The sequence below is a fragment of the Pseudomonas sp. NPDC089918 genome (genome assembly GCF_050280605.1).
Taxonomy (GTDB): domain Bacteria; phylum Pseudomonadota; class Gammaproteobacteria; order Pseudomonadales; family Pseudomonadaceae; genus Aquipseudomonas.
Genome location: NZ_JBNNVP010000018.1, coordinates 57,672 through 115,342 on the forward strand (window position 1 = coordinate 57,672; position 57,671 = coordinate 115,342).

At 60.3% G+C, this 57,671-nt stretch carries 50 protein-coding genes and 1 pseudogene (2 of these 51 cut by a window edge); 31 read left to right on the top strand and 20 right to left on the bottom strand.

Annotation, left to right across the window (positions count from 1 at the left end):
- From ACQKPC_RS14920 to ACQKPC_RS14945, 6 genes are all read right to left on the bottom strand, one after another.
- Positions 1-88: the 5' portion of an aminotransferase class V-fold PLP-dependent enzyme gene (locus ACQKPC_RS14920; protein WP_427625304.1), read on the bottom strand. The gene continues 1,082 nt to the left of window position 1, outside the view; only the first 88 of its 1,170 coding nucleotides appear in the window; its start codon is at positions 86-88; its stop codon lies beyond the left edge, outside the window.
- A 67-nt stretch (positions 89-155) separates the two neighbouring features.
- Entirely contained in the window at positions 156-380 is a 225-nt protein-coding gene (locus ACQKPC_RS14925) for a twin-arginine translocase TatA/TatE family subunit (protein ID WP_427625306.1), read from the bottom strand.
- An 82-nt stretch (positions 381-462) separates the two neighbouring features.
- Positions 463-1,170 carry a cupin domain-containing protein gene (locus ACQKPC_RS14930; RefSeq protein ID WP_427625307.1) on the bottom strand — a complete coding sequence of 236 codons (708 nt, stop codon included), beginning with the start codon at positions 1,168-1,170 and terminating at the stop codon, positions 463-465.
- A 57-nt stretch (positions 1,171-1,227) separates the two neighbouring features.
- The gene (locus ACQKPC_RS14935) at positions 1,228-2,085 is read right to left on the bottom strand and encodes a GNAT family N-acetyltransferase (protein ID WP_427625308.1); all 858 of its coding nucleotides are present in this window, start codon (positions 2,083-2,085) and stop codon (positions 1,228-1,230) included.
- A 336-nt stretch (positions 2,086-2,421) separates the two neighbouring features.
- Positions 2,422-3,762 (bottom strand): OprD family porin, encoded by a 1,341-nt coding sequence (locus ACQKPC_RS14940; protein WP_427625309.1) that lies wholly within the window; start codon positions 3,760-3,762, stop codon positions 2,422-2,424.
- 409 nt (positions 3,763-4,171) lie between these two features.
- The gene (locus tag ACQKPC_RS14945; protein WP_427625311.1) at positions 4,172-5,098 is read right to left on the bottom strand and encodes a 2-hydroxyacid dehydrogenase; all 927 of its coding nucleotides are present in this window, start codon (positions 5,096-5,098) and stop codon (positions 4,172-4,174) included.
- Positions 5,099-5,385: 287 nt separating this feature from the next.
- Between ACQKPC_RS14945 and gabT the strand changes: the two genes are divergently transcribed.
- From gabT to otnI, 10 genes are all read left to right on the top strand, one after another.
- On the top strand, positions 5,386-6,678 hold the full coding sequence (gene gabT / locus ACQKPC_RS14950) for a 4-aminobutyrate--2-oxoglutarate transaminase (protein WP_427625312.1): 1,293 nt from the start codon (positions 5,386-5,388) through the stop codon (positions 6,676-6,678).
- Between the two features lie 93 nt (positions 6,679-6,771).
- Positions 6,772-7,428, top strand: a complete 657-nt coding sequence (locus ACQKPC_RS14955) for an HAD family hydrolase (RefSeq protein WP_427625313.1) — start codon at positions 6,772-6,774, stop codon at positions 7,426-7,428.
- A gap of 47 nt (positions 7,429-7,475) precedes the next feature.
- The gene (locus ACQKPC_RS14960) at positions 7,476-7,964 is read left to right on the top strand and encodes an Lrp/AsnC family transcriptional regulator (RefSeq protein WP_008146530.1); all 489 of its coding nucleotides are present in this window, start codon (positions 7,476-7,478) and stop codon (positions 7,962-7,964) included.
- Positions 7,965-8,113: 149 nt separating this feature from the next.
- Positions 8,114-10,237 carry a TonB-dependent siderophore receptor gene (locus tag ACQKPC_RS14965; RefSeq protein WP_427625315.1) on the top strand — a complete coding sequence of 708 codons (2,124 nt, stop codon included), beginning with the start codon at positions 8,114-8,116 and terminating at the stop codon, positions 10,235-10,237.
- Between the two features lie 535 nt (positions 10,238-10,772).
- Positions 10,773-11,477 (top strand): FadR/GntR family transcriptional regulator, encoded by a 705-nt coding sequence (locus tag ACQKPC_RS14970; protein ID WP_427625316.1) that lies wholly within the window; start codon positions 10,773-10,775, stop codon positions 11,475-11,477.
- A 42-nt stretch (positions 11,478-11,519) separates the two neighbouring features.
- Positions 11,520-12,425 carry an L-threonate dehydrogenase gene (ltnD, locus tag ACQKPC_RS14975; protein WP_007906163.1) on the top strand — a complete coding sequence of 302 codons (906 nt, stop codon included), beginning with the start codon at positions 11,520-11,522 and terminating at the stop codon, positions 12,423-12,425.
- A 10-nt stretch (positions 12,426-12,435) separates the two neighbouring features.
- Positions 12,436-13,728, top strand: a complete 1,293-nt coding sequence (otnK, locus tag ACQKPC_RS14980) for a 3-oxo-tetronate kinase (RefSeq protein ID WP_427625318.1) — start codon at positions 12,436-12,438, stop codon at positions 13,726-13,728.
- Positions 13,729-13,736: 8 nt separating this feature from the next.
- Positions 13,737-14,375 (top strand): aldolase, encoded by a 639-nt coding sequence (locus ACQKPC_RS14985; RefSeq protein WP_177319504.1) that lies wholly within the window; start codon positions 13,737-13,739, stop codon positions 14,373-14,375.
- A 184-nt stretch (positions 14,376-14,559) separates the two neighbouring features.
- Entirely contained in the window at positions 14,560-16,020 is a 1,461-nt protein-coding gene (locus ACQKPC_RS14990; RefSeq protein ID WP_427625319.1) for an SLC13 family permease, read from the top strand.
- A 21-nt stretch (positions 16,021-16,041) separates the two neighbouring features.
- Positions 16,042-16,824 carry a 2-oxo-tetronate isomerase gene (gene otnI, locus ACQKPC_RS14995; RefSeq protein WP_427625320.1) on the top strand — a complete coding sequence of 261 codons (783 nt, stop codon included), beginning with the start codon at positions 16,042-16,044 and terminating at the stop codon, positions 16,822-16,824.
- A gap of 4 nt (positions 16,825-16,828) precedes the next feature.
- Here otnI and ACQKPC_RS15000 read toward each other — a convergent pair whose 3' ends face one another.
- Positions 16,829-17,647 (bottom strand): DeoR/GlpR family DNA-binding transcription regulator, encoded by an 819-nt coding sequence (locus ACQKPC_RS15000; protein WP_063343788.1) that lies wholly within the window; start codon positions 17,645-17,647, stop codon positions 16,829-16,831.
- A 301-nt stretch (positions 17,648-17,948) separates the two neighbouring features.
- Between ACQKPC_RS15000 and ACQKPC_RS15005 the strand changes: the two genes are divergently transcribed.
- The 5 genes and pseudogenes from ACQKPC_RS15005 to ACQKPC_RS15025 all read left to right on the top strand — a co-directional run bounded on the left by ACQKPC_RS15005 (position 17,949) and on the right by ACQKPC_RS15025 (position 22,257).
- Entirely contained in the window at positions 17,949-18,806 is an 858-nt protein-coding gene (locus ACQKPC_RS15005; protein WP_427625321.1) for a sugar phosphate isomerase/epimerase family protein, read from the top strand.
- Positions 18,799-19,848: an isopenicillin N synthase family dioxygenase gene (locus ACQKPC_RS15010; protein ID WP_427625322.1), complete on the top strand. Its 1,050-nt coding sequence runs from the start codon at positions 18,799-18,801 to the stop codon at positions 19,846-19,848. Before ACQKPC_RS15005 ends, ACQKPC_RS15010 begins: the two co-directional genes overlap by 8 nt.
- Positions 19,849-19,874: 26 nt before the next feature.
- Positions 19,875-20,672, top strand: a complete 798-nt coding sequence (locus tag ACQKPC_RS15015; protein WP_427625323.1) for a transporter substrate-binding domain-containing protein — start codon at positions 19,875-19,877, stop codon at positions 20,670-20,672.
- Between the two features lie 154 nt (positions 20,673-20,826).
- Positions 20,827-21,315 (top strand): annotated as a pseudogene (locus tag ACQKPC_RS15020) (amino acid ABC transporter permease); the annotation flags it as partial.
- Positions 21,295-22,257 (top strand): amino acid ABC transporter ATP-binding protein, encoded by a 963-nt coding sequence (locus tag ACQKPC_RS15025; protein WP_427625363.1) that lies wholly within the window; start codon positions 21,295-21,297, stop codon positions 22,255-22,257. The pseudogene ACQKPC_RS15020 and the gene ACQKPC_RS15025, both read left to right, overlap by 21 nt.
- Before the next feature lie 52 nt (positions 22,258-22,309).
- Here ACQKPC_RS15025 and ACQKPC_RS15030 read toward each other — a convergent pair whose 3' ends face one another.
- The 3 genes from ACQKPC_RS15030 to ACQKPC_RS15040 form a co-directional block, all read right to left on the bottom strand.
- Positions 22,310-23,074: a substrate-binding periplasmic protein gene (locus ACQKPC_RS15030; protein ID WP_427625364.1), complete on the bottom strand. Its 765-nt coding sequence runs from the start codon at positions 23,072-23,074 to the stop codon at positions 22,310-22,312.
- A 129-nt stretch (positions 23,075-23,203) separates the two neighbouring features.
- Positions 23,204-24,109, bottom strand: a complete 906-nt coding sequence (locus ACQKPC_RS15035; RefSeq protein WP_427625324.1) for an alpha/beta hydrolase — start codon at positions 24,107-24,109, stop codon at positions 23,204-23,206.
- A gap of 109 nt (positions 24,110-24,218) precedes the next feature.
- Entirely contained in the window at positions 24,219-25,994 is a 1,776-nt protein-coding gene (locus ACQKPC_RS15040; protein WP_427625326.1) for a sigma 54-interacting transcriptional regulator, read from the bottom strand.
- Between the two features lie 285 nt (positions 25,995-26,279).
- On the opposite strand from ACQKPC_RS15040, the gene ACQKPC_RS15045 reads away from it, so the two are divergent.
- From ACQKPC_RS15045 to ACQKPC_RS15070, 6 genes are all read left to right on the top strand, one after another.
- Positions 26,280-27,755, top strand: coding sequence for a benzaldehyde dehydrogenase (locus ACQKPC_RS15045; RefSeq protein ID WP_427625327.1), 1,476 nt, complete (start codon positions 26,280-26,282; stop codon positions 27,753-27,755).
- Positions 27,756-27,814: 59 nt separating this feature from the next.
- Positions 27,815-28,582, top strand: coding sequence for a coniferyl-alcohol dehydrogenase (locus ACQKPC_RS15050; RefSeq protein ID WP_427625329.1), 768 nt, complete (start codon positions 27,815-27,817; stop codon positions 28,580-28,582).
- Positions 28,583-28,761: 179 nt separating this feature from the next.
- Complete coding sequence (locus tag ACQKPC_RS15055; RefSeq protein ID WP_427625330.1) at positions 28,762-30,411, top strand: DUF1302 domain-containing protein; 1,650 nt, start codon at positions 28,762-28,764, stop codon at positions 30,409-30,411.
- Between the two features lie 15 nt (positions 30,412-30,426).
- Positions 30,427-31,788, top strand: coding sequence for a DUF1329 domain-containing protein (locus ACQKPC_RS15060; protein ID WP_427625331.1), 1,362 nt, complete (start codon positions 30,427-30,429; stop codon positions 31,786-31,788).
- Positions 31,789-31,857: 69 nt separating this feature from the next.
- The gene (locus ACQKPC_RS15065; RefSeq protein ID WP_427625333.1) at positions 31,858-32,961 is read left to right on the top strand and encodes a WD40/YVTN/BNR-like repeat-containing protein; all 1,104 of its coding nucleotides are present in this window, start codon (positions 31,858-31,860) and stop codon (positions 32,959-32,961) included.
- A 52-nt stretch (positions 32,962-33,013) separates the two neighbouring features.
- On the top strand, positions 33,014-35,437 hold the full coding sequence (locus ACQKPC_RS15070; protein ID WP_427625334.1) for an efflux RND transporter permease subunit: 2,424 nt from the start codon (positions 33,014-33,016) through the stop codon (positions 35,435-35,437).
- 75 nt (positions 35,438-35,512) lie between these two features.
- Here the strand turns inward: ACQKPC_RS15070 and mhpT are convergent, their stop codons facing one another.
- Entirely contained in the window at positions 35,513-36,730 is a 1,218-nt protein-coding gene (mhpT, locus tag ACQKPC_RS15075) for a 3-(3-hydroxy-phenyl)propionate transporter MhpT (protein ID WP_427625335.1), read from the bottom strand.
- A gap of 335 nt (positions 36,731-37,065) precedes the next feature.
- On the opposite strand from mhpT, the gene ACQKPC_RS15080 reads away from it, so the two are divergent.
- Positions 37,066-38,376 (top strand): OprD family porin, encoded by a 1,311-nt coding sequence (locus ACQKPC_RS15080; protein WP_427625336.1) that lies wholly within the window; start codon positions 37,066-37,068, stop codon positions 38,374-38,376.
- Positions 38,377-38,435: 59 nt separating this feature from the next.
- Here the strand turns inward: ACQKPC_RS15080 and ACQKPC_RS15085 are convergent, their stop codons facing one another.
- Positions 38,436-38,924: a MarR family winged helix-turn-helix transcriptional regulator gene (locus tag ACQKPC_RS15085; protein ID WP_063340120.1), complete on the bottom strand. Its 489-nt coding sequence runs from the start codon at positions 38,922-38,924 to the stop codon at positions 38,436-38,438.
- 212 nt (positions 38,925-39,136) lie between these two features.
- Here ACQKPC_RS15085 and ACQKPC_RS15090 point away from each other — a divergent pair, with 212 nt between their 5' ends.
- The 5 genes from ACQKPC_RS15090 (at position 39,137) to ACQKPC_RS15110 (ending at position 45,629) form a co-directional block, all read left to right on the top strand.
- Positions 39,137-39,967, top strand: coding sequence for a p-hydroxycinnamoyl CoA hydratase/lyase (locus tag ACQKPC_RS15090; protein ID WP_007895816.1), 831 nt, complete (start codon positions 39,137-39,139; stop codon positions 39,965-39,967).
- Positions 39,968-40,095: 128 nt separating this feature from the next.
- Entirely contained in the window at positions 40,096-41,544 is a 1,449-nt protein-coding gene (locus ACQKPC_RS15095; RefSeq protein WP_427625337.1) for an aldehyde dehydrogenase, read from the top strand.
- 156 nt (positions 41,545-41,700) lie between these two features.
- Entirely contained in the window at positions 41,701-43,584 is a 1,884-nt protein-coding gene (locus ACQKPC_RS15100; RefSeq protein ID WP_427625339.1) for a feruloyl-CoA synthase, read from the top strand.
- Positions 43,581-44,822, top strand: coding sequence for a thiolase family protein (locus ACQKPC_RS15105; protein WP_427625341.1), 1,242 nt, complete (start codon positions 43,581-43,583; stop codon positions 44,820-44,822). Before ACQKPC_RS15100 ends, ACQKPC_RS15105 begins: the two co-directional genes overlap by 4 nt.
- Positions 44,823-44,915: 93 nt before the next feature.
- The gene (locus ACQKPC_RS15110; RefSeq protein WP_007895809.1) at positions 44,916-45,629 is read left to right on the top strand and encodes a GntR family transcriptional regulator; all 714 of its coding nucleotides are present in this window, start codon (positions 44,916-44,918) and stop codon (positions 45,627-45,629) included.
- 11 nt (positions 45,630-45,640) lie between these two features.
- Here the strand turns inward: ACQKPC_RS15110 and ACQKPC_RS15115 are convergent, their stop codons facing one another.
- The 7 genes from ACQKPC_RS15115 to ACQKPC_RS15145 all read right to left on the bottom strand — a co-directional run bounded on the left by ACQKPC_RS15115 (position 45,641) and on the right by ACQKPC_RS15145 (position 52,509).
- Complete coding sequence (locus ACQKPC_RS15115) at positions 45,641-46,591, bottom strand: PDR/VanB family oxidoreductase (RefSeq protein ID WP_427625342.1); 951 nt, start codon at positions 46,589-46,591, stop codon at positions 45,641-45,643.
- Entirely contained in the window at positions 46,588-47,634 is a 1,047-nt protein-coding gene (locus ACQKPC_RS15120; RefSeq protein WP_427625344.1) for a Rieske 2Fe-2S domain-containing protein, read from the bottom strand. Before ACQKPC_RS15120 ends, ACQKPC_RS15115 begins: the two co-directional genes overlap by 4 nt.
- A 197-nt stretch (positions 47,635-47,831) precedes the next feature.
- Positions 47,832-49,055: a DUF3422 domain-containing protein gene (locus ACQKPC_RS15125; protein ID WP_427625345.1), complete on the bottom strand. Its 1,224-nt coding sequence runs from the start codon at positions 49,053-49,055 to the stop codon at positions 47,832-47,834.
- A gap of 277 nt (positions 49,056-49,332) precedes the next feature.
- The gene (locus ACQKPC_RS15130; protein WP_427625346.1) at positions 49,333-50,547 is read right to left on the bottom strand and encodes a pyridoxal phosphate-dependent aminotransferase; all 1,215 of its coding nucleotides are present in this window, start codon (positions 50,545-50,547) and stop codon (positions 49,333-49,335) included.
- Positions 50,544-51,182 (bottom strand): RraA family protein, encoded by a 639-nt coding sequence (locus ACQKPC_RS15135; protein ID WP_427625348.1) that lies wholly within the window; start codon positions 51,180-51,182, stop codon positions 50,544-50,546. Before ACQKPC_RS15135 ends, ACQKPC_RS15130 begins: the two co-directional genes overlap by 4 nt.
- A complete protein-coding gene (locus tag ACQKPC_RS15140) occupies positions 51,182-51,844 on the bottom strand; it encodes an RraA family protein (protein ID WP_427625350.1) in 663 nt (220 codons plus the stop codon). The genes ACQKPC_RS15135 and ACQKPC_RS15140 overlap by 1 nt, the downstream gene beginning before the upstream one ends.
- Positions 51,844-52,509, bottom strand: coding sequence for an RraA family protein (locus ACQKPC_RS15145; protein ID WP_427625352.1), 666 nt, complete (start codon positions 52,507-52,509; stop codon positions 51,844-51,846). Before ACQKPC_RS15145 ends, ACQKPC_RS15140 begins: the two co-directional genes overlap by 1 nt.
- 105 nt (positions 52,510-52,614) lie before the next feature.
- Here ACQKPC_RS15145 and ACQKPC_RS15150 point away from each other — a divergent pair, with 105 nt between their 5' ends.
- The 4 genes from ACQKPC_RS15150 (at position 52,615) to ACQKPC_RS15165 (ending at position 56,420) form a co-directional block, all read left to right on the top strand.
- Entirely contained in the window at positions 52,615-53,508 is an 894-nt protein-coding gene (locus ACQKPC_RS15150; RefSeq protein WP_427625354.1) for a LysR family transcriptional regulator, read from the top strand.
- Between the two features lie 244 nt (positions 53,509-53,752).
- Positions 53,753-54,571, top strand: coding sequence for an alpha/beta fold hydrolase (locus tag ACQKPC_RS15155; RefSeq protein ID WP_427625355.1), 819 nt, complete (start codon positions 53,753-53,755; stop codon positions 54,569-54,571).
- 175 nt (positions 54,572-54,746) lie between these two features.
- Positions 54,747-55,634, top strand: a complete 888-nt coding sequence (locus tag ACQKPC_RS15160) for a universal stress protein (RefSeq protein ID WP_427625356.1) — start codon at positions 54,747-54,749, stop codon at positions 55,632-55,634.
- 81 nt (positions 55,635-55,715) lie between these two features.
- Positions 55,716-56,420, top strand: coding sequence for a phosphoribosyltransferase (locus ACQKPC_RS15165; protein WP_427625358.1), 705 nt, complete (start codon positions 55,716-55,718; stop codon positions 56,418-56,420).
- A 36-nt stretch (positions 56,421-56,456) separates the two neighbouring features.
- On the opposite strand, the gene ACQKPC_RS15170 is transcribed toward ACQKPC_RS15165, so the two are convergent.
- Positions 56,457-57,671 carry the 3' portion of a homospermidine synthase gene (locus ACQKPC_RS15170; protein ID WP_427625359.1) on the bottom strand. 210 nt of this gene lie beyond the right edge of the window, so 1,215 of the gene's 1,425 nt are visible here — the last part of the coding sequence; its start codon lies beyond the right edge, outside the window — the gene reads right to left on this strand; it ends in the stop codon at positions 56,457-56,459.

Consider the following 57,671-nt stretch of genomic DNA (forward strand, 5'->3'; position numbering starts at 1 on the left):
TGTTCAGGTTCAACAGGGGGCGCTGCTCTGGATAAGCTGCGCACACGCGCTCCCAGAATGCTTCCCCAGCGACGGACTTGTCGGACATCAGCTGCATTTCCATTCCCGTTTCTCACCTCTGTTTGAATTGTTGACTGGAGCTTGGGCACTAGGGTTTAGTATTTTTTTACCGGGTCATCGAGCGTGCGCGACTGAGCGTCAATGGGCGGGTCCCTGTGCTCCTCAGTGACTGGATTTTCATCGCCCAGGGATTTGCGGAACCCTCTGATCGTGTCCCCGATATCCGCCCCCAGGCCTTTCAGGCGCCTGGTTCCGAACAGCATCACCACGATCAACAGGATGATCAGGAGTTTTCCGGTACTGAAGCCGCCTAATCCCATTGTCTGTACTCCGCAAGGATTGATCGGTTTTATGTGGGGCCGGCGGAGGAGAATTCATCCGCCGGCGTTAATGCGGATCGAGTTATTTGACGACGTAAAACTTGCGCACATACACGCTGCTATTCCAGGCACAGGGGGCACCTCGAGGCACGAACACCGTATCGCCAGTGTTGACCGTCAGATGGGTCCCATCCGCAATCTGGAGGGTGACGCTGCCTTCGAGCAGGTGCATCAGTTCATGCAGCATGTGCGGTCTCGCCCTGCGGGTATAGGGTGTCGAGTCCCAGACGCCGATGCGCAGGTTGGTCGCTTCTTCGACAAACACATTGTGCGAGCGACATTGCGGTGCCGGGCTTAGCAGAATTTCTGCATCCGGTGCTGCCGAGGGAGAGAGCAGGGTTAAGGGGGGGAGAGGTGTTAGTCCGGGATTGCAGGCATCAACGGGCTGTGTATCGGCGCAGAATGCCCAGAAAGAGTCGGGTTGCGCCTCGATCTGTAGCGATGTGCCACGGGCGATCACCGCGCTGTCACCGGGATTCAGTTGGAGCGAGCGATCCTGGCTCTGCAGCGTGACTTGCCCTGCGTGCACCACGATCATTTCGCTGTAGGGATAGTCATCGACGCTGAATTGTCCGCTTGCCAGGACTACGCCTGCGGCGATGTCATCCGGCCCGACATGAGCGATCTGCCTGTCGAAAGGATCGTTAGCGCCCAACGAACCGGGAGTAAATTTTGTTAGAACAGGACTGCCGTCGGCGTGTGCCAACAGCACTGCAGTGGGCTCTAGCATGAAGGTGTTTCTCCAGGAAAATGCAGCGTGTAGCGTTGGATGTAACGGTGGGGTTTGTCAGCCGATGGCCTGAGTCACCAGGGCAAACTGGTGCACTGCGCCGATCGCCTGCGGTGGGGTACCGCGAGCCATTTGTGCGACGGTGTCGACGTGCTTCAGCCCGGCCTCTTCCAGCCAAGGGGCCAGACCGCTGTCGGACGGTATATCCATGCGTACGAAGGCGTCCGGCACTTGGGCCAACAACACCGCGATCAAGTGCTTGGCCTGCTCTGGATTTTCTGCGATGACCGGGCCGATACAGCGACCACGGCCGAATGGGCGCAGCAGGGCAAAAGCGCGCAGTTGACCATCACGCTCGATACCGACCGAGTGTTCGACAATATCGAACAGATCCTTGAGCACGGCGTCTCGGTCCAGGCCGCTGCCGGCGTTGGCCAGTTCAATCTGGACGCTCCGATCGGCTTCGGTCAGCGGGCGGCAGCGCTCACCGGCTGGCAAATCATTTGGTACTGGGGACAGCGCATGCCCCTGATGTTGTTGAATATGCCCAAAGTCAACGAACCCCTGGCTGGCATAAAGCGGGGCACCGGCCAGCGTCGCATTGAGTATGGCGGTGCGCGATCCGCAAGCCTCAAGTGCCAGTTCCATCAGCTTGCGACCTATACCCTGGCCCTGGTACTCATCGCTGACGATCACCAGGCCGATAGTGGCGTAATGTCCCTGCGCACAGGTGAACGCAGTACCGATCAGGCGGCCTTCGTCTTCCACGACAAAACCTTGCGCGATGCGCTGCAACATGGCCCATTCTTCCAGGCGGTGAGGCCACTTCAACTGTACGGACAAGGCGTGGGCCGACTCCACATCGGCCGAGGTCATGGGGCGATAGGTATAAGCAGGTCGTTGCGAAATGGACATGACAGGTCTCCAGTGACAGGGAGCGTAATCGGTCGGATTTCTCCGCGCAAAGTATTGGTATCTCACCTGCGGCGAAGCCTGACAAGAGGTCCCTATTGATTCGGTAGATTCTTAAAGCGACAGCTCTGTAGGCCACATTTACTGCTCAAATGAGAAGCAGGATCGGCAGCAAATACTGGATCGACTTTCAGGATGCAGGCCAAAGCAAATGCACTTCTGATGGGGAGATTGCTTGAAAAAAAGGCGCCCGGATGGGCGCCTCAAGGCTAAGGGAGCGAGGAGCAGACCTTCAATTAAACCGGCCGGTCCACAGGTAAAACCGGCCAGGGCCAAACGTTACAGAATGCTCAGCGGATACTCGATGATCAGGCGGACCTCGTCGATATCGCTCTCGAACGAGGTTGCGCGGTGTGTAGCCTGGCGCAGACGGAAGGACAGGTCCTTGGCGGCCCCTTCCTGGACCACGTATTTTGCTTCCAGGTCACGCTCCCACTCCTTCTGGTCGTCACCCACCTTGTTGGCATAGGCACCGTTCGGATCGGCCTTGGTGCCATCGATTTGATCACCTTTGACATAGCGGGCCATGAAGCTCAGCCCCGGTATGCCGAACGTAGCCATATTCAGGTCATAACGAGCCTGGATGGAGCGCTCGTTGGGGGCGTTGAAGTCGGAGTACTGAATCGAGTTGGCGAGCCAGATCGAGTCCACGCCTATGTAGTCGAAGTACTCGTCGCCATCGATCTTCTGATAAGCCAGGGTGACCTTATGGGCACCGAACGAATAGGCCGCCTTCGCCGACCAGCTCGTGGTGTCCAGCTTGCCGGCACGCGCATCGCCTTGATCCTCGGTCTTATAGACCGTCAAACCAAAATTCAGCGATTGCTGGTCAGCTAGCGGAATCGTATAAGAGGCACTGCCGAAGTGCTGACGCCAGACATTGACGGCCTCACTGGTGTACGCCATCAGGCTGAGGTTGTTGTTGACTTTATAGGTGCCGCCAATGAAGTCGACACTGTCAGCTTCGGTCCCCCCGTATGTGGTGAACAACCCGTCATCGGAGTTGGTCGAGGCTCGATTGTTGAACGCTGTGAAGTGGCCAGCCTCAAAGGAAAACGCGTCGAGCTCTTTGCTCGACAGTTGGAAGCCGGTAGCTGTTTCCGGCAGCAAGCGGTTGTCGCCGGTGGCGAATACCGGAGCGGTGGGGCGTTGTTCACCGTACTTCAGCACTGTAGAGGAAATGCGCATCTTCACTGCACCGCCGATCTCGCCGTAGCTATCCGGCACTTCAGCGTCGGCGGTGCGGTTGTTGCTGATCGGCAGCAGGCCGTTGCCGGCCCGGCCGCGGCCGGTGTCCAGCTTGACCCCACCGTAGGCGAAGGCATCGGTGCCGAAACCGATGGTGCCCTGGGTGAAACCGGAGGCGAAGTTGAGCATGGCCCCTTGTGCCCATTCCTCCCGATAGCCATTGCGCTCGCTGGCCGGCTTGGAGCCGTTGGTACCTTGGCTATTGCTGCCGCCATTACGGAAGTCGCGATTCATATAGAAATTACGATTGAGCAACCCGAGGCTGCTGTCTTCAATGAAACCATCGGCTTCTTGTTGCTGACCAGCTATTGCCAGTTGCGTGGTGGCGGCAATGACAGTCAAGGAGAGAGAGCTTAGTTTTGCGATGTTCATCGCTTACTCCATTAGTTCTTATTAGTGTTCGTTGCCTGCACGGCAAGCAACGCTCTTACGACGGCTCAGGTAAACCTCTGCGAAGTAAACTCGTGAGAGTCCTGTCGATCAGCGCCTTGCAGTGGACTTGACCAGCAGCCGGGCTCCGCAGCGGAGGCTGTATCGCAGTTACGGCAAGACCTGACAATGGGGTGCAGTCAATTCGGTAGATTGCATAAGTTGCGGCTTGACGGGCCGCAATTACTACTCAGGCGAGGGGGGAGATCAGCAGCAAATGTCGGCTTGTTTTTTTGGGGGGAGGATGCGCAGAAACAGCAAACGGGATGAACAACAGGTCTGTTTTGTATAACGCCAGATTTGCCTCGCAGAAGTAAAAAAATCTGGCGCCGGTTGGGTTGGTAGTCGTTGGTCAGTAACTTCGCTCGCGGTCAACCTGGCCAAGCATTGCCTCACCACGTTGATGACGGCGGATATTCTCCAGCAACACGCTAAACGCACTTTCCGGTTGGGTCATCGCAGCGATATGCGGTGTCAGCAATATCTGCGGATGGTGCCAGAAGGGATGGTCCGGCGCCGCCGGCTCCTGTTCCAGCACGTCTAGCACCGCCGCGCTGATCTGACCGCTGGCCAGGGCTTCAAGCAGATCCTCTTCTACCAGATGCCCACCCCTGCCCATGTTGATCAAGGCAGCGCCTTTGGGCAGGTACTGGAATAACTGACGGTTGAGAATCCCTTTAGTCTGCTCGGTCAATGGCAGGACACAAAGCACGATGTCGCACTGGCCGAGGAAGGCTGGAAGTTGCTCGGCACCGGCAAAGCAGTCCACCCCGGCAATGTGATGCTCGCTGCGTGCCCAGCCCGACAAGGCAAAGCCAAAAGGCTGCAAGGTGGCCAGAATCTGTTGAGCCTGCGTACCGAGGCCCATAACACCTACCCGACGTTTAGTTGCCGGCTGTAGCAAGTGAGCCTGCCAGCACCGAGCCATTTGTTGCTGACGATAACGGAGCATATCCCGATGCAGGCTGAGCACCGCAAAACTGGCGTACTCGCACATGCCCCGGGTGATGCTTGGGTCGAGTAACCGGACCACCGGCAGGCTCGTGGGCAAGCGGTCAAGGTCAAGCTGATCGACCCCGGCTGACAAGGCGAACAGTACCTGCAAGTTTGGCAACAAGGTGTCGAGATCGTCCGGCGCCTGCCAGGCCGCCAGGTAGCGAATATCCTTCGGATCGCCGATGTCCGGCCAGGCACGCCATTCGATATCCGGAGCGTGCTCAGCGAATAGACGCTTCCATTGTTCGCCGCGCACCGGGTCAGCTTTATAGAGCAGGGCCATGGGTAACTTCTCGCATTAGATAATGAGTATCCAGCATGCCCGAGTGGCAGAGCAGGATATGTCGAAAGAATCTGCTTAAACGCATAACGTTGCCTTGTATGGGGCGCATGTCGGCAGATTCCATGGGGCTGGCTACAGCTGAAGGATTCTGCTGTTTACGGGGGTGAAAACAGTCGATCCGAATTTCTCAGAGGCCAAGTTCGGCTTAGACAATTGCGTCGAAAGCTTAACCTGTGAACCACATCGCAGCCGCTTCCCGGCTGCCAGGCCCACTATGAGAGATGCCAATGAACAGTAAAGTCGAAGAAACCCCGAGTTTGCTCCGTCAACGTGATCAATTCGTGCCACGGGGTTTGGTTACGGCACACCCGCTGGTCATCGACCGGGCCCAGGGTTCCGAGGTATGGGACGTGGATGGGGCGCGTTACCTGGACTTCGTCGGTGGCATCGGCGTGTTGAACATCGGTCACAATCACCCGAAGGTGGTCGCGGCGGTACAAGCCCAATTGCAAAAGGTCAGCCATGCTTGCTTCCAGGTAGTGGCCTACAAACCTTATCTCGACCTGATCCAGCGTTTGTGCGAGTTGGTCGGTGGTCGTGAAGCCTACAAAGCGGCGCTGTTTACCTCCGGTGCGGAGGCTGTGGAGAACGCGGTGAAGATCGCTCGCGCACATACCAATCGCCCAGCGGTCATCTCCTTTCGTGGCGGTTTCCATGGACGCACGTTGCTCGGCACGACCTTGACCGGCATGAGCCAACCCTACAAGCAGAACTTCGGGCCCTTCGCTCCTGAGGTCTTTCATACCCCGTACCCTAACGCCTATCGCGGTTTTACCAGCGAGATGGCCCTGCAAGCCCTGAATGAATTGCTGGCGACCCAAGTCCCTGTGGACCGAGTGGCAGCGATCATCATTGAACCGGTGCAGGGCGATGGAGGCTTCCTCTCCGCGCCGCCGGAGTTTCTCCAGGCGCTGCGGGCTCTGACCGAACAACATGGCATCGTGCTCATTCTCGATGAAATTCAGACCGGCTTCGGCCGCACCGGCAAATGGTTCGGTTTCCAGCACGCAGGCATCCAGCCGGACCTGGTCACCGTCGCCAAGAGCCTGGCCGGTGGCTTGCCGATCTCGGGCGTGGTGGGTCGTGCGCACATCATGGACGCGCCATTACCCGGCGGTCTCGGCGGTACTTACGGTGGTAATGCCCTGGCTTGCGCCGCAGCGTTGGCAGTGATCGAAACCTACGAACAAGAGCAGTTGCTCGCGCGCGGTGAAGTATTGGGCGAGCGCTTGCGCCAGGGCCTGCTGCGCCTGCAGGCACGTCACCCTCGGATTGGTGATGTACGCGGCACCGGCTTCATGTTGGCGATCGAACTGATCAAAGACGATGAGGCCCGCAGCCCCGATGCCGAGCTCACCCAACAACTTATCGATCAGGCCAGGGTTGGCGGGCTGTTGGTGATCAAGTGCGGCGTGTACCGTAATGTGCTGCGCTTCCTTGCGCCTCTGGTCACCGAAGAGGAACAGATCGACGAAGCGCTGACGATTCTTGAGGCGGCATTGTTACGCGTGTTGAATTAATCTCAGGCTTCGGTTGGCGCAACGTAGCACTGCGCCAACCGGGGCATTTGGAACGCATGGATTGATGAAATGCATCATGGGAGGCAACACACCATGTACCTGACTGATTATCGTGCACTGCTGATCGATTGTGATGAAGTTCTGGTCGATCGGGATTCCGGTATCTGGACGGCCCTGCAACCATTGCTCGAAAATCATCTGGGCGTGCTGGGCAGGGAAGAGGTATTGGCTGCATTTGACGAGGCGGTACGCACGCTCTATCCACGTTTTCCCGAGCTGGGTTTCAGTGGCTTATTGTGCTTCGCCCATCGTCAATTGGCAGAACGCTTCGGGCTCAAGGCCAGTTGGGAGGAGGGCATGAGTTTCGCCCGATCGGTGGGCAACTGGTCGCTGTTCGAGGATGCGCCCGGCGCTATGTTGTATTTGCGCAAATTCTATCGGCTGCTGGTGTGCTGCGATCGTGATGCCGAGGATCGCGAACAGCTCTGTGAGCGTTTGGGAATTACGTCCGAAGACTTGCTTTCCCGAGTCAGCAAGCCACTGGAGGACAGCGTCTGGTTGCAGGACAATAACCTGCAAGCCAAAGATATCCTGCAGATCTCCAGGCCTCCTGCCGAGCCGCCAAAATCGGCTGGTTTGTGCCTGATTTGTCGTGGCCATAGGAACGATACCCAGCAATGTCCTGCGGATTTTTGCATCAATAGCATGGCCGATCTGGTCACTCAGCATCAGCAATCTTTGCGCCGCTGATTTTGCTATAACCTCTGTCTATCTGAACGGCAATCAAGAGGTACACGATGGAAGGTTTAATCAAACTAGACCGAATTGATATCAGTATCCTGGTTGAGCTTCAAAAAGACGGCCGAATGACTAACGTCAGTCTGGCCGATGCGGTGGGTCTATCGTCCAGCCCCTGTTTGCAACGGGTCAAGCGGCTAGAGTCGGCCGGGTATATTTCCGGGTATCGAGCCCATCTCAACCTCGCCAAGATCACCGACTCGGTCACGGTATTCACCGAGATCACGCTCAGCGACCACAAACGGGAAGACTTCGCCAAGTTCGAGTCCAATATCCGTTTGGTCGATGAGGTACTCGAGTGCCACTTGATCAGCGGCGGTTACGATTATCTGGTGCGTTTCATGACCTGCAGTATCCAGCATTATCAGGAAGTGATTGAAGGCCTGCTGGACAAGAACATTGGTATCTCCAAGTACTTCAGTTACATCGTCATCAAATCGCCGGTCCTCAAAGATGGGGTTCCGCTGCGTAGACTATTGCGTCACTGAGGCCCCGGCCATGAGCCGCAATTGATTTTGAACTTGCCCCTGTTTCACAGAGATAAAACGTATCAGCAGAGAATGGGAATTGATATTATTCGTCATCAATTCTCGCCGGGTTCCTGAAGTGCCCGGCATCTTCTTAAGGTCGTCTGTCGATGCGTCGAACTCTCGTTTCTCTGTGTGTGATCCAAGCCATTTCCCAGACCACCTGGGCTGACCAGGCACCGACTGATCCTGCGTCAATAGAGTTACAAGCGATCGACATCAACGGCACATTCGAAGAGCAGGCCCAGGGCCCGGTTCAAGGGTATCGGGCGACTCGTTCGGCCAGTGCGACGCGCACCGACACTCCGATTCATGAAACCCCACAATCGATCAGCGTGGTCACCCGGGATGTCGTGGAAGACCTCGGCGCCACCCGCCTGCAAGACGCTCTCGATTACGCTGGTGGCGTGGGCCGTGCGAATAACTTCGGCGGCCAGGGCCTGACCACTTTCACCGTGCGTGGCTTTACCACCGGTGAGTTCTACCGCAACGGTTTCCCGATCAACCGCGGTTATCCGAACATGCCCGACGCCAATACCATCGAGCGTCTGGAGGTCCTGCGCGGGCCAGCCACCACGCTCTACGGCCGTGGCGACCCGGGCGGCACCTTCAACGTGGTGTCCAAACAACCCCTGACCGAGCGCACCGTCACCCTGGGCAGTCAGCTCAATGATCAGGGCATGCGTCGCGCAACGATGGATGCCTCAGGGCCGCTGGACGATGAAGGGCGACTGGCCTATCGGCTGAACGTGATAGGCGAGGGTGGCGACACCTTCCGTGATCACGTCGAAAACGAGCGTTACGGTGTGGCACCGGTCCTCGGGTGGCAGGTCAACGACACTACCCGTATCACCTTCGAAGGCGATTTCATGCGCAACAACGCGCCGCTCGATCGGGGTGTGACTCGCTATCGCAATCAGATCGGCGTCGCGTCGCGGGATACTTTTTTCGGTGAGAAGGATATCGGCAAGCTGCACAACGACAACAACATGGCGCAACTGCGTTTCGAACATTTCCTGAACGACAACTGGACCTTGGGCGGCGGCACGCAATTTCTCGACGGCAGCCTGCAAGGCAATGCCATTGAAGGCAACGGGGTCGCTGCCGACGGCCGAACGTTGGGACGCAACTTCAATTACCGGAAACTGGAATGGCGTGACCGGGATGTGCAGTTGAACCTGACCGGGCATTTATCCACGGCCGGATTCGACCACACGTTGCTCACGGGCATCGAGTATGAGGATTACGATTACAAGTCGATCATCCGTCGTTCCAGTGGGGCGGTGAGTGCCTACCCTATCGATATTTTTGATCCGGTCTATGGCCAGCCGCGTCCAGCGCTGACCCGCACCACCACCAATGATCAGGAAAACCTCAAGACCTATGCCGCTTTCGTGCAAGATCAGGTAACGCTGACCGAGCGCTTGAAAGTCTTGGCTGGCGTACGTTTCGAACGCTTCGAACATGATTACGACAACAACCTCGTCAACGGTGTGAGCTGGACCAACAGCGACAACGCCGTCACTCCGCGCCTGGGGCTGATCTACGATCTGACCCCGACCGTGGCGATCTATGCCGACACGGCGCGGTCCTTCAAGCCCAACAGCGGTGCCAGTCGAACGGGCGGCGGCTTCAAACCTGAAGAAGGCAAATCCTACGAGGTGGGCGTCAAATGGCAGGCCCTTGATCGTCAGCTAAGCGTGGATGCCGCGGTGTATCAGATCGAAAAGCGCAACGTCCTGACGACGGACCCAGTGGACTCGACCTTCAGTGTTGCGGCGGGTGAAGTTCGTAGCCGTGGCTTTGATCTGAACGTGGCCGGCAACCTCACGCCAGAGTGGCGCATGATCGGTGGCTACGCCTACGTGGATGCCGAAGTCACCCAGGACAACGTGCTGAAGTCAGGCACCCGCCTGGTGAACATTCCGCGCAACAGTTTCAGCCTGTTGAACGTCTACGAGTTTCAGGACGGTGGCCTCAAAGGACTGGGCCTGGGACTGGGCGCCAAGTATGTCGACGAGCGCGCCGGCCAGACCGCGGCCAATGCCTTCTCCATGGATAGCTACGAGGTGTTTGACCTGCTCAGCTTTTACAAAGTCAACGAGCACCTGCGGCTTAACCTTGACCTGAAGAACGTGTTCGACAGCCACTACGATGAAGGCGCCTTTGGCAACGTTTACGCCTATCCGGGCGCGCCGAGAACCGTGCAGATGGGAATTTCATACACCTTGTAGAGAGCGCTTTTCCGGGCTGTTGCCTGGAGGGCGCACTTTTATAAGCGTCACATGAACAACCTGCACCAGTCGGAGGCGACGTAATCAACGTTCGCCTCCGACCGTTTTCAGTGTCGGAAATGGTCGCCCTGATCATCCGCTTTTCCAGCGACGTTGGCTCACCACTGTCTGCATTCGCAGCCCTCGGTCAATGACGATCGATTGGGAATGAACTGTGGCGAGGGGGCTTGCCCCCGTTTGAGCGCGTAGCGCTCACAAAATCTTTGGTACACCAGAGATTCCAGGGCTGCTTCGCAGCCCAACGGGGGCAGGCCCTCTCGCCACAGGGCATTACTCAAAACGCCCACCGACTCATTCCTCGATAACAAAGGCTCCTGTCAGTTGGATCCCACTGAGCAGTGGTTGCCCGTTCCTCCAGTCTGAATGTTAAAAAATGTTATTTTAAAAAAATACTTCACATAATCCGTTCATTGGAGGATTATCTGCTCAACCTGTATGACAACCTGATAACAAGACAAAAAACAGGATGGCTACGATGTTCGACAAGGTCCCGACTCACGTGCTGAGTGACAGCGTCGCTCAGCAGCTGCTGGACAAGATTGACAGCGGTATGTTCGCCACCGGCAGCAAACTGCCCAGCGAAGCCATGCTCTCGGAAGCCTTCGGTGTCAGTCGCACCGTGGTCCGCGAAGCCATCTCCCGTCTCAAGAACGAAGGCGTGCTGCAGCCTCAGCAAGGGCGCGGCATCTTCGTTACCGCCAACGCCAATATCCGCCCGCTGCGTATCGATTACGCCGAAGCCAATCTGCCCGGCAGTGTCTTTCATCTGTTGGCGCTGCGACGTGCCATCGAGGCGGAAATCGCCTGCGAGGCGGCGCTCAATCGCAGCGAGGCGGATCTGGTGCAGATTGACGAGGCGCTGGCACACATTGACGAAGAGGTTGATGAAGGGCAGGACGGTGTGCGCGCCGACGTGGCTTTTCACCGCGCCATCGCTCAAGCCACGGGCAATCCCTACTTTCTCAAGACCCTGGAATTCGTCAGTCAGTACCTGGAGGCCGCCACCCGCATCACCCGCACCAACGAGGCGGGCAGGGCGGATTTCTCCCGCCAAGTACATGAAGAACACCAAGCGATCGTGGCGGCCATTCGGCTGCGCGATCCGCTCGCCGCCGGGCATGCCGCCCGTGCCCATATCTATAACGCGGCCCGCCGCCTACGCCTTGCCGGCGTGGAATAGGCCGCTGTTTTTCCTTATAAGCCGGTAACTAAGGAGTACCCCATGAATAACAAAAATGTCGGTGTTGTCGGTCTGGGCGCGATGGGCCTGGGCATTGCCCGCTCACTGTTGCGCAGCGGCTTCAATGTGCATGCCTGCGATGTGCGTGCGGCGGTGACGGAACAGTTTGCCGGCGAGGGCGGTGTGGCGTGTGCTTCACCCGCGCACATGGCTGCTGAGTGCGACGTGATCATTACCGTGGTGGTGAACGCCGAGCAGACCGAAACCGTGTTGTTTGGCGAAGGTGGTGCTGTCGCGGCGTTGCGCCCTGGCAGCCTGGTGATCGGTTGCGCCACCGTGGCGCCGACCTATGCCGTGGACCTGGGCCAGCGCCTGACCGCGCAGGGCTTGCTGTATCTGGATGCGCCGATTTCCGGTGGCGCGGCCAAGGCGGCTGCCGGTGAAATGACCATGATGACGTCTGGCCCGGCCGATGCTTATGCCAAGGCCGAAGCAGTCCTTGCAGGCATGGCCGGCAAGGTCTATCGCCTGGGCGACACCCATGGTCTGGGCTCGAAGGTCAAGATCATCAACCAACTGCTCGCCGGGGTGCACATCGCTGCGTCTGCCGAAGCCATGGCGCTGGGTCTGCGAGAAGGTGTCGATGCCGATGCGCTGTACGAAGTGATCACCCACAGCGCCGGCAATTCCTGGATGTTCGAAAACCGTGTGCCGCACATTCTCAAGGCCGATTACACACCGTTGTCCGCGGTGGATATTTTCGTCAAGGACCTGGGCCTGGTGCTGGATACCGCACGGGCCAGCAAATTCCCGCTGCCGTTGTCGGCCACCGCCCACCAGATGTTCATGCAGGCTTCCAGCGCCGGTTTCGGTCGTGAAGACGACTCGGCGGTGATCAAGATTTTCCCCGGCATCGAGTTGCCGACTGCCAAGACTGAGCCGGTTTGAGGAACGCCCAATGAACACCACCACCGCACGCCCATTGCTGGGTTGCATCGCCGACGATTTCACCGGCGCCACGGACCTTGCCAACATGCTGGTACGCGGCGGTATGCGCACCGTGCAAAGCATCGGCATTCCGAGCAGCGAAGTGGCTGCCGGGCTTGATGCCGATGCGATTGTCATCGCACTGAAGTCGCGCACCATCCCCGTCGCCGAAGCGGTTGAACAGTCCCTCGCGGCGCTGGCCTGGCTGCGCGAGCAAGGCTGCGAACAGATTTTTTTCAAATATTGCTCGACGTTTGATTCCACAGCAGCCGGCAACATCGGCCAGGTCAGCGAAGCGCTGCTGGCGGCGTTGGGTAGCGATTTCACCTTGGCGTGCCCGGCGTTTCCGGAAAATGGCCGGACGATCTTTCGCGGCCACCTGTTTGTGCAGGATCAACTGCTCAACGAGTCGGGCATGCAGCATCACCCGCTGACGCCGATGACCGATGCCAACCTGGTTCGGGTGTTGCAATCGCAGACCGGCCTGAACGTCGGCCTGTTGCGCTACGACACCATTGCCCAAGGGGCCGAGCAGGTGCGTGAGCGCATCGCAGAACTGCGGACTCAAGGTGTCGGCATGGCGATTGCCGATGCCTTGTCGGATCGCGATCTGTACACCCTCGGGGCCGCTTGCGCCGATTTGCCGTTGCTGACCGGTGGTTCGGGGCTTGCATTGGGCTTGCCGGAAAACTTCCGTCGCGCCGGCAAACTGCGTGACCTCGATGCCTCGAAACTCCCGGCAGTATCAGGCGGTGAAGTGGTGTTGGCCGGCAGCGCTTCGATCGCTACCAATGGGCAAGTGGCAGCCTGGCTCGAAGCCGGTCGGCCAGCGTTGCGGATTGATCCGTTGGCCCTGGCTGCCGGGGAGCCGGTGGTCGCCCAGGCCCTGGCTTTCGCCAAGGACAATGAACAAACCGTATTGATCTACGCCACCAGTTCACCGGATGAGGTCAAGGCCGTGCAACACCAGTTGGGCGTCGAGCAGGCTGGCAGTCTGGTGGAAAACGCGTTTGGCGAAATTGCCGAGGGCCTGCGCCAGAGCGGCGTACGCCGCTTCGTGATTGCTGGCGGTGAAACCTCGGGCGCTGTGGTTCAGGCGCTGGGTGTGCAATTGCTGCAGATCGGCGCGCAGATCGATCCGGGTGTGCCGGCGACGGTCAGCAGTACTCATGAGCCGCTGGCCCTGGCACTCAAATCGGGCAACTTCGGTAGCCGGGATTTCTTCAGCAAAGCCTTGAAGCAACTGGCCGGGGATGTGCAATGAACGGTGCAGTGAGTAATGAAAACGCCCTGCGCGAAGAAATCTGCCAGGTTGGCCGCAGCCTTTATGAGCGCGGTTACACCGTCGGCAGCGCCGGCAACATCAGTGCGCGGTTGGACGACGGTTGGTTGATCACACCGACTGACGTCTGCCTCGGCCGCCTCGACCCGGCGACCATCGCCAAGGTCAATCTGGCGGGCGAATGGGTCTCTGGTGACAAGCCCTCAAAGACATTGGCGCTGCATCGCCAGGTCTACGATCGCAACCCGGGCGTCGGTGGCGTGGTGCATACCCATTCCACCCATCTGGTGGCGTTGACGCTGGCCGGTGTCTGGCAGCCGGACAACATCCTGCCGCCGCTGACGCCGTATCAGGTGATGAAAGTCGGGCCTGTCCCGTTGATTGGTTACCAGCGGCCCGGCTCGCCGAAGGTGGCCGAACAGGTCGCGCAATGGGCCAACCGCGTTCGCGGCGTGATGCTCGAACGGCTGGGGCCGGTGGTTTGGGAAAGTTCAGTGTCCAGGGCCAGCTACGCCCTGGAAGAACTCGAGGAAACTGCGCGGCTGTGGCTGATGAGCAATCCCAAGCCCGAACCGCTCGATCAGGCAGCGCTGGACGAGCTGCGAGTGACTTTCGGCGCGCACTGGTAGCGCTCTAATTTTTTAACACGATAGACCGATAAAGCAGGCCCTGTTCGGGAGACGCGCAGCGACTTCCCACGCTCCCGGCTTGCCTGAAAAATACAATAACAAGAGGACATCCAGGCATGACTCACCTTCACTGCGACATTTTCAGAACAACCCTTTCGTTCACCCGATGTGGAGGGCTTCTGAAATGAGCCCGTTAATCTTGATGGTTACCGCGGGGCTAGGGATCGCTCTGTTGTTGTTTCTGGTGCTCAAGTACAAGTTCCAGCCTTTCGTGGCCTTGATGCTGGTGAGCATTCTGGTGGCGTTGGTGGCCGGGGTTAAACCGGCTGATCTGGTCGCCACCATTGAAGGCGGCATGGGCAAGACCCTGGGCCATATCGCGATCATCATTGCCCTGGGCGCGATGATCGGGCGAATCATCGAACTCTCCGGCGGTGCCGAGGCGCTGGCCAAAACGTTGATTACCCGGTTCGGCAACCGCCGCACGCCACTGGCGCTGACGATTGCCGGGTTCATGGTCGGGGTGCCGGTGTTCTTCGAAGTCGGCGTGATCATCCTGATGCCACTGGCCTATGGCGTTGCTCGCAGTGCGCGTAAGCCGCTGTTGGTGTACGCGCTGCCGATGTGCGCTGCATTGTTGACCGTCCACGCCTTTCTGCCACCACATCCGGGTGCGGTGGCCGCTGCCAGCCAATTGGGTGCCGACCTCGGCCGCGTGCTGATGTTCGGTCTGCCAATCACTGCGTTCCTTTGCTATGTCGGCTACCGCGTGGCCGGGCGCATGACCCGTCGGGTGTACCCGATGACTGACGATATTCGTGCCGAGGTCTATGGCCCCCATGTCACCAACGAGGACCTGGCTGCCTGGTCCAATGGTAACGACAAGAGCCCTGAACGAGCGGCCGTGGCCGCGTCTCACATGGGTCTGGAAGAAGCCACCAGCAGCATCGTCTCCAAACTGCCGCCGGCACCGCCACCGGGTTTTGGCCTGATCGTCAGCCTGATTGTGTTGCCGATCATTCTGATTCTGCTGGGAACGCTGTCCACCTCGTTGCTGCCTGCCGACTCGGTCCTGCGCGGCATCATGACCGTGCTCGGCGCGCCGCTGGTGGCGCTGCTGATCGATACTTTGCTGTGTGCCTGGTTGCTGGGTTCGCGTCGGGGCTGGAGTCGTACTCAGGTGTCTGACGTGATCGGCTCGGCCTTGCCTGGCGTGGCCATGGTGATTCTGATTGCCGGTGCCGGCGGTGTGTTTGGCAAGGTGTTGGTCGATACCGGAATCGGCGCCGTGGTCTCCGACATGCTGCGCACCACCGGTCTGCCGGTACTCGCGCTGGGCTTTCTGCTGACCATGCTGTTGCGTGCGGTTCAGGGGTCGACCACGGTGGCGCTGGTGACCACCGCCGGCATTATCAGCCCGCTGATCGCTACCCTCGATCTCACGGCAAACCACATGGCACTGTTGTGCCTGGCCATGGGCGGTGGCGGGTTGGCCATGTCCCACATCAATGATGCCGGTTACTGGATCTTCACCAAATTGTCCGGGCTGAACGTGGCCGACGGCTTGCGCACCTGGACGGTGTTGACCACCTTGCTCGGTACGTTGGGTTTCGGTATTACCTTGTTGATCTGGCCGTTTGTCTAACCTTCTAACCAAGGAGCTACCATGCCTCGTTTTGCTGCAAACCTCAGCATGCTCTATCCGGAACATGAGTTTCTGGACCGCTTCGCCGCCGCTGCCGCCGATGGTTTCGAAGCCGTGGAATACCTGTTTCCCTACGACTACAGCGCCCAGGAACTCAAACAGCGCTTGAACGATAACGGCCTGGTTCAGGCGCTGTTCAACGCACCGCCCGGCGATTGGGCGGCGGGCGAGCGCGGCACGGTGTCGTTGCCCGGGCGAGAGAGTGAATTTCGTAGCGGCTTCGATCGCGCGCTGGAGTACGCCGCGGTGCTGGGCAACTCACGCATCCATGTGATGGCTGGCTTGCTGCCGTCGGAAACTGATCGCCCACGGCATCACGGCGTGTACCTGGAGAATCTGGCTTACGCCACCGCGCAGGCCGCCAAGGCTGGCATCACGGTGCTGCTGGAACCGATCAATACGCGGGACATGCCGGGCTTTTTCCTCAATCGCCAGGATCAGGCCCAGGCCATCTGCAAGGAAGTGGGCGCCAGTAACCTGAAGGTTCAGTTCGACTGCTACCACTGCCAGATCGTCGAAGGGGACCTGGCCACTAAACTGCGTCGCGACTTCGACGGCATCGGCCATATCCAGATCGCCGGCGTGCCGGATCGACATGAGCCGGACTTGGGAGAAGTCAACTATCCCTACCTGTTCGAGCTGATCGACCAGTTGGGTTATGACGGCTGGGTAGGGTGCGAATACCGGCCGCGTGGTAACACATCGGCCGGCTTGCAATGGTTGCGTGACTGGAAGGCGCGCTAACGCCTTACACGTTATTATCGCCGGGCAACAGCAGTTCCACACCCTGCTTGCGGATGCTATCGGCCGCGGCAGGGGTCAGCGCGTCGTCGCTGAGGATGATGTCGAACTGCTCGAGCCCGGCGATCCTGTACATGCTGAACGTGCCGTACTTCGAACTGCTGGCCACCAGCACCACTTGCGAGGCCGATTGCATCGCGACCTGCTTGACCTCCACCTTCAGCGCCGAAGGCGTGGTGAGGCCACGACGCAAATCCCAGGAACTGGTGGAGATGAACGCGATATCGGTGACGATCTGCCGCAAGGTGGCCACCGCCAGACCGCCCACGCACGATTGATTGGAGTGATCCAGTTGCCCGCCGGTGTGAATCACCGTGACATGGGGCGCATCGATCAGCGCCTGGACAATCCCGAAATCGTTGGTCACCACGGTCATGCCCGACAGCGCCTTGATATACGGGACGATCTCCAGCGTGCTCGTCCCCGCATCCAGATAAATCGTCATATCGGCATGCAGCAGCCGCGCGGCCAGCTTGGCCATCGCCTGCTTCTGCGGCAACTCGACCACCGCTTTGAACTGATGGCTGGGCTCGCTATGGAGCTGGCTGGCGATTCGCACGCCACCGGTGACCGAGTAAGCACGGCCTTCCTGTTCCAGCAGCGCGATATCGCGGCGAATGGTCATGTGCGAACAGTCGAACATTTCCATCAACTGATGAACGCTCAGCACCTGATGCTTGCGCAACTGGCGCAGCATCAATTCACGGCGCTGTTCAGGGATCATCGGTGCGCCGCTTTCGGCGGCGATGTCCTTTTGACTAGGCATTCGGGCTCCAGAATGAGATATCCGCAGACAAGGAAAGCGGGGGCAAACATAGTAGCGAATCTACGGTGAAGGGACGAGGTGTTGCGGATCACTGTTCCCACGAGGAAACCCGCCAGCGTTAGTTCATGAATTTCTGAACTAACTATTTGCTGCAGCCTATTCAATCATTTGCCGACATGATCTTAGGATCCTCCCCACGGGACTGACGCCATCAGAGCAGCAGCCCGCAGCAACCCTTTCGACTGCCCAGTAACGCCACCAGCCCAATCCGCTAGTGGCCCGACGCAGCCGAGAGGAATGCATGAAGCTAGAGATTTTCCGCACATTGTGGGGCTATACCGCCAGCAAGGCACAGGCCCTGGATGAATTGCTCGCCGCCGGCTTCGATGGCATCGAAGCACGCGTGCCACTTCAGGCCGATGAACGTGGTGAGTTCGGCGCTTTCCTGCGCAGTAATCAGGTTCCCTATATCTGCACATTGTTCAGTGCTTACGATGTATTGCCCGACCAGAACGCCACACCCGCCCAACACTTGGCCGACATTGATCGCAAGCTGGGCTGGGCCACGGAGCTGACCCCACGTTTCGTCAATCTGCTGGCAGGTAACGACCGCTGGCCGCAAGCATTGCAGGTCGAGTTCTTCGGCCAGGCGATGGAATTGGCCGCCAGACATGGGGTGTTCTGCAGTTTCGAGACTCACCGCGCCCGTTCCCTATACAGCCCTTGGGTAACCCTGGAACTGATCCGCCAACTGCCGGGACTGCGTTTCACCAGTGACATCAGTCATTGGGTGGTCTGCTGTGAGCGATTGCTGGACGACCCGGCCGACGATCTTTCGACCTTCGTCGAGCGTGTGCATCACCTTCAGGCCCGGGTCGGCTATGACCAGGGCCCGCAAGTCCCTCATCCCGCCGCCCCGGAATATGCCCGTGAACTGGCGTTTCATCAGCGCCACTGGGAGGCCGTCTGGGCCTCTCAGCTTCAGCGCGGCTATTCGGTCAGCACCCTGACGCCGGAGTTCGGTGCCGACGGTTATCTGCATCACTTGCCCTTCACCAATATGCCGGTGGCTGACCTTTGGACCTTGAACCAGTGGATGGCCCGGACCGAGCGCGAACACTTCGACCGTTTCACCCGTGAAGGAACCCGCCATGAGTAATACCTCATCAACCCAGGCCAACTTCAACAGCATCCCGGTGGTGAACATCGCGGGACTCTTCAGTATTGAACTGGAGCACCGCCTTGCAGTGGCCGAGCAACTGGGCCGCGCCGCCAGCGATGTGGGCTTTCTGTACATCACCGGGCATGGCATCGATCCGGCGCTGATCGAGGGCCTGCGCCAGGCGGCCAGGGATTATTTTGCACAACCGCTGGAAGCCAAGATGCGCCACTACATCGGCGCCTCGCAAAGCCATAAGGGTTTCGTGCCCGAAGGTGAGGAGGTGTATTCCAAGGGCAAGCCGGATCATAAAGAGGCCTTCGATATCGGCTTCGAAGTGTCAGTGGATGACCCGCTGTTCCTCAACCGTACGCCGCTGCTGGGGCCGAACCACTGGCCCGATGTGCCGGGCTTCCAGGGCGCGGTACAAAACTACTATCAGGCGGTGTTTGCCCTTGGCCGCCGGCTGTTTGATGGCTTCGCGTTGGCCCTGGGGCTGAAGGAGGGCTATTTCGATGCGCTGGTGACTCGCCCGCCCTCCAAGCTGCGGCTGATCCATTACCCCTTCGACGCCGAAGCCGTGGATGCGCCGGGTATTGGCGCGCATACCGACTACGAGTGCTTCACCATCCTGCACGCCGATCAGCCGGGGTTGGAGGTGCTTAACGATCAGGATCAATGGATCGATGCACCGCCAATGCCCGGGGCGTTCGTGGTGAACATCGGCGACATGCTGGAAGTCATGACCGCAGGTGCCTTTGTCGCCACCGCCCACCGGGTGCGCAAGGTCGCTCAGGAGCGCTACAGCTTCCCGCTGTTCTACGCCTGCGACTATCACACGCTGATCAAACCGCTGCCGGCTTTCGCCAAGGATGCCGGGGATTACGAGGCATTGGCGATTGGCGAGCACATGTGGAGCCAAGCGCTGCAGACCTACCAGTATCTGCGCAAACGCGTGGAAAACGGCGAGCTTGAGCTGCCGTCCCGGGCTCGAAAGCCATCGAGCTTCGGCCGCCTGAAAAACACCATCACTCATTCCTAAAAAAACAACCAACGGAGCTTCCCACGATGAAAAGCCACTACGCCCTGAGCAAACTGAGCCTGCTCGCCGCCGGCCTGTTCTGCGCCAACGCCGCCTTCGCCAGCACCGCGACCCCCGGTGTGTTGAAGGTCGGTATGGAAATCACCTACCCGCCGTTCGAGTCCTATGACGCTGACAAGAATGTGGTTGGCTCCGACCCTGAGTTGGCCCACTCCCTGGCCAAGGCGATGAGCGTCAAGGCCAACTTCGTCGACACCAAGTTTCCCAATCTGATCAACGGCCTCAACGCCGGGCATTACGACGCGATCATTTCCGGCATGTACATCACTCCCGAACGCCAGCTCCAGGCCCGCACCATCGCCTATGCCAACACCGGCGCCGCGATCATGGTGCCCAAGGGCAGTGAGTTGACCCCGCAGGTTCCCGAGGACTTGTGCGGCCTGAAGATCGGTCTGGAGCAGGGCACCACCTGGGTCGCCAAATTCACCCAATTGTCCAGCGACTACTGCGTGCCGAACAACAAAGGCGCCATCACCGTCAACGAGTACCCCTCGGCTCCCGAAGTGACGCAGGCGCTGCTCTCGAAGAACATTCAGGCGCAGGTGGAAATCGCCGGTGCCGCGCACATGATCGCCCAGCGCACCAACGGGCGGGTCGTGGTCAGTTCGCAGAAACTGGTTTATCCGCAGACCTTGGGCATCTACGTGAAGAAAGACGCCGACGCTACCTATCAGGCGCTGGTCAAAGCCCTGGCCGACAGTAAAGCCAGCGGAGAGTACACCGCCATTCTCAAAAAATATGATCTGGAACCGGTCTCCGAGTAATGGCTGAAACCGCGCCCTCGGTCGAGGGCGCGGCTCGTACGAGGTGTCTATGCAATTCGACTGGTCTTACTTTGTTTCGCTGTTTTCCAAGACTGACTTCTGGGCGGCGAGCCTGACCGTCATCGAACTGAGTGCCCTGGCCTGGTTCCTGGGGATGTTGCTGGGCTTCGTTCTGGCATCGGCCAAGTTGTCCAGCTTGCCCTGGCTGCGCATGCCGGCGTCACTCTACATCTGGTTCTTTCGCAGCATTCCGCTGCTGGTGCTGGTGGTCTTCATCTACAACCTGCCGCAGTTGCTACCCGGTGCCGGGCCGATCCTGTCAGTACCGTTCTATTCCGGCCTGTTGGCGCTGGTGGTCACTGAGGCCGCCTACATGGCCGAAATTCATCGTGGCGGACTGATCTCGGTCGCCAAGGGGCAGAAGGAAGCCGGCCGTGCCCTGGGTATCGGCCTGTTCGGCCTGCAACGGTTGATTGTGATTCCCCAGGCGTTTCGTATCTCACTGCCGACCTTGATCAACGAATACATCACAGTGGTCAAGCTGACCTCGTTGATCTCGGTGATTTCACTGACCGAGCTGCTGACGGTGGGTCAGCGCCTGTATGCCCAGAACTTCCTGGTGATGGAAACCCTGGCGGCGGTGGGTGTGTATTACGTGCTGATCGTCACTGTGTTCGGCTTCGCCCTGCAGCGTCTGGAGCGCTACCTGGACCTCAACCTGCGGACACCGCAAACCCTCGATAGCGCCTCGGCAAAAGTGCTGCGTGACAGTCTGGCGCCTGTCGTAACGAGCACGTTCAAACCCCCGGCCAAAGGCGCCGCCCCGGCCTTGCAGCTGCAGGGCGTGCACAAACGCTACGGTGATCATCATGTGCTCAAGGGCATCGACCTGAAGGTGCAAAGTGGCCAGGTGATTTCTATCATCGGCCCGTCGGGCTCCGGCAAGACCTCACTGATTCGTACGATCAATGGCCTGGAGCACATCAATCAAGGCGAAATCCTGTTGTTCGGGGAAAGCTTCATCAATGCCGGGGACAAACCGGATGGCCGTCGGGTTCGTCAGGGCGTACGGCGCATCGGCATGGTGTTCCAGAACTTCAACCTGTTCCCTCACCGGACACTGCTGGACAACATCAGCCTCGCTCCCCGTTATCATGGCGTCGGCCGCGCACTGAGCGAACAACGCGCCTGCCAGTTGCTCGACAAGGTCGGCTTGTTGGCGCACGTCCACAAATATCCGCATCAACTGTCCGGGGGCCAGCAACAGCGCGTGGCTATTGCCCGGGCCATGGCCATGGACCCGGACATCTTGTTGTTCGACGAACCCACCTCGGCGCTGGATCCGGAGCTGGTCGGCGAGGTGCTCACGGTCATCGGCAATCTGGCCCGGGAAGGCATGACCCTGCTAATCGTCACCCATGAGATGGACTTTGCCCTGTCGATTTCCGACCGGGTGATCTTCATGGACAACGGCCACATACAGCTGGATGCCTCGCCACAGGCGATCCGCGAGGAGCCGGAGGCTCATCGAGTGCGACGGTTCATGGGGTTGCAGGAGCCAGCGGAGGAGGGATGTCTGTCTTGAATGGGTTTAGCCGCCCCGGCAATACGCAGACTGAGCGGCGCTGGCGGTTCCGTTATTGCGACAAATAGCTCTGTTGTATACGCGCCAAGGTGCCGTCATCGCGAAGCTTTTCAACCGCCTCGCGCAGGTCTTGCACCAGTTGAGCGGAGCAAAGCCTGGAGCAAGCCAGATAGAGCTCCGCGCTGCTCATGACCGGGCTCATGAACAGTTTGCGTTCAGACATCTTCGGCCAGATGTATCGACTCTCGGGAACTCCGTTGAACCAGGCATCAATGCGACCTTTCAAGAGCATCTGCGCGGGGTTGTCGCCAATGGTCAGGGGGTAGATCTGCTCGTCGCTGAAGCCTTGTGCATGCAGGATTTCCTCCTGCGCACTACCGAGGCCGACGCCGATCACCCGGTAGGTTTTTTTCGCTTGCGCGAAGCTGCTCACCGGCCGGTCGAGGCTGAAAAAAGCGCGCTCCATGGGCATGATCGATGCGATCCAGGTGAAGTGATCTTCGCGTTCAGGCGTGCGAGACAAGGGGGCTATCAGAAGATCCTGCTTCTCGCTGACGTATTTCTGCGCTCTGGCCCAGGGAAGCCCATGGACATGAGCGACATAGCCGGCGTTGGCAATGGCTGTCAGGACGGCTTCTCCGACCATTCCGTGACCCTTGGCGTCATCGACAAACGTCAGTGGCGGAGCGTCAGGGATATACAGTTCGAGCGGCAAGGGGGCGCCACACGCGTTATAGGCAATCAGCAGCGATCCCGACAGAAAAAATCTGCAAAGTGCTTTTGCGTAGGCATTTAATACCCATGAGCTTGCGCTCATGGTTGATAGTTCAGGCATTGAGCGTAGAAGGGCGCCACAAGTCACCAGTTGATCACAGGGGGGATGAGTCTACCGGTCGTTGTTTATTATTGGATACGGTATCGCCCCGCATTCTACGCAAACTTGAGGTCAGGTCACATCTTCCCCCAGGTGCCGAAGGAGGAAGGCGCTGATCTGGTCCAGTGCCCGGCGGGCTTCTTCGAGTTGATCGCTCATGGTCTGGAAGACATGAATCATTCCCGGCCAGACGTCCAGGTGTACCGCCACTTCGGCGCTGGCCAGGCGGCTGGCGAGCCGGGTTGAATCATCCAGCAGGCATTCCCGGCTGCCCACTTGGATCAGCACTGGCGGTAGACTCCGAAGGTCGCCGTATAGGGGGGAGGCCAGCGGATTCAGTGGCTCGGCGCCCTGTAGATAGGTGTCGGCCATAATGGTCTTGCCAGCAAGCGGGCCGAGCAATGGATCTCGAGCCTTCTGCAAATTCCACGACTCTCCGGTCTGAGCCATGTCCACCCAAGGCGACATCACTACCGCAGCCGCGGGCAGCGGCAAACCCGCGGCCTTGGCAGCCAACATCAGAGCCATGCACAGACCGCCGCCGGCACTGTCGCCGGCCAGCACCAAGTGTTCGGCGTTCACACCGTTTTCGAGGAGTGCACGGTACACATCCAGAGCGTCCTCTACGGCGGCCGGGAAAGGGTGTTCCGGGGCCAGGCGGTAATCGATGCACAGGGTACGAATCCGGCTGCGGGCTGCCAATTGGCTGGTGAGCGGGCGATAGGCCTGGGCACTGCCGAATGAGTAGCCTCCGCCATGCAGATACAGCAACACGAAGTCGGGCCGGGTATCTGTGGGAATGGCCCAAAGCCCGCTGACGCTGGCCAGATTGGCGGCCTCAAAGGTCACGCCCTCGGCACAGGAGCCGGCACCAAAGAGTAGTTCGGCCTGTTGACGTTGTTGGTCGACAGTCAGCGAGCCGAGGGGGGGCAGTTGGCTGAGTTGTTCGATGAGGCCGTCGATGTTGTTGTAGGGCATGTGGACTCCGGGGCGCGTGTTATGAGGCAAACAAGTTAACCTTCAATATAGTTAATGTTAATAACTATATTGGCAAGATAATTTCGTTTCATCCCCAGGTCGGCCTGCATCAGGCCGATGCCTGTCGGTACTTCTTCAATCGGTAGGCAAACTGCGCACGACTTAATCCCAGCAGTCGTGCGGCGGCGGCCAGGTTGCCTTCACTCTTTTGCAGCGCTTCGTCGATCAAACGCGACTCCAGACCTTCAATGGAGAAGCCGTGTTCCAGACGAGCCAGGGTTTCCAGCAAGGCTGGACGAGGTTGCGTGCTGGCGGGGCTCGGGTCAGTGGCTGCGAGGCTGCCATTGCCGTCCAGAGAGTACGCTTCCTGCGGCATGGGCTCGTTGCGAAACAGGTGGATCAGATCGATGGCTTGACCGTCTTCGCTGGCGATCAGGCCGCGCTCTACCAGGTTTTGCAATTCCCGCACGTTGCCGGGAAAGTCATAACGCAACAACACTTTGAGCGCGCGCATGGTCAGCCCGGCGGGCTTGCGGGCGTAGGCCTGACAGAAACGGCGCAGGAACGCATTGACCAGCAACGGGATGTCGTCACGACGTTCGCGCAGTGGCGGCAACGTGATGGGGTAAACGTTCAGGCGGTAGAACAGGTCCTCGCGAAAGTCTCCGGCCGCCACGGCTTTGCGCAGGTCGACATTGGTTGCCGCCACCACCCGGACATCGACCTTGATCGGCTGGCTGCCACCGATGCGTTCGATCTCACGCTCTTGCAATGCACGCAGCAGCTTGCCCTGCCCGGGCAGGCTGAGGCTGGCGATTTCATCGAGAAACAGGGTGCCCCCGTGAGCCCGTTCGAAGCGTCCAGGGCGCGAATGAGTCGCGCCGGTATAGGCACCGCGTTCGACGCCGAACAGTTCTGCCTCAATCAGATTGTCCGGGATCGCGGCGCAGTTGAGGGCCACGAACGGCGCTTGATGGCGTGGGCTGAACTGGTGCAACTGACGGGCGAACAATTCCTTGCCGACTCCGGACTCGCCGCTGAACAGCACTGTGGCTGGCGTTGGCGCAACCCGCTGCAAGGCGAGGGTCGCGGCGTTGAAGGCGGCGCTGGCTCCAATGGGTTTTGGCCCGCCGGGCATTTCGCTGTCGTCGTCCTGGGGCGCGGGCGCCGGGGCTGGACGCTGCTTGGGGGCGACGCTGGAAGGCGTGGCGGTGAGATAACTCAGGTCCTGTTCGACATCGCCCCATTGCTCGGCGGTCTTGCCGATCACCCGGCAGCTCTCATGGCCCATGCCCCGGCACTCGGTTTCACGGAAGATCACCAGGCGGCCGAACAGTCCGCTGACATAACCGATGGCATAGCCCAGTTCGGTCCAACACACCGGATCCTGGCCGATCCCGTAGGCGGCGATATGCTCGTCGGCCTCACAGGAGTGGTGCCAGAGGAATTCACCCTCGTAAAAGCCTGAGTCGGCGTCGAATTTGAAGTGCAGGGGTTCGACCTTGGTCATGCCTTCGAGTGTGTGCAGGCGCGTGCCGGCCGAGAAAACCGCCGCGGCATCGGCGTCTGGCCAGCGCTCGCGGATCAATCGCGCATCGCGTGCGCCGGACAGATAGCCGGTGCGGGTAAACAGACCGCGGGTCTGCTCCAGTCCCTGGCGCTCGATAATCTCCCGCCGCAGCGCGCCGAAGGATGAACTGTGCAATAGCAGCATGCGCTGGTCGTTGAGCCAGATGCGCCCGTCGACAGGGGAAAAGAACAGGCATTCGGTCAACTCGGCCAGGGTCGGTGAGTTGCCCTCGGTCAGTTGAGTGCTGTCTCCTCGGGGGGAGAAATGTTCCTCCTGCACCGCGAGATGAGGAAGCAGCGAATGGGGATTATTCATTGTTATATGCCCCTGAGCGAGTCCACTGATCGAAATGATCAATTAGCAAAACAGTTATTAAACATAACTTTATCATTTGGACAAGTGGCCGGGTGTCGACCGGGCGCCAAACGCCTTGCCCTATTCATCAGTGCTCCTCTCTAACCTTCAGGCCAGAGCCGTCGCCACTTAAAACGCGTGGCAACAGGGGAAGTCGGCACAGCCCTTGCTCTAGTGCTTTCACGACGCTGCATCTTTTCGCGAGGCGCGTCAGGCAATTACAAACACAAGAGCCGGGAGACCGAAATGTCGGTAAGTGAACCATCTGATTTTCTGCGGGACGCACTCTGGTGCGAACGCATCTTCAATGGCGACTGGATACGTCCATTGGGCGGTGTCAACAGAGTCATCGAGCCGGCCACCGGCGAGGTACTGACCGTCACCGGTTTAGCCGATGCGGCGGACATCGCGTTTGCCACCCTGACTGCCGCCCGTGTTCAACCGGCCTGGGCGGCATTGGGGCCACGGGAACGCGCGGAGATCTTTCGCAAAGCGGCAGCCCTGGCCCAGCAACACTTTGCCGAACTGGCGCTGTACATCGCCCGGGAAAGCGGCGGCAGCCTGTTCAAGGGTGAACATGAGGTTCGCGAGGCGATCGTCTTGCTGCATCAGGCCGCCGGTCTGCTGTCGCAACCCCATGGTGTGGTTCTCCCAAGTGAAGCGGGGCGTTTGTCCTATGCACGGCGGTTGCCCCATGGCGTGGTCGGGGTGATCTCGCCGTTCAACTTTCCCCTGGTGCTCTCCCTGCGTTCGGTGGCACCGGCGCTGGCGGCTGGTAATGCGGTGGTGCTCAAGCCCGATCCGCAGACCCCGGTCAGTGGCGGTTTCATCATTGCGCGGTTGTTCGAGGCGGCCGGTTTGCCAAAAGGGTTGCTGCAGGTTTTGCCGGGCGCAGCAGTGGCCGGTGAGGCCCTGTGCCGCGACCCGCATGTTCGGATGATCGCGTTCACCGGTTCGACTGCGGCCGGACGCAAGGTTGCGGAGGTGGCTGGCCGTCATTTGAAAAAAGTCGCCCTGGAACTGGGCGGCAAGAACTCGTTGATCGTGCTCGAAGATGCCGATCTTGAGTTGGCGGCGAGCAATGCCGCCTGGGGAGCCTGGCTGCATCAGGGGCAAATCTGCATGGCCACCGGACGCATCCTGGCCCATGAATCGATCGCGGAGGAACTGGTCCGCCGGCTGGCAGAAAAAGCCCGGGCGATCACGGTCGGCAATGCCGCTCGTGGCGAGGCGGTATTGGGGCCTTTGATCAACAAACGACAGTTGCAACGCGTGCATGAAATCGTCACGGAGAGTGTGACTGCCGGGGCAAAACTGCAAGCCGGCGGCGAGTTTGAACAGCTGTTCTACCAACCCACGGTGCTTTCCGGCGTGCGCCCGGGCATGCGCGCATTCGACGAGGAAATCTTCGGCCCGGTCGCCACGGTGGTGAGTTTTGCCAGCGACGATGAGGCCATCGATCTGGCCAACCGCACCGAGTATGGCTTGTCCGCAGGGATCATTTCGCCTTCGGTCGGGCACGCGATGGCGATTGGCGAGCAACTCAATTGCGGTCTGCTGCACATCAACGATCAGACGGTGGCCGACGAGTGCATCAACCCGTTCGGTGGGCGCGGCAGCTCAGGAAATGGCGGCAGCGTGGGCGGTCCGGCCGATTGGGACGAATACACCCAATGGCAATGGGTGACGGTCAAGGATAAGGCGCCACGCTACCCGTTCTGACGGACAGGACCAGACCGACGAGGTCGGGCGAGTACACAAAAATAATAAGAGGACTCAACATGAAACTCGACAACAAGATTGTGCTGGTGACCGGGGTCTCTTCGGGTATCGGCGCCGCCACTGCAAGCCTGCTGCGCGCCCACGGCGCCCACGTGATTGGCGTGGATCTGAAGGCCCCGCACATGACTCTGGACGGTTTTGTTCAGGGCGATCTGAGCAGTGCCGAGAACATCGACCGGCTGTTGCCGCAGCTACCGGCACGGATCGACAGCCTGTGCAATATCGCCGGGGTGCCGGGCACCGCAAACCCGCAACTGCTGGCCAAGGTCAACTACCTGGGGTTGCGTCACCTGAGTCAGTCATTGTTGCCGCGCATCACCGCTGGCGGCAGCATCGTCAATATCGCCTCGATCCTCGGTGCCGAGTGGCCGTTACGGCTGGAACAGCACAAGGAGCTGGCGCGCATCGAAGGTTTCGCTGCCGCACAAGCCTGGCTGGCCGAGCACCCGGTACCGGATGAGACCTGCTACCAGTATTTCAAGGAAGCCTTGATCGTCTGGAACTACCTGCAGGCCCAGCCCTGGTTTCTCGAACATTCAGTGCGCATGAACAGCGTGGCGCCGGGCCCGGTCTTCACGCCCATCCTCGGCGACTTCGTGAGCATGCTTGGTGAAGCACGAACCCAGGCCGATGCCCATCGCATGAAACGCCCCGGTTATGCCGATGAGGTGGCGGCGGTGATCGCTTTCCTGTGTGCCGACGAGTCGCGCTGGATCAACGGAGTGAATCTGGCAGTCGATGGCGGATTGGCCTCCACCTACATCTGAAACCCTGTTGCGAGGGGGCTTGCCCCCGTTCGGCTGCGAAGCAGTCGCAAACCGGTACACGGGGTCTGCTTGAGAGAACTCGTTGCCTGAATTCAGGGCCGCTGCGCACCCCAGCGGGGGCAAGCCCCCTCGCCACACGTGCAAAGCCATGCCAAAAATAAAAATAATGAGGAGCGTCCATGGACAACGTTAAACGTTGCTTTCGTTTCAAGCATTGCGCCCTGTTTATGGCGTTATGCAGTGCAGGCGTGATGATCGAAAGGGCCGAGGCCATGCAAATGGACCTGGGGGATTCGGACTGGAAACTGCGTTGGGACAACACCATCAAGTACAGCCAGGCCTGGCGCCTGCAAGGTCAGGACAGCCGATTGGTCAACGCACCGACCGCCAACGGCCTGTACCCCTCGATCCAGAGTCAGGGCGATAAAAACTTCAGCCGCGGCCTGGTCTCCAACCGTCTGGATCTGTTTTCTGAAATGGACCTCAGCCGGCAAAACTATGGGCTGCGTGTGAGCGGCGCGGCCTGGTACGACGATATCTACAACCAGGACACCGACAGCAGCGAGCAACCGCATTTCCTCAGCGAAACCCGCGAGCTCCACGGTCGCGACGCGGAAATTCTCGACGCCTTCGTGTTCCTGCGCGGTGACCTCGGTGAAGATTCCCAGGGCGTGGTGCGTCTGGGCCGGCACAGCCTGATTTACGGTGAAAGCCTGTTCTACGGTGGCAACGGCATCGCCAATGCCCAGGGGCCGACCGATGTAGTCAAGTTGCTCAGCGTGCCGGGGACCCAGTTCAAGGAAATCCTGCGCCCGGTCAATCAAATCTCCGGGCAGTTGCAGATCAACCCGCAGTTGTCGGTGGGCGCTTACTACCAGTTCGAGTGGGAGCGTTCCAATCTGCCCGGCGCCGGCAGCTACCTGAGCGATGCCGATGCCATCGGTTATGGCAGCGGTTCCCTGCGCGAAGTGTTCGGCAACGACACCGTGAATGGCGGCGATCTGAAACCGAGGAACTCGGGGCAGGGCGGCATGCAGATTCGCTTCAAACCGACCGGGACCGAACTGGAGCTGGGTTTCTACGCCGCGCAGTATCACGACAAAGCCCCGATCGGCCTGTACGCCTACCTCGACGGTGCGGCCGCGGCAGCCACCGGGCTGCCGATCCTGGGTTCTTATCGTCAGGTCTACGCCGAAGATATCAAGACTGCCGGCGTCAGCTTCTCCACTGCCTATGGGCCGTTCAACTTTGCCGGTGAAACCTCCGTACGCTGGAATGCGCCACTGGTGAGCAACCTGCAAGTGGTGACCCCAGGCATGGAGGCCGATGGCGGCGATGACTCACTGTTTGCCCGGGGCAAAACCGCTCACGCCAACCTGTCGGCGATTTACCTGTTATCGCCTGGTGCTTTTTGGGATGGCGGCTCGGCACTGGCCGAACTGGCGTGGAACCGCACTCTGAGTGTCACCGAGAACGCCGCGGCCCTGGATTCCAACACCACCCGCGATGCCACTGCGTTGCGGGTATTGATGGAGCCTGCGTACTTCCAGGTTGTCGACGGGATCGACCTGACCGTGCCAATCGGCATGGGCGTGGTGCTCGACGGGCGTTCTTCGGCCGTCAACAAGTCGGGCTTCGGCAATACCCATGCTGGCGACTGGAGTGTCGGACTCAAGGCCACGTATCTGCAGCGCTGGGATGTCGGCCTGAACTACGTGAACTTCTTCGGTGCGCCGAAAGCCGGGCTGCGCGAGGACGGCAATTTCAGTTACGGGCAGTCGCTGGCCGACCGTGACTTCGTCTCGCTCTACGTGAAAACCTCATTCTAATAAGGTGGATTCGCCATGCAGAACAACGCTTTCCTGAACACTTGCGTCCTTACCCTGGCCCTGGCTGGCATCAGCCTGGCGCAGGCAGCGGTGTCGCCTGAACAGGCTGCACGTTTGAAGTCTGAACTGACGCCCCTTGGCGGTGAGCGGGCCGGCAACGCCGATGGCAGCATCCCGGCCTGGGATGGCGGCTACACGAAGGTCGCGCCGGGCTACAAACCGGGTGACAAACGTCCCGATCCATTCGCCAGCGAGAAACCGCTGTATTCAATCAAGGCCTCGAACATGGAGCAGTACGCCAGCGGATTGGCCGAAGGCACCAAGCTCCTGCTGAAGAAATACCCGGACTATCGCCTGGACGTATATCCGACCCATCGCTCGGCAGCGGCCCCGCAATGGGTGTATGACAACACCGGCAAGAATGCCACCCGTGCCACGCTGGATGTGGACACCGAGAAAGTCAGCAGCGCCTATGGCGGTATCCCGTTCCCGATCCCGGACAACGGCGCGCAGGTTCTGTGGAACTACCGGTTGTCCTGGCAGGGCGGCGAGACCATCAGCGCACCTTTTGATACCTGGCTGATGACCGCCGGTGGCAAGAAGGTCCAGGCGACCCGAGCCCTGTTCAGCTATCAGTTTCCCTACTACTCGGAAAGCGGCAGCCTGGAAAATTTTGCCGGCAAGTACCAGATTGGCAAGCTGCTGACCGAACTGCCGTCATCCAAGGCCGGCGAAGGCCTGATGACCCATTGGGACATGGACCCGGCCAACCGTGCGGCCTGGCAGTATCTGGTCGGCCAGCGCCGGGTACGCCGAGCGCCGAACATCGCCTACGATACCCCGGACTTCGTCACCTCTGGCGTCGGTCTGTTTGACGAAGCGTTCATGCTGTTCGGGCCTACCGACCGCTACGATCTCAAGCTTGCGGGCAAGAAAGAACTGATCGTTCCCTACAACAATAACCGCGCCGGCCTGGCCAAGAGCGACGACCTGGTCAAACAGAACTTCCTCAATCCTGATCTGGTGCGCTGGGAGAAGCATCGGGTCTGGGTGGTCGAGGCCACGCTCAAATCCGGCAAGCGCCATGTGGTGCCGCATAGGACCTACTACGTCGACGAGGACTCCTGGCAGATCCTGATGGTCGACGGGTATGACGCTCAGGGCAAACTGGGTCGGCAGATGTATTCGCTGACGCTGTTGGCACCGGACCTGCCGGCGCTCACTGCGCAGGTCATGTGGGGCAGCTACAACCTCGATACCGGCGCCTACTTCCTTAACTCTTCGAGCAACGATCTGGCGGTCCAGTACCAGACGATCGCAAAACCTTCGGCTTCCTTTTACACACCGGATGCCATGGCCAACGAAAACATGCGTTGAACCATGGAGCGCCGTGACGAGTGAAAAGCTCGTCGCGGTCGCTGGCGATTTTCCAGGCGGGATAAAGACATGAACGTTGAAAAAATCTTTGCAAGTTTCGGTCTGCGATGGAGTGCCTGCGCGCTGGCGTTGTGTCTGTTGGCGAGCACGTCCATGGTTGCGCAGGCCGCGACGTTTGCTGTTCTACAGCAGCCGGCACTGCCGACCGCCAAGGCCGCGCGCGCGGTATTGCTTGGGTTGGCCCGGGCTGGCGAGCGTCTGGTGGCGGTAGGCGAGCGCGGCATCGTGCTGCTCTCGGATGACTCTGGAATGACTTGGCGCCAGGCCCGTGTGCCGGTCAGCGTCAGCCTGACCGCGGTGCAATTTGTCGATGCCGAGCAGGGCTGGGCGGTCGGTCATCTGGGCGTGGTGTTGCACACCGAGGACGGTGGTGAAACCTGGCACAAGCAACTCGACGGTGAGCGTGCCGCCGCGCTGGCGGTGCAGGCTGCGGAGCGCGATGCCCATCAGCCGGGCGGCGCCAGCAACCTTGCGCAGGCACGGCAGATGCTGGATGACGGGCCGGATAAACCGTTTCTCGACCTGTACTTCAGTGACCGCCTGCATGGCTACATCGTTGGCGCCTACAACCAGATCTATCGCACCGACGACGGCGGGCGAAACTGGCGACCGTGGATGCAGCATGTGGACAATCCGCAGGGCCTGAATCTGTATGGCATTCGCGCTTCGGGTAACGACCTGCTGCTGGTAGGAGAGCGCGGTCTGTTGTTGCGTTCGACCGATGCCGGGCATTCGTTCCAGCCTCTGAAATCACCTTATGAAGGCAGCTTTTTCGGTCTGCTCGGCACCCGCGGCGGAGCGTTGATCGCCTATGGATTGCGCGGCAACGCCTGGTGGTCCGAGGACCGTGGCAGCAGTTGGCGACGCCTCGACACCGGCATCGAATCAACACTGGCGACAGCCATCGAGTTGCGTGACGGCAGCCTGCTGTTGGCCAGTCAGAGCGGTGAACTGTTGTTCAGCCATGACCAGGGTCGCAGCTTCGACAAGCGCCAGAGTCGCAGCGGCGGGACGGTCGCTGCCGTGCAACAGACAGCCGACGGCAGTCTGGCCAGCGTCGGTTTGAGTGGCGTGGCCACTGATCAGGATCCACGGGCCTCCGCCAAACCTTGAAACTTCACGGTGTAGCGCTATCGGGCCATGGCCCGTGCAACAGGAGTCAGACTTGAAAGACGACAAAACCCAAACCGTGATCGGCCGCCTGGAAGACTTCGACCAGGCGTCGGGCAACTTCGCCGAGCGAATGATCTTCAACCATCGGCCGCTGGTGATCCTGCTGTGTCTGCTGGTGACGCTGGTGCTCGGTTGGCAAGCCACGCGCATCGGTATCAACGCCAGTTATGAGAAGACCATCCCTACGGGGCACCCCTATGTCGCCAACTTCCTGGAGAATCGCAGCGAGTTGAGCGGTCTGGGCAACTCGTTGCGGATCGCCGTGGAGGTCAAGCAGGGCAGCATCTTCACCAAGGATTACCTCGACACCCTGGCCAGGCTCAACGACGAGCTTTATCTGCTGCCGGGTGTCGATCGTCCCTATATGAAGTCGTTATGGACCCCGACCACCCGCTGGACCTCCGTGACCGAAGAGGGGCTCGATGGCGGCACCGTGATCCCCGACGATTACGATGGCTCGGCGACCAGCATCGAGCAGGTGCGGACCAACGTCGCCCGTTCCGGTGAGGTCGGCCAATTGGTCGCCGGTAACTTCAAGTCCAGCGTGATCTTCGTGCCGCTGCTGGAAATCAGTCCGCAGACCGGCAAAGCCCTGGACTACGGCGAGTTTTCCCGACAGCTGGAGGCGCTGCGGGACAAGTACCAGACCGATGAACTGCGCATCCACATCACAGGTTTTACCAAGATCGTCGGCGACCTGATCGAGGGGCTGACCCAGGTCTTGTTGTTCTTCGTGATGGCTGTGTTGGTGACCGTGGTTGTGCTTTACGGTTACACCCGTTGCGCACGCAGCACCCTGGTGGTGGTGACCTGTTCGCTGGTGGCCGTGCTCTGGCAGATGGGCCTGCTCGCGCTACTTGGGTACGAGCTGGACCCGTACTCGGCGCTGGTGCCGTTTCTGGTGTTTGCCATCGGCATGAGCCATGGCGCGCAGAAGATGAACGGCATCATGCAGGACGTCGGTCGTGGCACCCACCGGGTAGTGGCCGCGCGTTATACCTTTCGCCGACTGTTTGCCGCCGGGATGACCGCTTTGCTCTGCGATGCGGTGGGCTTCGCCGTATTGCTGCTGATCAACATCCGGGTGATTCAGGACCTGGCGATCACCGCCAGCCTCGGCGTGGCGGTGCTGATTTTCACCAACCTGATTCTGCTGCCGATCCTGCTCAGCTATATCGGTGTCAGCCCGGCAGCGGCGCAACGCAGCCTGAGTTCGGAAACCGCCGAGCTGCAAGCACAGATCAAGCATCCGTTGTGGCGTGTGCTCGATTTGTTCACCCAGCGGCGCTGGGCCATTGGCGCCATGCTGGGCGGCCTGCTGCTGGCAGCATTCGGTTTTGCCGTGAGCCTGAACCTGAAAATCGGCGATCTCGATCCTGGCGCCCCGGAGTTGCGCGCCGACTCGCGCTACAACCGCGACGCGCTGTTCATGACCCAAAACTATGCGGCCAGTTCCGATATTTTCGTGATCATGATCAAGACGCCGGAAGATCAGTGCACGCGCTATGCCAGCCTGTCTGCGGTGGACGCGTTGGCCTGGCAACTGGAGCAGTTGCCTGGCGTGGAGTCGACCACTTCAATGGCGGCGATGAGCAAGATCGCCACGGCCGGTTACAACGAAGGTAACTTCAAGTGGTATGAGCTGATCCCCAATGACGGCGCGCTGGGTGCGGTGCAGACCCGTGCACCGCGGGAGCTGTTCAATCAGGGCTGTTCGATGCTGTCGCTGTACGTTTACCTGTCCGATCACAAGGCCGATACCCTGAATCGGGTGGTGGAGGCGAGCGAAGCCTTCATCGCTGCGCATCAGGTGCCAGAGGTCAAATTCATGCTGGCCGCCGGCAGCGCCGGTATCGAAGCCGCGACCAATATCGTGGTGAAAAAATCCATGCACGAGATGCTGTTCTGGGTCTATGGCGCGGTCAGCCTGCTTTGCCTGCTGACCTTCCGTAGCTGGCGTGCAACCCTTTGCGCGATGCTGCCGCTGATGCTCACCTCGATTCTTTGCGAGGCGCTGATGGTGGGTCTGGGAATGGGGGTGAAAGTCGCGACACTGCCGGTCATCGCGCTTGGCGTGGGCATCGGCATCGACTATGCGCTCTATGTATTGAGCGTGATCCTGGCTCGGATGCGTGCCGGTGACACCCTGGCCCAGGCCTATTACCAAGCACTCTTGTTCACCGGCAAAGTGGTATTGCTGACCGGCATGACACTGGCGGTCGCGGTATCGACCTGGGCCTTCTCGCCGATCAAATTCCAGGCCGACATGGGCATCCTGCTGGCCTTCATGTTCCTGGTGAACATGCTCGGTGCCTTGATCCTGCTGCCGGCACTGGCCTGGCTACTGCTGCCGCAGAAGGTCTTCGCAAAAAAGCCTGAGGCGAGCGTGCTTGTGGAGTGGGTCAAGGAGAGCTGAAGGGGCTCGGCACGCCGGACCCTGTGGGAGCAGGCTTGCTCGCTCCCACAGGTCTCGCGTTTTAACTGACGGGAATCAGGCCTTGGCCTTTTCCATCGATACAGCCAGTGGGGCCGAACGGGCAATCACGCTGATGATGGTCAGTGCTGCAATCACCAACCCGGGGGAGGTCGCCAGCAATACGCCGGTGGTGCCGGCCCCGGCCGCCAGAATCTGCCCAGCGGCCAAGGGCCCGGCGACTGATCCCAGGCGCCCGATGGCCACTGCCGCGCCGACGCCGGTGGCACGCACCGAGGTTGGGTACGACGGCGGTGCCAGGGCGTAAAGCACCAGTTGCGCAGCCATCACAAACAACCCTGCGGCAAACCCGGCGATGCCCATTGGGACAATGCCCACCGACAGGCCGACCCCGGCCAGCGCCACCAGCAATCCGGTATAGACAAACAGCACCACCTTGATGCCGTTACAGCGATCCAGCAGCACCCCGCCGAGCAGGGAGCCGAGGGCGCCGCCGATATTGAACAGCATCTGCACCAGGCCCGCCTGGGGTTTGCTGAAACCCTGTTCCAGCAGCAGTGACGGCAGCCAGTTGAGCAACATGTACATCACGGTCAGGGTGAAGAAGTAGCTCAGCCACAACGCCAGGGTGACGCGAGCCCGGCCTTCGCCGAACAGTGCCTGGCCGGTTGAAGCGCGCGCCACATTGACAGTCCCTTGCTGCTGGCGAAAGGCGCTGGACTCGGGCAGCAACAGGATCATCAGCGGCACCACCAGCAACGGTGCGAGACCGCCGATGATGAAGGTCGCCTGCCAATGATCGGTGAACAGCATGGCGACCACCGCCGCCAGTGCTCCACCCAACGGCACGCCGGCATACATGATGCTGATGGCGGTACCACGGCGTTGTTCACCCACGGCTTCGGCGCACAGGGCGATCAGGTTGGGCAGGGCGGCGCCCAGGCCCAGGCCGGTCATGAAGCGCGCCAACAGCAGGCTGGAGAAAGTGCTGACGTAGGCAGTGCTGAGCGAGAACACGCCGAACAGCAGCACGGCGCCGATGAGGATTTTCTTGCGACCGATGCGATCGGCAATCCAGCCGCCGAAGAAGGCGCCCGGTAGCAAGCCAATGATGCCGGCACTGAACACCCAGCCCATCATTTTCGGGTCCAGGGCAAAGGTTTGACGCAGGCCCGCGGCGGCAGTGCCGGCAGCTTGCAGGTCGAAGCCTTCAATCAGTGCAACGATAAAACACAGGGCGATGGTCAGCGTCGTACGACGTGATGGGGTGTCCATGGCGAACCTCATTTATTGTTTTTGTGGGTGTGCTGACGGATGAACGCGAGCCTGCTCGCCTCAAGCGACGATAGGCTGGAATTAAGATTAACAAAGATAACTAAAAAATGAACGGTCAAGGGTATTCGCTGGAAAATGTCATTAATTCCATTTAAATCAATGTTATGGCGTATTGGCGAAGATGGATCTAAAAAATAGATAATAATATTAATGTTCGTTTATCGGTCATTGTGGATTGACGCCACCCTCAGCTCTTTCCATTCTCTGGCCTGAGATTCCTGGGGCAACCCTAGCGATCCCGTTCAAAAAACAACAACAATAAGTGGACATCGAACATGCCAACGCTCCCTTGGAACGCCCTTGCGGCGACTTCAGCCTTACCTGTTCGCGCACCTTGCCTGGTCCTGTTGGGCTTGAGTGTGATTGCCACCCCGGCGCTGGCCGAAGGCTTTATTGACGACAGCCACGGCACCTTGACCTTGCGCAATTACTACCTGGATCGGGACTACAAGGATGACGGGGCGAAAACCGCGACCAGGGAATGGGCTCAGGGTTTCATCATGAATGTGGAGTCGGGCTTTACCCCCGGGACTGTCGGCTTCGGCCTGGATGCCCGCGGGCTGATGGGGGTGAAGCTGGACTCGTCGCCGGACCGCAGCGGCACCGAGTTGCTGCCGGTGTCCAGCAGCGACAAGCGCGCGGCGGACGAATATTCGCGCTTGGCCATGACCGCCAAGATGCGCTTTGCCCAGACCATGGTGAAGACCGGTGATGTGTCGATCTTCCTGCCGTTCGCTTTCGCCAGCCCGTCGCGACTACTGCCGCAGACTTTTCGCGGCACCACCCTCAGTTCCAAGGACATCGACGGGCTGACCCTCAACACTGGCTACATCGATCGCATCAACAAGCGTGATTCCACGGACTACCAGCCGATGAGCATCGCCTCGCCGAACCGGCGTTTCAACGGCGCGGCCACTTCATCGCACATGGCCTATGTCGGCGGCGATTATCAGGTGAACAAGGACCTCAGTCTGCGTGCCTATCACGCCGAAGTGGCGGACCTGTACCAGCAGAACACCCTGGCCTTGCTGCACAATCTGCAAGTGGGCGAGGGCACGCTGACCACCGATCTGCGCAGTTTTTTCAGCGACGAAGATGGCAGCGCCAAGGCCGGCAAGGTGGACAACCGCAACTTGTCGGCGCTGTTCGGCTATCGCTTCGGCGGTCATCGCCTGAGCCTGGGTTATATGCATGCCAGTGGCGACACCGCGACGCCTTATGTGTCGGGCACCGAGTTGATGGGCATGAGTGAGCTGACCATGAGTTCGGACTTCCTCAATGCCAAGGAGCGGACCTGGCAGGCGATGTACGACTATGACTTTGCCGCCGCCGGGGTGCCCGGGCTGAAGAGCCGGCTACGTTATGTGCGCGGTGACCATATCGAGCTGACGGCACTGAATGCCGACGACCGTAAGGAGCGAGAATTCCAGATGGAGCTGGGGTATGTCATCCAGAGTGGCCCGCTGAAGAACGTCGGGCTGATGGCGCGCAAGTCGATCTATCGCAATGACTTCCCCGCCGGCGCGGCATTTCGCGATGAAAACCAGACCCGCTTTCTGGTGCTCTACACCGTACCGATCTGGTAAGTCGTTTTACCTGCCACGAGGCCGGCCGTTCCCCCCAGGAACGCGCCGGCGTTGGCGTTTCAGGCCTGATAGACCTTCTTCAGCAGCCTGAGCAGTTCTTCGCGTTCCTGGCTGTCGAGGTTGGACGTTGCATCCATGTCGCTCTCGGCCGCGATCAGTTTCAGCTCCTTGAGCAGGGCCTCGCCGGTCTTGCTGAGGAAAATCCCATAGGAGCGCTTGTCCGGTTTGCAGCGCACCCGCACCGCCAGTGCCCGGCTTTCCAGTTTGTTCAGCAGCGGCACCACTTGCGGTGGCTCGATGGTCAAAGCCTTGGCCAGATCGGCCTGCATCAGCCCGGGATTCTGGTCGATGATCGCCAGGGCCGAGAACTGCGCCGGTCGCAAGTCATGGGCCGAGAGTCGGCCAATGAGGTTCTGGAACAGTTTCAGCTGCGCCCGGCGCATGGCGTAACCGATCAGATCGTCCAGGGCGGAATCCAGCGGCGCCTGGGTTTCGGCGCTGTCGGCAGGGGCCTCGGGGGCGGCGGCAATCTTGGAAGACTTGGCCATTGCAGGGTGAATCCTCAGGCTGGCGGTTAAGAAGACTATCTAGTTTGCCGAGGTTGGCCGGGGATAGCCATGACCTCTTTCAGATCTCTAGGCGTTGCGCCTGTTTTCGAGACAAAAAATATTCGGTTAATTTCATTAATAGTTAATTGACATAACTAATATTGGAGTTTAGTTTTTACCCATCGTCAAGCCAAGAACAAGAGAGCAACGCCATGAGCAATTACGAAGGTCGCTGGACAACCGTCAAGGTCGAGATCGAGGAGGGCATCGCCTGGGTCATCCTCAACCGCCCGGAAAAACGCAACGCCATGAGCCCGACACTGAACCGCGAGATGATCGACGTTCTGGAAACCCTGGAGCAGGATCCAGACGCCGGCGTGCTGGTGTTGACCGGTGCGGGTGAAGCCTGGACTGCAGGCATGGACCTCAAGGAATACTTCCGCGAAGTGGACGCTGGCCCGGAAATCCTTCAGGAAAAAATTCGTCGCGAAGCCTCTCAATGGCAATGGAAACTGCTGCGTATGTATGCCAAGCCAACCATCGCCATGGTTAACGGTTGGTGCTTCGGTGGCGGTTTCAGCCCGTTGGTGGCCTGCGACTTGGCAATCTGCGCCGATGAAGCGACCTTCGGCCTGTCGGAAATCAACTGGGGCATCCCGCCAGGCAACCTGGTGAGCAAGGCCATGGCCGACACCGTGGGCCATCGCCAGTCGCTGTACTACATCATGACCGGCAAGACCTTTGGCGGGCAGAAAGCCGCCGAGATGGGCCTGGTCAACGAGAGCGTACCCCTGGCGCAACTGCGTGAAGTGACGATCGAGCTGGCGCGTAACCTGCTGGAGAAAAACCCGGTGGTGCTGCGGGCGGCCAAGCACGGCTTCAAGCGTTGCCGTGAACTGACCTGGGAGCAGAACGAAGATTACCTCTACGCCAAGCTCGATCAGTCGCGCCTGCTAGACACCGAAGGTGGCCGCGAGCAGGGCATGAAGCAGTTCCTCGACGACAAGAGCATCAAGCCCGGTCTGCAGGCTTACAAACGCTGAAACCCGGCATTGAATCAGGGCGAGCTGGCCGGGCGATCGAGCGTCTGCCAGCTGTTCGCCCCGGCGCCCAGGCGCTACTGTGAGCCCCTCGAACGTATTCCCGATAAAGACAATAAAGAGGAATCACCATGCTGGACGTGCCCCTGCTGATTGGCGGCCAGTCGTGCCCCGCCCGAGACGGACGAACCTTCGAACGGCGTAATCCGGTGACCGGCGAAGTCGTGTCGCGGGTTGCCGCCGCCACTCTGGAAGATGCCGATGCTGCGGTCGCCGCGGCCAAAGCGGCATTCCCCGCTTGGGCGGCCCTGGCCCCTAATGAACGACGCACCCGGTTGTTGCGTGCGGCCGAGCAGTTGCAGGCCCGCAGCGCGGAATTCATCGCAGCGGCCGGCGAGACCGGCGCCATGGCCAACTGGTACGGTTTCAATGTGCACCTGGCGTCGAACATGCTGCGTGAAGCGGCGTGCATGACCACCCAGATCACCGGCGAAGTCATTCCCTCCGATGTGCCCGGCAGCTTCGCCATGGCCTTGCGGCAACCCTGCGGCGTGGTGCTGGGCATCGCGCCGTGGAACGCTCCGGTGATCCTCGCCACCCGCGCCATCGCCATGCCGTTGGCCTGCGGCAACACCGTGGTGCTCAAGGCGTCGGAACTGAGCCCGGCGGTGCACCGGCTGATCGGCCAGGTGTTGCAGGACGCAGGCCTCGGTGATGGCGTGGTCAACGTCATCAGCAACGCGCCCCAGGATGCCGCGGCGATTGTCGAGCGGCTGATCGCCAACCCGGCGGTGCGTCGGGTCAACTTCACCGGCTCGACTCATGTCGGGCGCATCGTCGGTGAATTGTCGGCGCGTCATCTCAAACCGGCGTTGCTGGAACTGGGAGGCAAGGCGCCGTTCCTGGTGTTGGAGGATGCCGACCTGGATGCAGCGGTGGAGGCTGCAGCCTTTGGCGCCTTCTTTAATCAGGGGCAGATTTGCATGTCCACCGAGCGCCTGATCGTCGATGCCAAAGTGGCCGATGCCTTTGTCGCCAAACTCGCGGCGAAGATCGCCACCTTGCCCGCCGGCAACCCCAACGCCGAAGGTTCGGTGCTCGGTTCACTGGTGGACAGCAGCGCCGGTGAACGCATCAAATTGTTGATCGACGATGCCCTCGACAAGGGAGCAACTTTGGTCACGGGTGGCCAGCTTGCGGGCAGTATTCTGCAGCCGACCTTGCTCGACGGCGTCACCGATGCCATGCGCCTGTACCGTGAAGAGTCCTTCGGCCCGGTGGCGGTGGTGTTGCGTGGCGAGGGCGAGGAAGCACTGCTGCGCCTGGCCAACGATTCCGAGTTCGGTCTGTCGGCGGCGATCTTCAGCCGCGACACTGGCCGTGCTCTGGCCCTGGCTCAGCGGGTCGAGTCGGGCATCTGCCATATCAACGGCCCGACCGTGCACGACGAGGCGCAGATGCCCTTCGGCGGGGTCAAGTCCAGCGGCTATGGCAGTTTTGGCGGCAAGGCGTCCATCGAGCATTTCACCCAGTTACGCTGGGTGACCTTGCAGAACGGCCCGCGGCACTACCCGATCTGAGCATCCGCCGTACCGTCGGGCAAGCGAACGCTTGAGAGCAATCGTTGCCCGTGTGCAGGCAGACATAACAATAAAGAGGCTGCAGCCACTGGCTGCCATGCCCCGGTTGAACGCATTTCTGCGAGCCGGTGGCGTGCCTTGATGGAGAGCAAGCACGTGAGTTCCGAATTCAGATCGACACGCCAGATCGAAGCCAACGCACCGCGCTATCGCCAGGTGTCCATCGGCAATCCTGCGGTCGAGGTCAGCGAAGAGCAGGGCATCCTGCATATGCGCTCCCTGGAACCCTTGGCCAAGTTGCCTGCACGTTTGCTGGATCGCCTGGTGCATTGGGCCCATGTGCGCCCGCAACAGACCTTTATCGCTGCTCGCCAGAACGGCGGCGACTGGCGCCGGGTGAGTTACGCCGAGATGCTGACCAGCGTCCGCGCCATTGCCCAACGCCTGCTCAGTTATGGGCTTTCGGCCGAACGACCGCTGGCGATCTTCTCGGGCAACGACGTCGAGCATTTACAGATTGCCTTGGGCGCGATGTATGCCGGGATTCCTTATTGCCCGGTTTCTCCTGCCTATTCGCTGTTGTCCCAGGATTTCGCCAAGCTGCGGCATGTCTGCAATCTGCTGCAACCGGGCCTGGTGTTCGTCAGCGACGCTGCGGCCTATCAGCGGGCGATCGATGCGGTGCTGCCGGCCGAAACGCCGCTGATCACCGTGCGCGGTCAAATTCCTGGCCGCAATCAGGCGAGCTTTGCCAGCCTGCTGGAACAACCCGGCAGTGCCGAGGCCGATTATGCTTTTGCGGCTACCGGGCCGGACAGCATCGCCAAGTTCCTGTTTACCTCAGGCTCCACCAAGTTGCCCAAGGCAGTGATCACCACCCAGCGCATGCTCTGTGCCAACCAGCAGATGCTGTTGCAGACCTTCCCGGTGTTCGGCGAAGAACCTCCGGTGCTGGTGGACTGGCTGCCGTGGAATCACACCTTCGGCGGCAGCCATAACGTCGGGATCGTGCTGTACAACGGCGGCACTTTTTATCTGGACGACGGCAAGCCGACCGTCCAGGGTTTTGCTGAAACACTGCGCAACCTCAAGGAAATATCGCCCACCGCGTACCTCACCGTGCCTAAAGGCTGGGAAGAACTGGTCAACGCGCTGGAGCAGGACGGCGAGTTGCGTGAATGTTTCTTCTCGCGCATGAAACTGTTCTTTTTCGCCGCCGCCGGTTTGTCCCAACGCGTTTGGGATCGCCTGGACCGGGTTGCCGAACTGCATTGTGGCGAACGCATTCGTATGATGGCCGGGCTCGGCATGACTGAGGCGGCACCGTCCTGCACGTTCACCACCGGGCCATTGTCCATGGCCGGCTACATCGGCCTGCCGGCACCCGGTTGCGAAGTGCGGCTGGTGCCGGTGGACGGCAAGCTGGAGGGGCGTTTTCGCGGGCCGCACATCATGCCGGGTTACTGGCGTGCGCCGCAGCAGACCGCTGAAGTGTTCGACGAGCAGGGCTTTTACTGTTCCGGCGACGCGTTGAAACTGGCCGACGCCCGCGATCCGCAACTGGGGTTGATGTTTGACGGGCGCATCGCCGAGGACTTCAAGCTGAGCTCCGGCGTGTTTGTCAGCGTCGGCCCGTTGCGCAATCGCGCAGTGCTCGAAGGTTCACCCTATGTTCAGGACTTGGTGGTGGCCGCGCCGGACCGTGAGTGCCTGGGTGCGCTGGTCTTTCCCCGTCTTTACGAATGCCGACGTCTGGCCGGTTTGAGTGCGCACGCCAGCGATGCCGAAGTCCTGGCCAGCGCGCCGGTGCGAGATTGGTTCGGCGATTGGCTGCAAAGGCTCAACCGCGACGCCACCGGCAATGCCAGCCGCCTGGAATGGATTGCACTGCTCGACGAACCCGCCTCCATCGACCGCGGTGAAATCACCGACAAGGGCTCGATCAACCAGCGCGCGGTGTTGCAGTGGCGCGCCGACAAGGTCGAGGCGCTGTATCGCGGCGAAGAACCTTCCATCTTGCGTGCCGGACCTCTGCCATGAGTGGAGTGGGGCAGTATTCGAGCTTTGGCGATGTGGCCATTTTCGAAGCACTGCGCACGCCTTGGGTCGATCTCGGCGGGGCCTTGGCCCAGGTTTCGCCGATCGACCTGGGGATCAAGGTCGGGCGCGAGGTGCTGGCCCGCGCCGCTATCGATCCATCTTTGGTCGATAGTGTGTTGGCCGGCTCCATGGCTCAGGCCAGTTTCGATGCTTACCTGCTGCCTCGGCATATCGGCCTTTACAGTGGCGTGCCGCAAGAGACTCCGGCACTGGGTGTGCAGCGCATCTGCGCCACTGGTTTCGAACTCTTGCGGCAGGCCGCCAGGCAGCTGGATGACGGCGTGCAGTTAGCCCTGTGCGTGGCGGCTGAATCCATGTCGCGCAACCCGATTGCCGCCTATACCCACCGCAGCGGTTTCCGGCTCGGTGCGGGCGTGGAATTCAAGGACTTTCTCTGGGAAGCCCTCTACGACCCGGCCCCGGGCGTAGACATGATCACCACCGCCGACAACCTGGCCCGGCGGCACGGCCTGAGCCGCGAAGAGGTGGATCGTTACGCCCTCGACAGCCATCAATTGGCGCAGCAGGCCCAGGCCGATGGCTGGTTTGAACCGGAGCTGGTGGCGCTCGGCAATGAGCGCTTTGAACTGACTGGCTATCAGCCACGGAGTATCCAGTTGCCACGGGGCGTAGACCGCGTGACTCGCGACAGTCATCCGCGACCCACCGATCTGGACGCCTTGGGCCGGTTGCGGGCGGTGCATGCCGGCGGTGTGCAAACGGCTGGCAACAGTTGCGCGGTGGTCGATGGCGCGGCGGCCGCGCTGGTGGGGCGAGCGTCTGCGGCCCGGCGTCCGGCGTTGGCCCATTTGCTGGCCAGTGCCGTGGTGGGCGTGGCACCGGAATTCATGGGGATAGGGCCGGCGCCAGCCATCCAGTTGCTGCTGCAACGCAGTGGGCTGACCCTTGGTGAAATCGGCTTGCTGGAAATCAATGAGGCCCAGGCCGCTCAGGTATTGGCTGTGGCCCAGGCGCTTGAACTGGACGGTGATCGGCTCAACCGGCGGGGCGGCTCGATTGCTTTGGGGCATCCCTTGGCCGCCACGGGTTTGCGCCTGGTGCTGACCCTGGCCAGGCAATTGCGCGAGGGCAATCTACGTTATGGCATTGCGGCCGCGTGTGTCGGTGGCGGGCAGGGCATGGCTCTGCTGATCGAAAACCCGGCGTATCAAGGCTGAAGCAGAACCCCGAGGTCTTTGCTGCAGTCAGCCCAATCCTTGCGTCACTGTCTTGCGTTACTATGCAGACCCACCTTTCTGGAAGTTGCCTGGATGAGTAAGCCCGGTCAAACGGTGCTGGTCGCGTTGCGCAAGATGATCGCCTCGGGCGAGCTGGCGGCTGGCGAGCGCTTGATGGAAATTCCCACAGCAGAGTTGTTTGGTGTCTCGCGGATGCCGGTGCGCATGGCGTTCCGCACGCTGGAGCAGGAAGGTTTGCTGGTGCGCTTTGGCGGGCGTGGGTTTCAGGTGCGTTCGGTCAGCCCCGATGACATTGCCGGCGCGGTTGAAGTGCGGGGTGTACTCGAAGGCCTGGCGGCGCGTCAGACCGCCGAGCGCGGGCTATCGGACGAGGCCCGGGCGACCCTTGAACAGTGCCTGATGCAAGGTGATCAGCTGTTCGACAAGGGGTTTGTGACCATCGAGGACCTGGAGGTCTATCACGACCTCAACATGCGTTTTCACGAGGTGATTGTCGAAGGCAGCCATAATCCGGCGATCGCCGACGCACTGGCGCGCAACGACCACTTGCCCTTCGCTTCGGTAACAGCCCTGGCTGTGGACCGTAACGACATGGTCCGGGAATACCGACGCTTCAACTACGCCCACATGCAACACCATTCGGTGTTCGATGCCTTGGTCAACCGCCAGGGCGCGCGTGCCGAAGCGATCATGCGCGAGCACGCCAACGCCACGCTGCGCTACGCCGAGATCTTCGGCTCGGCGACGGCCGAAGAGCGGATGAAGGTCATCCTCCGCTCGGAATAGGCGCGACTCTTTCAGATATCCAGCACCAGCATCGGCGTTTTCGAGCGCGAGCAGCAAGGGGTGAACTGGTCGTTGCAGGCCTGTTCATCCTCGGTGAGGAACAGGTCACGGTGTTCCGGCACGCCCTCGAGAACCCGAGTCAGGCAGGTGCCACAAATACCCTGTTCGCAAGAAATGGCGATCTCGATGCCCTGGTTTTGCAGCACCTGCACCACGCTCTTGTCGGCCGGCACCTCGAAGACCTGGCCGCTGCTGGCGACCTTGATCGAGAAACTGCCATCGGCGCCAGTGTCGACGGGGGTGGCGGCGAAGTACTCGCGATGCAGGCATTGCTCCTGCCAGCCTTTGGCCTTGGCCGTGTCCAGCACATGCTGCATAAAACCGCCGGGGCCACACACATATAAATGCACATCGTTCTGAGGTGTGGCCAGGACCTTGGCCGCGTCCAGCGCGGTGTCGGGTTCCTGATCGAAATGCAGGAATACCCGGTGGGCAAAAGGCGAGTGTTGCAGGCGTTCGACAAAGGCTGCGCGCTCTCGCGAACGGGCGCAGTAGTGCAGTTCGAAATCCGCGCCGCTGTGGGCCAGGCGCTCGGCCATGCACAGGGTCGGGGTAATGCCGATACCGCCGGCGAAGAGCAGGCTGCGCCGGGCCTCATGTGCCAATGGAAACAGGTTGCGCGGCTCACTGATAGACAGCCGCGTGCCGGGGTGGATCTGCTCGTGCATGGCCAGTGAACCACCGCGAGAGGTCGGATCCTTGAGCACGCCAATCAGGTAGCGATGCCGTTCTTCAGGGTGGTTGCACAGGGAGTATTGCCGGATCAAGCCGCCGGGCAGGTGCACATCGATATGGGCACCGGCGCTGAAGGTCGGCAGCGGTTGATCATCGAGGCTGGCCAGCTCGTAGCTGCAGATGTCCTGGGCTTCGTTGTTGCGGGATACCACCAGGACTTCGATCATGCCATTGACTCCTGCAGCGTTTGTTCCTGGGCAATCAGGCGTTCCAGAACACGGCGCGACTGCACGCCGCCGGCGTCGATATTGAGCTTGAGCAAGTTGCGCTGGGGATGGCTGAGCAGGTTCTGTTGCTGGCGCTCGAGCATCTCCAGGTCCTCGCTGAAAATCTTGCCCTGACCCTCGCGAATGCTCGCGGTCAAGGCTTCATCCTGCGGGTTGAAATTGCGTGCCATGCCCCAGAAGTACCAGATAGAGGTTTCGGTTTGCGGCGTGATGAAGTCGACGACGATGCTCGACGCCTTGAACTGTTGGGGGGCGTGATAACCACCTTTGCCGGCATGGGCCACACCGACTTCGATCAGCACATGACTGGGCGGGGTGAAGCGGCAGATCTGCCAGCGGTCCACTGGTACATCATCGGCCAGGTTGTTGCCGCGCAGGGCCATGCGCCAGAAGGGCGGGGCCATGATGTTTTCCATGTGCCGGGCGGTCACCACCTCGTCGCCGTCGACCGTGGTCACCGGCGGTGCTTCGTCGATTTCCTTTTGGCCAATGCTGGACGCGTGAACGTAGGTTTCGTGAGTCAGGTCCATCAGATTGTCGATCATCAGGCGATAGTCGCACTGGATGTGGAACAGGCCGCCGCCATAGGCCCACTCATCGCTGTCCGCCCATTCCAGATGATGGATCAGCGCCGGGTCGGCCAACGCCTGATCGCCGGGCCAGACCCAGACAAATCCATAACGCTCGACCACGGCGAATGTCTTGTTGCACGGAAAGCCGCGAACCCGCTGCCCGGGCATTTCCACGGTCTTGCCGTCGCAGCCCATCACCAGGCCGTGATAGCCGCATACCAGGTTTCCGTTTTCCACATAGCCCAAAGACAGCGGTGCGCCGCGATGAGGGCAGAAGTCTTCGACAGCCGCCACCTTGCCTTCATGCCCGCGGTAGAAAACCATCTTTTCACCACAGATCTGACGGCCTAGCGGCTTGTCGGCAATTTCATCGGGTGTACAGGCGACGTACCAGGTGTTCTTGGGGTACATGGAGATTCTCCAAGGCTGTTTTTGTTGTTTAGTGGATCCATTAATGTTGATTTATAGGGTGTTTGTCAAACTGATTCTGTTTGTTAACGATTTTATGGATCCATTGGCGTAGTTCTAGCCCTCTGCCAAGCCAGCCGGATCCGAAGCGGATCATCCCGGATGTCAGCTTCGGAATCGGTCGATTCTGGTGCCCCGTATCAATGCTCTTTGGCTTTCCTGATCCTGATCAAAATAAACAGCAGGACGCAGAGCGCGAGCGGAGTCATGGCTAGCAAGGCGTCTCTCGCGGAAATGTCCGCGCCCATGACGTGCAGCCCCGAGTAGAACAGCTTGAACAGGCTTAACAAGTAATAGGTGATGGCGATAATCGACAAGCCTTCGACGGCGCGCTGGATTTTGATTTGAGTATCGGCGCGGGCGTTCAGGCTCTTCAGGATTTCCGAGTTCTGTTCTTCCATTTCGACCTGGACACGGGCCTGCAACAGGTCCCCGAGGTTGGCCACGCTTTCGGCCAGTTGCTCCAGGCGTTGTTCGGTGACGGCGCAGTATCTGACCGTGGGTTTGAAGCGCCTTTCGATGAAGATACCCAGTCGCTGGCAATCACCCACATGACTTTCGCGCAGTTCGCCCAGGCGTTCGAAAACCAGCTGTGCATAGGCTTGGGTGGCGCTGAAGCGGTGTCGGGTTTTTGCGTTACTGCTGACCACTTGCGCCGACAGGTTGGCAATATCGGTCAGCAACGCTTTCGCATTTCCGGTATCGGGGCCGGCGTTACGTTCCGAAAGGTTGACCAGGGTCTTGTCGAAGACGTTGAGCTGAGCGCTCAAGGCTTTCGCGGTGATGAGTGAAAGCGAAGCCATCATTCGGTAGGTTTCGATTTCCAGCAGGCGGCGGATCATCCGTCCCAAGCGATAGGCATTCAGGCGTTTGTTCACGAAGAGAAAACGGTTGGTGCCATCCTCGCTCAGGCGAAAATCGCTCCAGACCGTCGCATCGCCACCGCCGATGCAAGAGCCGCTGGGATCCTTGAATCCATAAACGGACAGATCGCCGGAAAAAGACGTATCGGTGCGCACCACAATCTGCACAGCGTTGATCACGTGCTGCATGAAAGGCTCGACCCGGTCCATCAAGGCCCTGGGTGGCGGGCTCCAGCATGGTTCCTGACTGGAGGAGGGCACCACCAGCGTCAGCGTCAGGAACTCTGCGTGCCGTTCCCACTTCAAGGCATGGCCCTCCAACTCGGTGATGCCCTGAGCCGCTTCCGGGTCGACCGGGCCGGGGCAGCAGCGACTCAGCAAGGTGTCGCACTGCCCGTCATTCGCCAGAAACGCCAGATGAAACACATGGGCGGGCTCATCGAAATACAGAGACGGGCGCGCGTGCAACTCGTTGTGCAGGATCAGTCTTTGCGGATGCATGCTGTTTGGGCCATGTTGGAGTTGTTTGTTCTTGGGACTGGATGCCCCATTCTTGAGTCACAAACAAAACCGGCGATCGACCAATGCCAGTCAGCCAAGCCGCAATCCCTGTAGGAGCGGGTTTGTGTGGCGAGGGGGCTTGCCCCCGTTGGGGTGCGAAGCGACCCTAGAACCAGTCACCGCGATCTTTAGTCAGAAACGCGGTGTCCTGATTTACGACTGCTTCGCAGCCGAACGGGGGCAAGCCCCCTCGCCACACAAGCCCACTCCCTCAGGTTTAACGCAACGCTGTACAGAACGCCCGAATCGCCTCGCAGGCCTGGCGCAATGAAGCGTCATCCAGCGCATAGGCAATACGAATGTAGGGGCCAAGGCCGAACGCACTGCCATGCACCACGGCCACATCCGCTTCGTCGAGCAGCGCGTGGGCGACATCTTCGTCGGTGTGCAGCACTCGACCAGCGGGTGAGGTGCGGCCGATCAGCCCTGCACAAGAGGCGAACGCGTAGAACGCGCCCGCCGGGCTCACGCATTCCAGCCCCGGCGTGTCGTTCAGCAGCGCCACCATCAAATCGCGCCGGCCCTGGAAAGCGGCACGGCTTTCGCGGATGAAGTCTTTCGGCCCCTCCAGCGCGGCGAGTGCGGCTTGCTGCGAAACCGAGCTCGCGCCCGAGGTCTGCTGGCCCTGCAGTTTTTCCATGGCCTCCAGCAACCAGCGCGGCCCGGTGGCAAAACCGATGCGCCAGCCGGTCATGGCGTAGGCCTTGGAGACACCGTTCATGGTCAGGGTTCGCGGCGCCAGTCGTGGCTCCACCTGGGCCAGGGTGTAGAACGCTTGATCGTCGAAGATCAGGTGTTCATAGATGTCATCGGCCAGAATCAGCACGTGGGGATGATCCAGTAACACAGCCGCCAGGGCACGAAGTTCCACCTCGCTGTACACCGCACCGGTCGGATTGGACGGTGAGTTGAGAATCAACCAACGGGTCTGCGGGGTGATCGCGGCGGCCAGTGCCGCAGGCGTCAGCTTGAAACCGGTATCGGCGTCGCAGGTGACGATCCGCGCTTCACCGCCGCACAGTTGCACCATTTCCGGGTAACTGACCCAGTACGGCGCCGGCACGATGACCTGGTCGCCCTCGTTGAGGGTGGCGGCCAGGGCGTTGTAGATCACCTGTTTGCCACCGTTGCAAACCAGCGTGTCTTGCCAGCTCACGTCCAGACCATTTTCGCGCCGGAACTTGGCCGCCACCGCTTCTCGCAACGAGCGCACACCGGCCACCTGGGTGTAGCGGGTGTGGCCATGCTCGATGGCGTGAATGGCCGCTTCACGCACATGTTTGGGGGTATCGAAATCGGGCTCGCCGGCACACAGCGAAATGATCTTCGCCCCTTGTGCCCGGCGTTCCGCCACTCGATCCATGATCCGATAAGTCGCCGAGGGCTGTGCGCTGGCCAGGCGCTGGTTGAGGCGCTGAATGTCGATGCTCATGCCCGGGTTCTCCAGTCTGTCAGGTTCATCAGTTCCAGGGTCGAGCGGCCTTCGGTCAGCGCCTGCATCATCTGCGCTTCCTTGTTCGCCCGCGCTTCGCCTTCGGCGAGGGTACGTGCTGCATCGGCCTTGGGGATGATGATCACGCCGTCGTCGTCAGCCACCACCAGGTCGCCCGGCGCCACAAAAGCACCATTGAAATTGAACGGTTGTCCCACTGAGGGGGCGCTGGCCTTGACCGTGCCTTTGACCGAGATGCCACGGGCAAATACCGGGAACTGGCGTTTCTTCAAGGCGGCGATATCGCGTACGCCCCCATCGATTACCAAACCGACCACGCCCGCCGCTTCGGCCGCCACGGTGAGCACCTCGCCCCAATAACCGGCGATGAAACCACCGGTGCCCACGACCAGTACGCTGCCACGGGGCACGCGTTCCATCGCCAGATGCAGGGCCAGGTTATCGCCCGGCGAACATTCCAGCGGGTAGGCGGGGGCGGCGATAAAGGCGCCGTCCCAGATCGGGCGGATCGCACTGTCAACCGCGCAGGGCAGATGGGACGCTTCATACAGCGTCGAGGTGCCCAGTACTTTTGCCCGCGCGCGAAAATCCGGGGGGAAGGGGAGCGTGGTCATCAGACTTTCCTCTGCAGGTTGTGGTAACCCAATGCAGCACGGGCTTCTTTGAGGGTTTTGCCTTGAGCGATCAGGGCGCGAATGTCGGCTTCGACCGATTCGATCTGACGGGCACACGCCGCCACTTCAGCGGCTCGGGCGCGAGGCACGATCACCACGCCGTTGGCATCGGCGACCACGATGTCACGGGAGCAGACCCGTGCCGTGCCGATGGACACCGGCTGGTTGACCGACTGCACTTGCACGCGGTCTTTGCCGGTGCGCATGAAGCGACCTTTGCTGAAGATCGGGTAGCCATCACCCAGCGCCTTGTTCACATCGCGGCACACCCCGTCGATGACCGTGGCGGCGATCTGTCGGATGCCGGCGTACTGGGTCATGATGTCGCCCCAAACGGTGCAGTCGGTACGGCCGCCGTTGTCGATCACCACCACGTCGCCGGGTGCGACGTCTTCGATGAAATCACCCACCGTGCCCGGCGGAACACTGGCCGAGACGTACTGCACGGTGAACGCCGGTCCGACGATGACCTTGGCGTAATTGTCCAGCGGCGCCACGTCGAGGCATTGACCGGGCAGGCCGAGCTTGTCCAGGGCATCGGAGACGCCCGGAGTGTCGAGGCCTTCAAACAAGGCGACCAGGGTTTGATCTTCAAGATTCATCAGATGTGCTCCACGCGGATCGCTTCGAACTGGGTGTCGTGCATCACCTCGGCCACCGAGCGACCGCTGCGCACGGCCTCGACCATGCCGTCCTGACGGCGGGCGATGCGTTCGCCAAGATCGATGACCTTTTCGATATGGGTTTGTGGGACGAATACGGTTCCGCAGGTATCGGCAATGACATAGTCATCCTCGCTGACGTCGACACCGCCCACCTTGATCGTCACCGCGGCATCGATCTGCACCACTCGGTTGCGCGCACTGATCATGGTGACCCCACGGCCATAAACCGGGTAACCAATTGCTTCGCTGCCGTCGATGTCGCGGCTGAAACCGTCGATCACCGTGCCGCGTACGTGCTTGCCGGCCGCCGCGTTGGCGAGGATGTCGCCCCAGCAGGAAATCCCTTCGATACCGCCGGCGATCACCAGCACACGATCGTCGCTGTTGATCTGTTCCACCACCGGGGTAATCAGGTGCACGGTCGGTAGGGTGTCGGATTTGGGCGCCAGCAAGACGGTACTGGCGCGGCCGACGATCTTCGGGCAGTTCCACAGCGGGCGTAGCCCCACGGTGGCGCCCGGCAGGCCGAGGAAGTCGAGCGCATCGGAGACCGTGTTGGTATCCAGCGCCGCCAAGCGATCCAGCAAACTTTTATTGATCATGGGAAAGCCCCAGTGGTGACGGAGGCGCCCAGTGTCGGCGAGGCTATTTGATAGGTATATTACTAATCACAGAAGCATTGCATACGTTAAACCTATGGATTAACCATGATCAATTTCCGCTTGATTCGTCACCTCTGGTTGTTCCTGGCCGTTGCCGAAGAACAGAATTTCGGCCGCGCCGCCAAACGCTTGGGAATGTCCCAGCCACCGTTAAGCGAGCAGATTCAGGTGCTGGAGCAGGCGCTCAAGGTCAGGCTGTTCGACCGCTCGCGGCGGGGAGCGAAACTGACCCCGGTAGGCACCGCGATCCTGCCAGCGGTGCGCAAGTTCGCCGAGCAACTGGAGCGCCTGGAACTGGCCGTGGAGGAGGCAGTGGCGGGGCAGTCGGGGATGTTGACTGTCGGCGCGATTTCCACGGCGATGTTCGATGTGTTGCCCGGGTTGATCGAGCAGCTGAAGGTCGATTACCCGCACCTCACCGTGTCCGTGCGGGAGATCGACAGCGTCGAAGCCGTGCCTGCGCTGGAAGCCGGGGACATCGACCTGGCCTTCGCCCGTCTGGACGGCGACCTGGGCGCCTCGATCAAGTCGCTGCCACTGACCGAGGATCGCCTGGTCGTGGCTTTGCCCAGCGATCACCCATTGGCTTCGCGCAAGCGCATCAGCCTGTCGAGCCTGGCCACCGAGCCCCTGGTGATGTTTTCCCGAAAGGTCAGCCCGGTGTACTTCGACAATCTGATCGCAACCTGCCGCGCCAGCGGTTTTTCCCCGCGCGTGCTGCATGAAGTGCGCTCCGTCGCGTCGCAAATCGCTTTCGTCAGTTGTGGACAAGGCATCGCCCTGGTGCCGGCGTCGCTGAAAAAACTGGCCCCCGATAATGTGGTGTTGCGACCACTGAGCCAGCCGCTCAATGTGGTGACGACAGCGGTGGCCTGGAACGCCGATCGGCCCAATCCGCTGGTGGAGGAGGTGGTCGCCCGGCTCCGAAAGAGCGTTTGATAGGTTTGACCTATCACGGTATTCCTGAATGAGGAATTTACAGAAGGCCCGATCCCCGCGAAATTGACGGCCTGCTGTGGCGAGGGAGCTTGCTCCCGCTTGAGTGCGCAGCACTCACAAAAAACAGGCAATGTTTGTCAGATTTCCGGGGCCGATACGCAGCCCGGCGCGAGCAAGTTCGCTCGCCACAGTGAACAGTATTTGCAGCCCGGCGGTCACCCTTTTCGCTCAAGGAATCCATCACGTGTCCAAACCTGAAACCTTCACTCAAGCGCACATTCCTCTGACGGTGGAGGGCGTCCGGCTGAACATCGCCACCCTTCACCGCGACGGTGTCCTGGCGCCGATTGTGTTCCTGCATGGGTTTGGCTCGACCAAGGAAGACTACGCCGACATCGTGCAGCAAGCCGCCTTCGCCGGTCATCCTTTCGTCGCGTATGACGCACCGGGTTGCGGGGAAAGCCAGTGCGGCGACCTTTCGCGGATTTCCATCCCTTTTCTGCTGAAGACCGCCTTGCAGATGCTGGAGCATTTCGGTATCGAACGCTTTCATCTGGTCGGCCATTCCATGGGCGGACTGACCGCACTGATGCTGGCTCATCAATGCCCGGACCGGGTGCTCAGCTTCGTCGACATCGAGGGCAACATCGCCCCGGAGGACTGTTTCCTCAGCCGGCAGATCGTCGATTACCCGGCGGACGATCCCGAGGTGTTTTTCGCCGCCTTCATCGAACGCGCCCGACACGCCCCGGCTTATGCCAGCGCGCTTTATTCCGCAAGCTTGCGGCACAAGGTTCGTGCCGGAGCGGTACGCGGGATCTTCGAGTCGATGGTCGATCTTTCCGACAACGCCGACTTGATGGGCAAGTTCCTCGGCCTGCCATGCCCGCGCATGTTCATGTACGGCGAGCAGAACGCTTCATTGTCCTATCTGCCGCATATCCAGGCCCAAGGCGTGCGGCTGGCGTCGATTGCGCAGTGCGGGCATTTCCCCATGTATTCCAATCCGATCGCGATGTGGCAGCAGATCGCCGATTTTCAGGCGAACGGCCATCGCGGATGAGTCTGGCATGAGATGCACAGCAGCGTTGTGAACTATTCTTCTCAAGTGGCCCTTTCAATGCCTCATTCAAGGGAGTTGATATAAATCAACGCTTAAGAGGCTTTAAGGGACGAATCTGGGCCTGATGCTGGATTCTCGAGCCGGCGTCGAGAATCAACCTGTCTGGAGTCTGCCCATGAGCCAGTATCAACGGTTATTACTGATCATCAACCCGCTGCTGCGCCATTCTCCTGCGATAAACCATGGCGCCGCCCTGGCCAAGGCCAGCGGGGCGAGCTTGCACATTGCCGGCCTGATCCCCTCGTTGGATATTCTGTCGCTGCTCGAAGAAGGCGACCGCAAAATGGCTCGGGCGACCTACCTGCAGGAGCACCGCGACTGGCTCGATGAACAAGCGGAAAAGATGCGAGGCCGGGGGATCGAGGTGACAACCGAAGTCGCATGGGCCGACAACATGCGTCAGGACATTCTTGACCACGTCACGCAAATGCAACCCGATCTGTTGATCAAGCAAGTGCAGCATGAACCCGTGCTCAAGCGCGCGTTCTTCACGCCGCTGGATTGGCGTTTGTTGCGCCATTGTCCGGTCCCGGTTTATCTGGTGGGGAGTGAATGCCATGCCTTGCCGCAGAAGGTGGTAGCCGCGGTTGACGTGTCAGACACCGAGCCTTCGAACAGTGAACTCAATGACCGGATCATCCTGCAGGCGTCGGGCCTTGCGCTGCAGTGCAATGCCGAGTTGCATATGCTGTATGCCTGTGACATTTCGGCAGCTTTTCTGGCGGATCTGGGCGGCGATCTGACGCTCTCGGAGCTGACCAAGGAGTTGCGCAACGACCTGGAAAAAGCTTTTCTCCAGCTGGCCGCTCGGTTCGGTGTCCCCCCTGAGTGTCGACATTTCATCATGGGGCAACCTGTCTCGGTACTGAGCGAATTCACCCACGTGCATCAAGTGGATGTGATCGTGATGGGCAGGGCTCAATACCGTGGTCTGGAGCGGCTGCTCGGCAGTACGACGGAACATATCCTGTACCAGGTGCCTTGCAGCATTCTGGCGGTCTAGGGGCGGGCGCCCCAATCGGAATGATGGCCGCCGTCAAACGAACGCCCGTTTTTGGGGATCCCGCCCCAGGGAGGTTTTCAAATGACTAGTCCTTCATTGCAAACCATCTTGCATGACCGGGTTGATGCCGGCCGAGGCCTGGTGGAGCCGTTGCTCAAATACGCTAAAAGAGCCGATGTCATCGTTCTCGCCTTACCCCGTGGCGGCGTTCCGGTGGCCTATGAAGTCGCCACGGCCCTGGAGGTTCGTCTGGAGCTGATGCTGGTGCGCAAGTTGGGAGTACCGACCCACCAGGAGTTCGCCATGGGCGCAATTGCCAGTGGCGGCATACAAATCGTCAACGAGGATGCGCTGCGGGCTAACGGTATTGATCAACGCACGCTCGATGCCGTGGTTGCAAAGGAAACGCAGGAGTTGTTGCGTCGCGAGCAGCTATACCGGGCATCACGTGCACCTGTTGCGCTCAAGGATCAAGTGGTGATTCTGATTGATGACGGCCTGGCGACAGGCGCCACGATGATGGCCGCGATACAGGCCGCGCGCCTGCAAGCGCCATCGCGCATCGTCGTTGCCGTGCCGGTGGCACCGGTTGAGACGGCAGAGGCGCTGCGCGATGAAGTGGACGAGCTGATTTGCCCGCTCATCCCCGACTGGATGATCTCGATCGGGCATTGGTACACGGATTTTTCGCAGACATCGGACGAAGAGGTCATCGATCTTCTGCACCGGGCCTGGCAACGAGAGTCCGGTTCGGGCGACTCATTTCAGAACGGTTCCGGTATTTGAGCCGTTGCCTGGCGTGGAGCAAACCACGTCAGGCTTTCAAGTGATCCTGACGTTCACGAATTGCCACGGATCGGATTCATCGGTCTGCTCGGGCATCAGTGAGTGACGTCCGGTAAGCGGCGTCCAGTCGGAATAAATGCCTTCTACCTTGCCAAGGTAAGGCATGCAGATCTGCAAAATCTCCCTGAAGGGCAATTCATCCGGTTCGACAATACCGCGTTGCGGATTGCGAATAGCCCAGATCACGCCGGCCAGCACTCCCGCCGTCACTTGCAGGCTGGTGGCGCTGTTATGGGGGCAGAGTGTCCGGGCTTGCTGGATCGATAAGCGCGAGCCATACCAATAACTGTTTCTGGCATGCCCCATCAGCAGCACGCCGAGTTCGTCACTGCCGTCGAGGATTTCGTCATCGAGCAGGCGCTGGCCGCTCTGGGGTTTCCAGTTGCGCTCGGCGAGTTCATGCACCGAGAGCAAGGCATCGTCACAGGGCCGATACGCGTAATGGACGGTCGGCCGGTAAGTCGGCTGCCTTCCCTGGCCAAGGGTCAGGTAGTCGGCAATCGACAGGGCTTCGTTGTGGGTCACGAGCAGCCCATGGGTTGGCCCCGTCGAGGGGGTCCAGGTTCGAACCCGCGTCGAGGCACCGGGACGTTGCAGATAGATCCCGGCCTGGCACCCGAAGGCGTGGTAATAGCCATCCTCGGGCAGCGCTTTCTCATGGCTGCCCCAACCCAATTCCGCCGGCTGGCTGCCTTCACTGATGAAGCCGTCCACGGACCAGGTATTGACGAACTCATCGGCGATTTTGTGTTGCGATGAAAACTGCGAATCGCGTTCGGCAATGTGGATGCAGCGGATATTCAGTCGGCTGGCCAGCTGCGCCCATTCTTCGCGAGTAGTGGGCTGGGGCGTTGTGTCACCCAAATCCTCAGCGAGGTTGACCAGTGCCTGCTTGATCAGGTGGGACACCAGCCCCGGATTGGCCCCGTGAGTCAAGACAGCGGTGGACAAACCTTGTGCACTTTCCCTGCGAAGCTGAAGAGCCGCCTCCCTCAATGCATAGTTGGATCTTTCGGACAGGGATTTGTCGGGGTCGGTATAACCGCCTTCCCACGGCTCGATACAGGTGTCCAGATACAGCACCCCTTTACGCTGGGCGAACTGAATCAGCGACAGGCTCGAAACCCCCACCGAGAGGTTGAGCAGGAAATCGCCAGCGCTCAAAAGAGGGTCGAGCACCGCCTCGTAATT

Bases quoted from the DNA above. Each gene is read 5' to 3' on its own strand.
- ACQKPC_RS15010 (WP_427625322.1), top strand. From the start codon at position 18,799: ATGAGTAATACCTCATCAACCCAGGCCAACTTCAACAGCATCCCGGTG.
- ACQKPC_RS14925 (WP_427625306.1), bottom strand. From the start codon at position 380: ATGGGATTAGGCGGCTTCAGTACCGGAAAACTCCTGATCATCCTGTTG.
- ACQKPC_RS15085 (WP_063340120.1), bottom strand. From the start codon at position 38,924: ATGGCCAAGTCTTCCAAGATTGCCGCCGCCCCCGAGGCCCCTGCCGAC.
- ACQKPC_RS15000 (WP_063343788.1), bottom strand. From the start codon at position 17,647: ATGCCTAGTCAAAAGGACATCGCCGCCGAAAGCGGCGCACCGATGATC.
- ACQKPC_RS15040 (WP_427625326.1), bottom strand. From the start codon at position 25,994: ATGAATAATCCCCATTCGCTGCTTCCTCATCTCGCGGTGCAGGAGGAA.
- ACQKPC_RS14930 (WP_427625307.1), bottom strand. From the start codon at position 1,170: ATGCTAGAGCCCACTGCAGTGCTGTTGGCACACGCCGACGGCAGTCCT.
- ACQKPC_RS15160 (WP_427625356.1), top strand. From the start codon at position 54,747: ATGAGCCAGTATCAACGGTTATTACTGATCATCAACCCGCTGCTGCGC.
- ACQKPC_RS15080 (WP_427625336.1), top strand. From the start codon at position 37,066: ATGCCAACGCTCCCTTGGAACGCCCTTGCGGCGACTTCAGCCTTACCT.
- ACQKPC_RS15050 (WP_427625329.1), top strand. From the start codon at position 27,815: ATGAAACTCGACAACAAGATTGTGCTGGTGACCGGGGTCTCTTCGGGT.
- ACQKPC_RS15150 (WP_427625354.1), top strand. From the start codon at position 52,615: ATGATCAATTTCCGCTTGATTCGTCACCTCTGGTTGTTCCTGGCCGTT.
- ACQKPC_RS14960 (WP_008146530.1), top strand. From the start codon at position 7,476: ATGGAAGGTTTAATCAAACTAGACCGAATTGATATCAGTATCCTGGTT.
- ACQKPC_RS15125 (WP_427625345.1), bottom strand. From the start codon at position 49,055: ATGCATCCGCAAAGACTGATCCTGCACAACGAGTTGCACGCGCGCCCG.
- ACQKPC_RS15165 (WP_427625358.1), top strand. From the start codon at position 55,716: ATGACTAGTCCTTCATTGCAAACCATCTTGCATGACCGGGTTGATGCC.
- ACQKPC_RS15140 (WP_427625350.1), bottom strand. From the start codon at position 51,844: ATGAATCTTGAAGATCAAACCCTGGTCGCCTTGTTTGAAGGCCTCGAC.
- ACQKPC_RS15065 (WP_427625333.1), top strand. From the start codon at position 31,858: ATGAACGTTGAAAAAATCTTTGCAAGTTTCGGTCTGCGATGGAGTGCC.
- ACQKPC_RS15145 (WP_427625352.1), bottom strand. From the start codon at position 52,509: ATGATCAATAAAAGTTTGCTGGATCGCTTGGCGGCGCTGGATACCAAC.
- ACQKPC_RS15025 (WP_427625363.1), top strand. From the start codon at position 21,295: ATGGAAACCCTGGCGGCGGTGGGTGTGTATTACGTGCTGATCGTCACT.
- ACQKPC_RS15035 (WP_427625324.1), bottom strand. From the start codon at position 24,109: ATGCCCTACAACAACATCGACGGCCTCATCGAACAACTCAGCCAACTG.
- ACQKPC_RS14970 (WP_427625316.1), top strand. From the start codon at position 10,773: ATGTTCGACAAGGTCCCGACTCACGTGCTGAGTGACAGCGTCGCTCAG.
- ACQKPC_RS15095 (WP_427625337.1), top strand. From the start codon at position 40,096: ATGCTGGACGTGCCCCTGCTGATTGGCGGCCAGTCGTGCCCCGCCCGA.
- ltnD (WP_007906163.1), top strand. From the start codon at position 11,520: ATGAATAACAAAAATGTCGGTGTTGTCGGTCTGGGCGCGATGGGCCTG.
- ACQKPC_RS15060 (WP_427625331.1), top strand. From the start codon at position 30,427: ATGCAGAACAACGCTTTCCTGAACACTTGCGTCCTTACCCTGGCCCTG.
- ACQKPC_RS15090 (WP_007895816.1), top strand. From the start codon at position 39,137: ATGAGCAATTACGAAGGTCGCTGGACAACCGTCAAGGTCGAGATCGAG.
- ACQKPC_RS15130 (WP_427625346.1), bottom strand. From the start codon at position 50,547: ATGAGCATCGACATTCAGCGCCTCAACCAGCGCCTGGCCAGCGCACAG.
- otnK (WP_427625318.1), top strand. From the start codon at position 12,436: ATGAACACCACCACCGCACGCCCATTGCTGGGTTGCATCGCCGACGAT.
- ACQKPC_RS15015 (WP_427625323.1), top strand. From the start codon at position 19,875: ATGAAAAGCCACTACGCCCTGAGCAAACTGAGCCTGCTCGCCGCCGGC.
- gabT (WP_427625312.1), top strand. From the start codon at position 5,386: ATGAACAGTAAAGTCGAAGAAACCCCGAGTTTGCTCCGTCAACGTGAT.
- ACQKPC_RS15055 (WP_427625330.1), top strand. From the start codon at position 28,762: ATGGACAACGTTAAACGTTGCTTTCGTTTCAAGCATTGCGCCCTGTTT.
- ACQKPC_RS14955 (WP_427625313.1), top strand. From the start codon at position 6,772: ATGTACCTGACTGATTATCGTGCACTGCTGATCGATTGTGATGAAGTT.
- otnI (WP_427625320.1), top strand. From the start codon at position 16,042: ATGCCTCGTTTTGCTGCAAACCTCAGCATGCTCTATCCGGAACATGAG.
- ACQKPC_RS14965 (WP_427625315.1), top strand. From the start codon at position 8,114: ATGCGTCGAACTCTCGTTTCTCTGTGTGTGATCCAAGCCATTTCCCAG.
- ACQKPC_RS15005 (WP_427625321.1), top strand. From the start codon at position 17,949: ATGAAGCTAGAGATTTTCCGCACATTGTGGGGCTATACCGCCAGCAAG.
- mhpT (WP_427625335.1), bottom strand. From the start codon at position 36,730: ATGGACACCCCATCACGTCGTACGACGCTGACCATCGCCCTGTGTTTT.
- ACQKPC_RS15045 (WP_427625327.1), top strand. From the start codon at position 26,280: ATGTCGGTAAGTGAACCATCTGATTTTCTGCGGGACGCACTCTGGTGC.
- ACQKPC_RS15030 (WP_427625364.1), bottom strand. From the start codon at position 23,074: ATGAGCGCAAGCTCATGGGTATTAAATGCCTACGCAAAAGCACTTTGC.
- ACQKPC_RS15110 (WP_007895809.1), top strand. From the start codon at position 44,916: ATGAGTAAGCCCGGTCAAACGGTGCTGGTCGCGTTGCGCAAGATGATC.
- ACQKPC_RS15115 (WP_427625342.1), bottom strand. From the start codon at position 46,591: ATGATCGAAGTCCTGGTGGTATCCCGCAACAACGAAGCCCAGGACATC.
- ACQKPC_RS14935 (WP_427625308.1), bottom strand. From the start codon at position 2,085: ATGTCCATTTCGCAACGACCTGCTTATACCTATCGCCCCATGACCTCG.
- ACQKPC_RS14945 (WP_427625311.1), bottom strand. From the start codon at position 5,098: ATGGCCCTGCTCTATAAAGCTGACCCGGTGCGCGGCGAACAATGGAAG.
- ACQKPC_RS14990 (WP_427625319.1), top strand. From the start codon at position 14,560: ATGAGCCCGTTAATCTTGATGGTTACCGCGGGGCTAGGGATCGCTCTG.
- ACQKPC_RS15105 (WP_427625341.1), top strand. From the start codon at position 43,581: ATGAGTGGAGTGGGGCAGTATTCGAGCTTTGGCGATGTGGCCATTTTC.
- ACQKPC_RS14940 (WP_427625309.1), bottom strand. From the start codon at position 3,762: ATGAACATCGCAAAACTAAGCTCTCTCTCCTTGACTGTCATTGCCGCC.
- ACQKPC_RS15135 (WP_427625348.1), bottom strand. From the start codon at position 51,182: ATGACCACGCTCCCCTTCCCCCCGGATTTTCGCGCGCGGGCAAAAGTA.
- ACQKPC_RS15120 (WP_427625344.1), bottom strand. From the start codon at position 47,634: ATGTACCCCAAGAACACCTGGTACGTCGCCTGTACACCCGATGAAATT.